This window comes from Methylomonas sp. LWB, assembly GCF_001856095.1.
Lineage (GTDB): Bacteria > Pseudomonadota > Gammaproteobacteria > Methylococcales > Methylomonadaceae > Methylomonas > Methylomonas koyamae_A.
Genome location: NZ_MKMC01000067.1, coordinates 55451 through 112712, shown reverse-complemented (window position 1 = coordinate 112712; position 57262 = coordinate 55451). Strand labels below are relative to the sequence as shown.

General features: G+C 57.1%; 55 protein-coding genes and 3 tRNA genes (2 of these 58 cut by a window edge). 42 read left to right on the top strand and 16 right to left on the bottom strand.

Annotated elements, in window-relative coordinates:
• From BJL95_RS20200 to BJL95_RS20120, 17 genes are all read left to right on the top strand, one after another.
• Window positions 1-1206 carry the 3' portion of a type I secretion system permease/ATPase gene (locus BJL95_RS20200; RefSeq protein WP_071160497.1) on the top strand. 942 nt of this gene lie to the left of the window's left edge, so the window shows 1206 of its 2148 coding nt (coding positions 943-2148); the start codon falls outside the window, past its left edge; it ends in the stop codon at window positions 1204-1206.
• A complete protein-coding gene (locus BJL95_RS20195; protein WP_071160496.1) occupies window positions 1203-2561 on the top strand; it encodes an HlyD family type I secretion periplasmic adaptor subunit in 1359 nt (452 codons plus the stop codon). The genes BJL95_RS20200 and BJL95_RS20195 overlap by 4 nt, the downstream gene beginning before the upstream one ends.
• Before the next feature lie 17 nt (window positions 2562-2578).
• Window positions 2579-3220: a response regulator transcription factor gene (locus tag BJL95_RS20190; RefSeq protein WP_064029655.1), complete on the top strand. Its 642-nt coding sequence runs from the start codon at window positions 2579-2581 to the stop codon at window positions 3218-3220.
• Window positions 3221-3222: 2 nt separating this feature from the next.
• The gene (locus BJL95_RS20185) at window positions 3223-4551 is read left to right on the top strand and encodes a TolC family outer membrane protein (RefSeq protein WP_071160495.1); all 1329 of its coding nucleotides are present in this window, start codon (window positions 3223-3225) and stop codon (window positions 4549-4551) included.
• 887 nt (window positions 4552-5438) lie between these two features.
• A complete protein-coding gene (gene nifE, locus BJL95_RS20180) occupies window positions 5439-6881 on the top strand; it encodes a nitrogenase iron-molybdenum cofactor biosynthesis protein NifE (protein ID WP_064029651.1) in 1443 nt (480 codons plus the stop codon).
• Between the two features lie 47 nt (window positions 6882-6928).
• Complete coding sequence (nifN, locus tag BJL95_RS20175; RefSeq protein ID WP_064029649.1) at window positions 6929-8326, top strand: nitrogenase iron-molybdenum cofactor biosynthesis protein NifN; 1398 nt, start codon at window positions 6929-6931, stop codon at window positions 8324-8326.
• A 44-nt stretch (window positions 8327-8370) separates the two neighbouring features.
• Window positions 8371-8802, top strand: coding sequence for a nitrogen fixation protein NifX (gene nifX / locus BJL95_RS20170; RefSeq protein WP_082885565.1), 432 nt, complete (start codon window positions 8371-8373; stop codon window positions 8800-8802).
• A gap of 66 nt (window positions 8803-8868) precedes the next feature.
• Entirely contained in the window at window positions 8869-9342 is a 474-nt protein-coding gene (locus tag BJL95_RS20165; protein WP_064029646.1) for a NifX-associated nitrogen fixation protein, read from the top strand.
• Window positions 9343-9351: 9 nt separating this feature from the next.
• Window positions 9352-9561 (top strand): CCE_0567 family metalloprotein, encoded by a 210-nt coding sequence (locus tag BJL95_RS20160; RefSeq protein WP_064029644.1) that lies wholly within the window; start codon window positions 9352-9354, stop codon window positions 9559-9561.
• A gap of 17 nt (window positions 9562-9578) precedes the next feature.
• On the top strand, window positions 9579-9884 hold the full coding sequence (gene fdxB, locus BJL95_RS20155; RefSeq protein WP_064029672.1) for a ferredoxin III, nif-specific: 306 nt from the start codon (window positions 9579-9581) through the stop codon (window positions 9882-9884).
• A gap of 250 nt (window positions 9885-10134) precedes the next feature.
• Window positions 10135-10458 (top strand): ferredoxin, encoded by a 324-nt coding sequence (locus BJL95_RS20150; protein ID WP_064029642.1) that lies wholly within the window; start codon window positions 10135-10137, stop codon window positions 10456-10458.
• A gap of 3 nt (window positions 10459-10461) precedes the next feature.
• A complete protein-coding gene (locus BJL95_RS20145) occupies window positions 10462-10968 on the top strand; it encodes a hypothetical protein (protein WP_064029640.1) in 507 nt (168 codons plus the stop codon).
• A complete protein-coding gene (locus BJL95_RS20140) occupies window positions 10965-11345 on the top strand; it encodes a hypothetical protein (protein ID WP_064029638.1) in 381 nt (126 codons plus the stop codon). Before BJL95_RS20145 ends, BJL95_RS20140 begins: the two co-directional genes overlap by 4 nt.
• Window positions 11346-11354: 9 nt before the next feature.
• Entirely contained in the window at window positions 11355-12317 is a 963-nt protein-coding gene (locus BJL95_RS20135; RefSeq protein WP_071160494.1) for a DUF364 domain-containing protein, read from the top strand.
• A 3-nt stretch (window positions 12318-12320) separates the two neighbouring features.
• The gene (locus BJL95_RS20130; RefSeq protein WP_071160493.1) at window positions 12321-12773 is read left to right on the top strand and encodes a hypothetical protein; all 453 of its coding nucleotides are present in this window, start codon (window positions 12321-12323) and stop codon (window positions 12771-12773) included.
• Window position 12774: 1 nt separating this feature from the next.
• On the top strand, window positions 12775-14046 hold the full coding sequence (locus BJL95_RS20125) for a (Fe-S)-binding protein (RefSeq protein WP_071160492.1): 1272 nt from the start codon (window positions 12775-12777) through the stop codon (window positions 14044-14046).
• A gap of 522 nt (window positions 14047-14568) precedes the next feature.
• Window positions 14569-15000: an RNA-binding protein gene (locus BJL95_RS20120; protein WP_139306352.1), complete on the top strand. Its 432-nt coding sequence runs from the start codon at window positions 14569-14571 to the stop codon at window positions 14998-15000.
• A gap of 162 nt (window positions 15001-15162) precedes the next feature.
• Here the strand turns inward: BJL95_RS20120 and lipA are convergent, their stop codons facing one another.
• The 6 genes from lipA to BJL95_RS20090 form a co-directional block, all read right to left on the bottom strand.
• The gene (gene lipA, locus BJL95_RS20115) at window positions 15163-16125 is read right to left on the bottom strand and encodes a lipoyl synthase (protein ID WP_071160489.1); all 963 of its coding nucleotides are present in this window, start codon (window positions 16123-16125) and stop codon (window positions 15163-15165) included.
• On the bottom strand, window positions 16122-16730 hold the full coding sequence (gene lipB, locus BJL95_RS20110; RefSeq protein ID WP_083386176.1) for a lipoyl(octanoyl) transferase LipB: 609 nt from the start codon (window positions 16728-16730) through the stop codon (window positions 16122-16124). The genes lipA and lipB overlap by 4 nt, the downstream gene beginning before the upstream one ends.
• Window positions 16731-16734: 4 nt before the next feature.
• Window positions 16735-17001 carry a YbeD family protein gene (locus BJL95_RS20105; protein WP_064029626.1) on the bottom strand — a complete coding sequence of 89 codons (267 nt, stop codon included), beginning with the start codon at window positions 16999-17001 and terminating at the stop codon, window positions 16735-16737.
• Window positions 16998-17837 carry a D-amino acid aminotransferase gene (locus BJL95_RS20100; RefSeq protein WP_071160486.1) on the bottom strand — a complete coding sequence of 280 codons (840 nt, stop codon included), beginning with the start codon at window positions 17835-17837 and terminating at the stop codon, window positions 16998-17000. The genes BJL95_RS20105 and BJL95_RS20100 overlap by 4 nt, the downstream gene beginning before the upstream one ends.
• Window positions 17834-18997, bottom strand: coding sequence for a D-alanyl-D-alanine carboxypeptidase family protein (locus tag BJL95_RS20095; RefSeq protein WP_064029622.1), 1164 nt, complete (start codon window positions 18995-18997; stop codon window positions 17834-17836). The genes BJL95_RS20100 and BJL95_RS20095 overlap by 4 nt, the downstream gene beginning before the upstream one ends.
• Window positions 18998-19094: 97 nt before the next feature.
• Window positions 19095-19721 carry a metalloregulator ArsR/SmtB family transcription factor gene (locus tag BJL95_RS20090; protein WP_071160485.1) on the bottom strand — a complete coding sequence of 209 codons (627 nt, stop codon included), beginning with the start codon at window positions 19719-19721 and terminating at the stop codon, window positions 19095-19097.
• Between the two features lie 246 nt (window positions 19722-19967).
• On the opposite strand from BJL95_RS20090, the gene BJL95_RS20085 reads away from it, so the two are divergent.
• Window positions 19968-20345 (top strand): group 1 truncated hemoglobin, encoded by a 378-nt coding sequence (locus BJL95_RS20085; RefSeq protein ID WP_071160484.1) that lies wholly within the window; start codon window positions 19968-19970, stop codon window positions 20343-20345.
• Between the two features lie 8 nt (window positions 20346-20353).
• Complete coding sequence (locus tag BJL95_RS20080) at window positions 20354-21337, top strand: 2Fe-2S iron-sulfur cluster-binding protein (RefSeq protein WP_071160570.1); 984 nt, start codon at window positions 20354-20356, stop codon at window positions 21335-21337.
• Here the strand turns inward: BJL95_RS20080 and BJL95_RS20075 are convergent.
• Window positions 21334-22212 (bottom strand): LysR family transcriptional regulator, encoded by an 879-nt coding sequence (locus BJL95_RS20075; RefSeq protein WP_071160481.1) that lies wholly within the window; start codon window positions 22210-22212, stop codon window positions 21334-21336. The genes BJL95_RS20080 and BJL95_RS20075 overlap by 4 nt on opposite strands.
• A gap of 235 nt (window positions 22213-22447) precedes the next feature.
• On the opposite strand from BJL95_RS20075, the gene BJL95_RS20070 reads away from it, so the two are divergent.
• From BJL95_RS20070 to BJL95_RS20050, 5 genes are all read left to right on the top strand, one after another.
• Complete coding sequence (locus BJL95_RS20070) at window positions 22448-23194, top strand: hypothetical protein (protein WP_139306351.1); 747 nt, start codon at window positions 22448-22450, stop codon at window positions 23192-23194.
• Window positions 23195-23202: 8 nt separating this feature from the next.
• On the top strand, window positions 23203-24765 hold the full coding sequence (locus BJL95_RS20065; protein ID WP_254786856.1) for a DHA2 family efflux MFS transporter permease subunit: 1563 nt from the start codon (window positions 23203-23205) through the stop codon (window positions 24763-24765).
• A complete protein-coding gene (locus tag BJL95_RS20060; RefSeq protein ID WP_071160477.1) occupies window positions 24762-26189 on the top strand; it encodes an efflux transporter outer membrane subunit in 1428 nt (475 codons plus the stop codon). The genes BJL95_RS20065 and BJL95_RS20060 overlap by 4 nt, the downstream gene beginning before the upstream one ends.
• Window positions 26186-27349 carry an HlyD family secretion protein gene (locus BJL95_RS20055; protein WP_071160476.1) on the top strand — a complete coding sequence of 388 codons (1164 nt, stop codon included), beginning with the start codon at window positions 26186-26188 and terminating at the stop codon, window positions 27347-27349. Before BJL95_RS20060 ends, BJL95_RS20055 begins: the two co-directional genes overlap by 4 nt.
• A 287-nt stretch (window positions 27350-27636) precedes the next feature.
• Complete coding sequence (locus tag BJL95_RS20050; protein ID WP_254786855.1) at window positions 27637-28053, top strand: hypothetical protein; 417 nt, start codon at window positions 27637-27639, stop codon at window positions 28051-28053.
• 253 nt (window positions 28054-28306) lie between these two features.
• Here BJL95_RS20050 and rpsI read toward each other — a convergent pair whose 3' ends face one another.
• A complete protein-coding gene (gene rpsI, locus BJL95_RS20045; protein ID WP_064029605.1) occupies window positions 28307-28696 on the bottom strand; it encodes a 30S ribosomal protein S9 in 390 nt (129 codons plus the stop codon).
• A 15-nt stretch (window positions 28697-28711) separates the two neighbouring features.
• Entirely contained in the window at window positions 28712-29140 is a 429-nt protein-coding gene (gene rplM / locus BJL95_RS20040) for a 50S ribosomal protein L13 (RefSeq protein WP_064029603.1), read from the bottom strand.
• Window positions 29141-29725: 585 nt separating this feature from the next.
• Between rplM and BJL95_RS20035 the strand changes: the two genes are divergently transcribed.
• Window positions 29726-30238, top strand: coding sequence for a copper resistance protein NlpE (locus tag BJL95_RS20035; protein WP_368086615.1), 513 nt, complete (start codon window positions 29726-29728; stop codon window positions 30236-30238).
• Between the two features lie 77 nt (window positions 30239-30315).
• Here BJL95_RS20035 and BJL95_RS20030 read toward each other — a convergent pair whose 3' ends face one another.
• From BJL95_RS20030 to def, 6 genes are read right to left on the bottom strand one after another with little or no spacing between them, the layout of a single operon-like run.
• A complete protein-coding gene (locus BJL95_RS20030) occupies window positions 30316-31677 on the bottom strand; it encodes a sigma-54 dependent transcriptional regulator (RefSeq protein ID WP_071160473.1) in 1362 nt (453 codons plus the stop codon).
• Window positions 31674-33830: an ATP-binding protein gene (locus BJL95_RS20025; RefSeq protein WP_071160471.1), complete on the bottom strand. Its 2157-nt coding sequence runs from the start codon at window positions 33828-33830 to the stop codon at window positions 31674-31676. The genes BJL95_RS20030 and BJL95_RS20025 overlap by 4 nt, the downstream gene beginning before the upstream one ends.
• Complete coding sequence (locus BJL95_RS20020) at window positions 33812-34453, bottom strand: DUF4390 domain-containing protein (RefSeq protein WP_083386175.1); 642 nt, start codon at window positions 34451-34453, stop codon at window positions 33812-33814. Before BJL95_RS20020 ends, BJL95_RS20025 begins: the two co-directional genes overlap by 19 nt.
• Window positions 34428-35720 (bottom strand): 16S rRNA (cytosine(967)-C(5))-methyltransferase RsmB, encoded by a 1293-nt coding sequence (gene rsmB, locus BJL95_RS20015; protein WP_071160469.1) that lies wholly within the window; start codon window positions 35718-35720, stop codon window positions 34428-34430. The genes BJL95_RS20020 and rsmB overlap by 26 nt, the downstream gene beginning before the upstream one ends.
• Entirely contained in the window at window positions 35717-36643 is a 927-nt protein-coding gene (gene fmt, locus BJL95_RS20010; RefSeq protein ID WP_071160467.1) for a methionyl-tRNA formyltransferase, read from the bottom strand. The genes rsmB and fmt overlap by 4 nt, the downstream gene beginning before the upstream one ends.
• Window positions 36644-36654: 11 nt before the next feature.
• Window positions 36655-37161 carry a peptide deformylase gene (def, locus tag BJL95_RS20005; protein ID WP_071160567.1) on the bottom strand — a complete coding sequence of 169 codons (507 nt, stop codon included), beginning with the start codon at window positions 37159-37161 and terminating at the stop codon, window positions 36655-36657.
• Between the two features lie 260 nt (window positions 37162-37421).
• Between def and BJL95_RS20000 the strand changes: the two genes are divergently transcribed.
• The 4 genes from BJL95_RS20000 to topA are packed head-to-tail and all read left to right on the top strand — an operon-like array spanning window position 37422 to window position 42405.
• Window positions 37422-38456, top strand: coding sequence for a LysM peptidoglycan-binding domain-containing protein (locus BJL95_RS20000; protein WP_071160465.1), 1035 nt, complete (start codon window positions 37422-37424; stop codon window positions 38454-38456).
• Window positions 38457-38496: 40 nt separating this feature from the next.
• On the top strand, window positions 38497-39594 hold the full coding sequence (dprA, locus tag BJL95_RS19995) for a DNA-processing protein DprA (protein ID WP_254786854.1): 1098 nt from the start codon (window positions 38497-38499) through the stop codon (window positions 39592-39594).
• 9 nt (window positions 39595-39603) lie between these two features.
• Entirely contained in the window at window positions 39604-40071 is a 468-nt protein-coding gene (locus BJL95_RS19990; protein ID WP_071160461.1) for a DUF494 family protein, read from the top strand.
• A 15-nt stretch (window positions 40072-40086) separates the two neighbouring features.
• The gene (gene topA, locus BJL95_RS19985; protein WP_071160459.1) at window positions 40087-42405 is read left to right on the top strand and encodes a type I DNA topoisomerase; all 2319 of its coding nucleotides are present in this window, start codon (window positions 40087-40089) and stop codon (window positions 42403-42405) included.
• Window positions 42406-42464: 59 nt separating this feature from the next.
• Here topA and BJL95_RS19980 read toward each other — a convergent pair whose 3' ends face one another.
• On the bottom strand, window positions 42465-42821 hold the full coding sequence (locus tag BJL95_RS19980; protein ID WP_217631715.1) for a DUF192 domain-containing protein: 357 nt from the start codon (window positions 42819-42821) through the stop codon (window positions 42465-42467).
• A gap of 191 nt (window positions 42822-43012) precedes the next feature.
• On the opposite strand from BJL95_RS19980, the gene BJL95_RS19975 reads away from it, so the two are divergent.
• From BJL95_RS19975 to BJL95_RS19915, 13 genes are all read left to right on the top strand, one after another.
• Window positions 43013-43096, top strand: a tRNA-Leu gene (locus BJL95_RS19975).
• Window positions 43097-43190: 94 nt separating this feature from the next.
• Complete coding sequence (gene tig, locus BJL95_RS19970; RefSeq protein ID WP_071160455.1) at window positions 43191-44486, top strand: trigger factor; 1296 nt, start codon at window positions 43191-43193, stop codon at window positions 44484-44486.
• 17 nt (window positions 44487-44503) lie between these two features.
• Entirely contained in the window at window positions 44504-45139 is a 636-nt protein-coding gene (gene clpP, locus BJL95_RS19965; protein ID WP_064031324.1) for an ATP-dependent Clp endopeptidase proteolytic subunit ClpP, read from the top strand.
• 96 nt (window positions 45140-45235) lie between these two features.
• A complete protein-coding gene (gene clpX / locus BJL95_RS19960; RefSeq protein ID WP_064031315.1) occupies window positions 45236-46513 on the top strand; it encodes an ATP-dependent Clp protease ATP-binding subunit ClpX in 1278 nt (425 codons plus the stop codon).
• Between the two features lie 163 nt (window positions 46514-46676).
• Window positions 46677-49088, top strand: coding sequence for an endopeptidase La (gene lon, locus BJL95_RS19955; RefSeq protein WP_071160453.1), 2412 nt, complete (start codon window positions 46677-46679; stop codon window positions 49086-49088).
• 188 nt (window positions 49089-49276) lie between these two features.
• A complete protein-coding gene (locus BJL95_RS19950; RefSeq protein ID WP_064031317.1) occupies window positions 49277-49549 on the top strand; it encodes an HU family DNA-binding protein in 273 nt (90 codons plus the stop codon).
• A 13-nt stretch (window positions 49550-49562) separates the two neighbouring features.
• Window positions 49563-49638: transfer RNA gene (locus BJL95_RS19945), tRNA-Val, on the top strand.
• Between the two features lie 6 nt (window positions 49639-49644).
• A tRNA-Asp gene (locus BJL95_RS19940) sits at window positions 49645-49721 on the top strand.
• A gap of 100 nt (window positions 49722-49821) precedes the next feature.
• Window positions 49822-51687, top strand: coding sequence for a SurA N-terminal domain-containing protein (locus tag BJL95_RS19935; protein ID WP_071160451.1), 1866 nt, complete (start codon window positions 49822-49824; stop codon window positions 51685-51687).
• A 473-nt stretch (window positions 51688-52160) separates the two neighbouring features.
• The gene (gene fabV / locus BJL95_RS19930) at window positions 52161-53351 is read left to right on the top strand and encodes an enoyl-ACP reductase FabV (protein ID WP_064031319.1); all 1191 of its coding nucleotides are present in this window, start codon (window positions 52161-52163) and stop codon (window positions 53349-53351) included.
• A gap of 185 nt (window positions 53352-53536) precedes the next feature.
• A complete protein-coding gene (locus tag BJL95_RS19925) occupies window positions 53537-55384 on the top strand; it encodes an ABC transporter substrate-binding protein (RefSeq protein ID WP_064031320.1) in 1848 nt (615 codons plus the stop codon).
• Between the two features lie 159 nt (window positions 55385-55543).
• Window positions 55544-56617 carry an ABC transporter permease gene (locus BJL95_RS19920; RefSeq protein WP_064031325.1) on the top strand — a complete coding sequence of 358 codons (1074 nt, stop codon included), beginning with the start codon at window positions 55544-55546 and terminating at the stop codon, window positions 56615-56617.
• Between the two features lie 217 nt (window positions 56618-56834).
• On the top strand, window positions 56835-57262 hold the start of the coding sequence (locus tag BJL95_RS19915) for an ABC transporter permease (protein WP_071160449.1). Its footprint extends 763 nt past the window's final position; the window shows 428 of its 1191 coding nt (coding positions 1-428); its start codon is at window positions 56835-56837; its stop codon lies off the right edge, out of view.

Here is a 57262-nt window from a genome sequence, read left to right as displayed (position 1 = left end):
GTATTGGCCGGCATCGCCTTGCAGGCGCCGTTGCGGCAAACCGTCGATACGATGTTTCGCTACGCCGCGGAGAACCAGGCGACCTTGATCGAAGCCCTGACTAATTTGGAAAACGTTAAAACCACCGGCGCGGCCAGCCAGTTGCAACGGCGTTGGGAAAACAATATCGGCGAATTGGCGCGGCTGGGTTTGAAGTCCCGGTTGTACACCAGCTTGACCGTCAATTTGACTGCGTTCTTTCAACAACTGGCGGCGGTGCTGTTGGTCGTGGCCGGGGTTTACCGGATCGGCGACGGCGACTTGACCACCGGCGGCCTGGTGGCGTGCACGATGCTGGCCGGCCGGGCCTTGGCGCCGGTCGGTCAGGTCGCGGCCTTGCTGACCCGCTATCATCAGGCGCGGATGGCCCTGGCCTCGGTGCGGCGGATGATGGACCTGCCGGTGGAACGCGAGGCCGGTAAGGATTATCTGCACCGGCCGCGTCTGGCCGGCGAGGTGGAGTTTCGCGGAGTCGGCTTCAGCTATCCCGGCCAGCCGGTGCCGGCCCTGGACAATGTGTCGTTCAAGATTCGGGCCGGCGAGCGGGTCGGCGTGATCGGCCGGATAGGCTCCGGCAAAAGTACGCTGGAGAAATTGATTCTGGCGCTGTACCAGCCGCAACAAGGCGCGATTTTGTTGGACGGTTGCGATAGCCGCCAGCTCGATCCCGCCGAATTGCGTCGCCAAATCGGCTACGTGCCGCAGGATAACGCGTTGATGTTCGGCAGCGTCCGCGACAACATCGTATTCGGCGCCGGGTACGTCGACGACGCGGCGATGCTGCGGGCGGCGGAGTTGGCCGGCGTCGCGCAGTTTACCGCCCGCCATCCGCTCGGTTTCGACATGCCGGTCGGCGAGCGCGGCGCCGGTTTGTCGGGCGGTCAACGCCAAAGCGTCGTGCTGGCCAGGGCCTTGCTGTTGCAGCCGGCGTTGTTGGTGCTGGACGAGCCGACCAACGCGATGGACAACAGCAGCGAGGAAGCCTTCAAGCAGCGCTTCGCGGCGCAATTGTCCGATCAGACCCTGATCCTAGTGACCCACAAAGCTTCGCTGTTGAGTCTGGTGGACCGGGTCATCGTCATGGACGGCGGCCATATCGTCGCCGACGGGCCGAAAGACCACGTGTTGGAAGCCTTGCGGCAAGGCCAGATCAAGGTGGCCGGATGAAAAAAACTTTGGGTGCTTGGCTGGCCGACTACCGCTATCGCAGCGAGGACCGCCGCGATTTCGACATCGCCGACGGCAGCGCGCTGTACGAATTACCGATCCAAAGTCATTTGATTTTGCTGACCACGCTGGTCTTCGTGTCAGTGGCGCTGGTCTGGGCCAATTTCTCGACGCTGGATGAAGTGACGCGCGGTCACGGCAAGACGATACCGTCCAGCCAGATCCAGGTCGTACAAAATCTGGAAGGCGGCATCGTCTCGGAAATCCTGGTGCGCGAGGGGGATAGCGTCGAAAAAGATCAAGTCTTGCTGCAACTGGACCGGGTGCGTTTCGCCTCGTCGTTTCAGGAAGCCAAGCTTAAGTATTACGAGCTGCTGGCCAATACCGCCCGCTTGAACGCCGAAATCAACGGCGGCGCGTTGCAATTGCCGGACGAAGTGGTCAAGCAGGCGCCCCAGATTGCCGACAATGTCCGGCAGTTGCTGGCTTCCCGCCAACACGAACTGAAGTCGAACACCGATATTCTCAGCGAGCAGATTCGCCAGCGCGAACAGGAAATCGTCGAGTTGCAGTCCAAGAGCGAGCAACTCGGACGCAGCTACAAAATGCTGCAGGACGAGGTGAAAATGTCCGAGCCGCTGGTGGCCGACGGCGCGATGTCGCAAGTCGAATTGTTGCGGCTGCAGCGGGCCGCCAACGATTTGCGCGGCGAATTGAATTCGGCCAATCTGGCGATGCCGCGCGCGCGTTCGGCGCTGGACGAAGCCCGCAATAAACTTTCCGAAATCAAGGCGCGCTTTCGGACCGAGGCCTTGAAGGAATTGAACGAGACCAAGGCCGAATTGGATCGCACCAGCGCTTCCGCCGTTGCGCTGGAAGACCGGGTCAGCCGGACGCGGGTGTTGTCGCCGGTCAAGGGCACCGTCAAGCGCATCAAGATCAATACGGTCGGCGGCGTAATTCAGCCGGGTATGGATTTGTTGGAAATCGTGCCGGTCGAGGATCAGTTGCTGATCGAGGCCAAAATCCGCCCGGCCGACATCGCTTTTCTTCACCCCGGACAGCAAGCTGTGGTAAAACTAACCGCGTACGACTATTCGATATACGGCGGTTTGGACGCAGTGTTGGAGCATATTAGCGCCGACAGTATTCCCGGCGAAAAAAAGGATGAGGACAGCTATTACCTGATCCGCCTGCGCACCGCCACGAACACTTTGCAAAACCGAGGGGAACGCTTGCAGATCATTGCCGGCATGACCGCCGAGGTCGATATATTGACCGGCAAGAAAACCGTGCTCGAATACCTGATGAAGCCGATATTCAAGGCCAGGGATAGGGCGTTGAGAGAACGATAATTACAAACGGCATATCCGTGGCTAACCTATTGATTTGTTCTAATAATCCCCAGTTGACCGCGCAATGGAACCACGCGTTGATTTCGGAATACACGGTCAGTATGTTGCACAATCCCAAGACCGAATTCACCGCCGACGCGGTCATTCTGGACGCTAAGAAGCTGGACGACGATGCCAGTCTGATGGCGTTGTTTTCCAACCGCCATACCCGTTTTCTAGTGATGGGCTGCGATTGGCCGGATAGCCGGCAAATCGAAGTGTTGATCAACGGCGCGGCCGGTTACTGCGATCAATCCGAATCCGCCGAATTATTGAAGCGGGCCGTCGCCTGCATTCTGGACGGCGACATCTGGATACGCCGCGCCCTGGTCCCCAAGGTGATCGGGGCGTTGACCCGCGCCAGACAAACTCAAACCGTGAAAAATCGTTACGACGCCGAGCAGAAACTGCAGCAGATCGCCGGCTTGTCGGCGCGCGAGCTCGAAGTCGCCAATCTGATCCGCCAGGGCGAAAACAATAAACGTATCGCGCTGGCGCTGAATATTTCAGAGCGCACAGTCAAGGCGCATTTATCGTCGATATTCCGCAAATTGGGTGTCGACGATCGCTTGCATCTGGCCATATTGTTAAAAGAAACCGACCAATATCAAAGAGGATAGGCATGAAATCGACGACCGGATGGGGTGTAAGCATCGCGATACAACTAGCGTTTGCGACCGACGGCTACGCGGTAACGTTACAGGATTCGATCCAGAAAGTGCTGGACGACAACCCGAAGATCCAGGCGGCCAAATCCGAACGCCGGGCGGTCGAGGAAGAAATCGGCCAAGCCAAGGCCGGTTACTTTCCGACCGTGGACGCCACGGCCGGCATCGGCTGGGAAGAGTCGAACAATCCGACCACCCGTACCCGAGGCGACGGCTCGGTGTTTTATCATCGCGAGGAAGGCGCCATCCAGGTCCGGCAAATGTTGTTCGACGGTCTGGCTACTCCCAACGAAGTCGAGCGCCAGGAAAAACGTACCGATTCGCGCGCCTACACCGTGTTCGGCCAGTCCGAGATCACCGCGCTGGACGGCGTCGAAGCCTACCTGAAAGTGTTGCGCCGTCAGGAGTTACTGAATCTAGCCAAGGACAACCTGCAACTGCATTTGCGCACCAACGAGCAAATCAAATTGCGTAGCGAGCGCGGCGTCGGCAAGCGGGCCGACGTCGATCAATCGATGGGCCGGGTGGCTTTGGCCGAGAAGAACGTCTGGTCCGAGACCGGTAACCTGAAAGACGCCGAAACCGGCTTTCAACGGGTGATCGGCATCTTGCCGGACGCGGTCGAACCGGTCGCCGCGCCGACCGCCGCGTTGCCGGCGACGATGGAACAAGCCATCGACGAAGCCCTGGCCGACCATCCGATTCTGAAGTCGGCGAATTCGGACGTGGAATCGGCCTTCGCCCAGCACGAAACCGCCAAGGCACCGTACTTTCCGCGTTTCGATATCGAAACCGGCGTCAGCCACAATTACAACTTGGACGGTATCCGCGGCACTAACTCGGACATGACGGCGATGTTGCGGATGCGTTACAACCTGTTCAACGGCGGCAAGGACATCGCCCGCCGCGAGCAGACCGCGCAATTGATCAATCAGGCCAAGGACATCCGCGACAACACCCATCGCCAAGTGGTCGAAAGCATGCGCTTGTCCTGGGTGGCTTACCAGACCGTGAAAAGCCAGATGGAGTTCTACAAACAACACGCAGACTCGGCCGAAAAAACCATCACCGCCTACCAACAGCAGTTCAATATCGGTCAGCGCACCTTGTTGGACTTGCTGGATACCTACAACGAGATGTACGTTGCCAAGAGCTCGTTGATTAACGCCAAATACGACGAGTTATTCTCGCAGTACCGAATTTTGGCGAGCAAGGGCCAATTGAATAAGCATTTGGGTACCAAATTGCCGGAAGAGATTCAGCCCATCAGTTCGGCGGATTAGAGAACGCGATGCGCGGGTTTCTAGAGTTGGCGACATATAGATGATGCGGATACATGTCGATCGATGATAGGTTGAAGTCCGTAGCTGGTTAATAGCTTGTAGAGGGGCGCAATCCTAGCCGTGTAGCGATGCCGGCCCTTTAACAGTAGTTCTGAAAGATCCGCATCAGTTTGGGCATTCCGATAGCAGTCTCCCTATCGGATCGCCAAACACACGGTTTTCAACAATGCGTGGGCGACGGCGAAGATAGTGCGCTTTCGCCCGCGTCGAATCAATAGTGATCTCCTGAAAAAAGTTGTTTTGAATCATTGCGATAAATGGTTGCGGCTTTTTACGTCATCGGTTCCTGAGTGTTCCAGCGTGAACAGCGCAGTCGAAAGCCTTTTGCTCAGGACCAATAGCCGATACAGCGCTGTTGGATCTTGACGACGCTGTTCCGTATCTCCGTACCAATACTTAGCAAGACGACAACGACCAGTCCGATGTCGAGCGGCCGGTCGGAGAGGTTTTCGAACCTAACATGAGCAAGTTCAATGCTTCGCGCCGCCGTTGCCTATTTTTCAACATTTAACGGGCTGTCCGAGTTGGTAAGCGTCGAATCGAGTAGGGGCGCAAAAGCCATGGACTTCAGTAGGCCGGTCGCACTGGATTGCGCGGGTAGCGTTAAGCGTTAGAGTTAGCGAGAGGCTGGCGGCTACGGGGCGTTCGACAAAGTCCAGCCGAATCGCCGGGCGGAACGACCGAGTATCCGACAAATGTTTGTCGCCCGCGCTTAGTGGTTTGTCGGTTTTCCTACAAAAAGCTTGTCCGGGAATCGCTGGAAAATCATCGGGTTATTGCTTGGCACGCCGGTTGCAAGTTGATAAGCAAAAACTTGGGGTCGTGTCATGAAAACGAATAAAGACATTGCGGAATTATTGGACGAACCGGCTTGCGAACACAACAAGAAGGAGAAATCCGGTTGCGCCAAGCCTAAACCCGGCTCCGCCGCGGGCGGTTGTGCGTTTGACGGTGCCCAGATTGCGTTGTTGCCTATCGCCGATGTCGCCCATATTGTCCACGGGCCGATTGCCTGCGCCGGCAGCTCTTGGGATAACCGCGGGACCCGGTCGTCGGGGCCGGACTTATACCGGATCGGCATGACCACCGATTTGACCGAACAGGATATCGTGATGGGCCGCAGCGAAAAGCGGCTGTTCCACGCGATCAAGCAGGCCATCGAGACCTACAATCCGCCGGCGGTGTTCGTCTACAACACCTGCGTTCCGGCCTTGGTCGGCGACGACATCAACGCGACCTGCAAGGAAGCCGCCGAGCGGTGGGGCGTGCCGGTGGTACCTATCGATAGCGCCGGTTTCTACGGCACTAAAAACCTGGGCAACCGGATTGCCGCCGATGCGATGCTGAACCATGTGGTCGGCACGCGCGATCCCGATCCGTTGCCGCCGGGTACCGAGCGGCCCGGTATCAAGGTTCACGACGTCAATTTGGTCGGCGAATACAACATCGCCGGCGAATTCTGGCATGTACTGCCCTTGCTGGACGAACTGGGCTTGCGGGTGCTGTGCACCTTGTCCGGCGACGCCCGCTTCCGCGAGGTGCAAACCATGCACAAGGCCGAAGTCAACATGATGGTCTGCTCGAAAGCGATGCTGAACGTGGCCCGCCGGATGGAAAAAGATTACAAAACCCCGTGGTTCGAAGGCAGCTTCTACGGCATTACCGATACCAGCCAGTCCTTGCGCGATTTTGCCAAGGTCATCGACGATCCGGATTTGACCGAACGCACCGAGGCGCTGATTGCCCGCGAAGAGGCTCGAATCCGCGCGGCGCTGGCGCCGTGGCGCGAGCGTTTGAAAGGCAAGCGGGTGCTGTTGTTTACCGGCGGGGTCAAGAGCTGGTCGGTGATTTCGGCCTTGCAGGATTTGGGGATGGTCGTGGTCGCGACCGGTACCAAAAAGTCCACCGAGGAAGACAAGGCGCGCATCCGCGAACTGATGGGCGAGGATACGCTGATGATCGAGGACGGTAGCCCGAAAGCCCTGTTGAAGGTCGTTCACGATTATAAGGCCGATATTTTGATCGCCGGTGGCCGCAATATGTACACCGCGTTGAAAGCCAAAATTCCGTTCCTGGATATCAACCAAGAGCGCGAATTCGGTTATGCCGGTTACGAAGGCATGCTGGAATTGGTTCGCCAGTTGGCGCTGACGTTGGAAAGCCCGGTTTGGGAGTCGGTCAGGGCGCCGATGCCCTGGCGCGTCGGCGCTCTCGCCAAGCCCGTTACCAGCGAAACGGTGGAGCCGGCGTTAAAAATTCAGGCGGCTTAGTCCGATTAGACGGTGTGCGATTGACTCAGGCAACTAGGTAGGCGGCGATGGCGGAAATTCTCAAACGTAAGAAAGCACTCTCGGTCAGTCCGTTAAAGGCCAGCGCGCCAACCGGTGGTTCGTTGGCTTGCCTGGGTTTCGACCGAGCGATTCCGATGCTGCACGGTTCGCAAGGCTGTACCGCATTCGCGAAAGTGTTTTTCGTCCGGCATTTTCGCGAACCGATTCCATTGCAAACCACCGCGATGGACCAAGCCAGCTCGGTGCTGGGCGCCGACGAAAACGTCGTCGAAGGTTTGAAAGCCATCGCCGAGAAATCCAATCCGGCCTTGATCGCGGTGTTGACCACCGGTTTGGCCGAAACCCAGGGTTGCGACGTACAGCGCAACGTGCGCGAATTTCGCGCCAAGTATCCGGAGTACGACCACGTTGCCGTCGTCGCGGTCAATACCCCGGATTTCACTGGTTGCGTCGAGACCGGCTATGCCGCGACGATACACGAGATCGTCAATGCACTGGTGCCCGATGCCGAAACGGCGGGTACCAAGCCAGGTAATCGCCGTCGGCAGGTGAACGTGTTGGTCAGCCATATGCTGACGCCCGGCGACCTGGAAGCCCTGCGCGACACGATAGAAATGTTCGGCTTGCGGCCGGTGCTGGTGCCGGATTTATCCGACTCGCTGGACGGCAGCTTGACCGAAGACGAATTTTCGCCGGTGACGATAGGCGGTACGCCGGTGTCGGAACTGGCTACGCTGGGCGAGGCCAAGGCCTCGCTGATCATTGGACCTTCCTTGCATAAAGCCGGCGAGTTGCTGCAAGAAAAAACCGGCGTGCCGAGTTACTTTTTCGAACATTTGTACGGCCTGGAAGCCAACGATGCGCTGATCCTGGCGCTGGCCGAAATCAGCGAACAGCCGGTCCCGCAACGGATAGAACGCCAACGTGCTCAATTGCAGGACGCGATGCTGGATACCCATTTCATGCTGGGCCAGCTCAAGGTGGCGATCGCTGCGGATCCCGATTTGCTGAATGCCTGCGTGCATTTGATCAAGGGCATGGGCGGCGACGTGGTCGCGGCGATCAGCCCGGCTAACGCGGCGATTCTGAGCAAAATGCCGGTTAGCAGCGTCAAGATCGGCGACCTGGAAGATCTGGAGCTGACCGCTAGGGAAAACGGCGCGCAGTTGCTGATCGGCAATTCGCACGCGGTCGATAGCGCGGAACGCCTGGGCGTGCCTATCCTGCGCACCGGCTTTCCGTTGTACGACATCATCGGCGGCTATCAAAAAACCTGGATCGGTTATCGCGGCACGCGCCAAGCTTTGTTCGACTTGGCTAACTTGGTGATCAACTTCGCGCACGAAGAGATCGAAGTCTATCACTCGCCGTATTCGCAAAAACCGGAAAACGAACGCCACGCCTGCTCGCCGTCATGTCACTAGCCCGTCGCATGCAGGTTGTGCATACCCCTGAACAGAGGATGCCCATGGAAACCGCGATTAAAGTCGCCTTTGCCACTACCGATATGGTGCATGTCAACCAGCATTTCGGTTCAGCCCGTTCGTTCGCGGTCTACGCGGTGGACCCCGAGCAATCGGAAATGCTAGAAGCCGCGCAGTTCGGCGAACTGGCCCAGGACGGTAACGAGGATAAGTTGTCGGTCAAGATTCAACTGCTGGACGGCTGCGCGGCCGTCTATTGCCAAGCCATCGGCGCCTCGGCGATCAAGCAAATCATCGCCCAGGGCATACAGCCGATCAAAGTCCATGAAGGCAGCACCATCAAGGATTTGATCGGCGATTTGCAGAACGAAATGAAAGCCGGGCCTTCCGCGTGGCTGACCAAGGCCATCAACGCGCACAAGGGGCCGGATGCCGGCCGCTTCGATGCGATGGAAGACGAAGGCTGGGACGAGTAAGCGCTTTAACGAATCGACAAATTGCGGCGGTTCGCCGCCCTAACCAAAACCACTGGAGAACCCACCATGTCTCAACCCGCACTCGTCGTCGAAGCCGGCGACCCTTTGATGAGCTCTGAAATCGTTGTCGAGATGATCAAACAACTCAGAGCAATGGATACCTACGACACCTACGAAGGTTGGTCCGAGGAAAAAATCATCGATCCGCTGATCATGACCAAGGAGCGCAAACGCGAAGTGCCGGTCATCGGCGATCCCGACGAAATTACGCTGGCGCGCGTCAAGGCGTATTACAACGCCATTTCCTCGCTGGTGGAAAAACGTTGCGGTCTGATGGCGGTACCGGTGATCAATATCACCCATGAAGGCTTCGGCCGGGCGCTGGTCTTGGTCGGCAAACTGATCGCGGTCGACAAAGTGTTGCGCGACGTGCATCGCTTCGGCTTCGGCAGTTTGGAAGAGTTGAACGAAAAAACCGAGAAAGTGTTGGAAAAAGCCGTGGCCTTGATCGAGCAATTCAAAGAAGTGGCGGAAGCTTGAGGTGAAATTATGAGTGACGAAGAGATTAAAGCGCTGGAAAAAGAAGTGAAAAAGACCAAACGCCTGGCCAACGAGGCGGCGTCGGTGTTGCATGATCTGATTGAAGACCGTTTGCCGGATGCTTACGGGGAGTTGATGGGCATTGCCCAAACGACGTACGACGCATGTAAGGCTTGGGACGAAGCCAACAAGAAATTTCAAGCCGCCAGTGGCGGATGAGGCTTGAGGAGAGCGATATGAGCGAATTTGTAACCGGCGTAACTTTTGGCGGCAGCGTTTGGACGCCATCTTACGTGACCGATTTGAACCAACGCGACTGCATCGGTTGCGGCCGTTGCTTCAAGGTGTGCCCGCGCGACGTGTTCGATTTGGTGGACCGGGGAGATGTACTGGACGCCGCCGACTTGGAGGACTTCGACGAGGATGACGACAACACGATGGTGATGAGCCTCAAAAATGCCGCCGACTGTATTGGCTGCGAGGCTTGCTCCAAAGTTTGCCCGAAAGCCTGCTTTACCCACGAGCACAAGGCAGCGGCGTAAACGCCGTCCGGCGATTGCGGAGTGTTCAGCGCTCCGCTTTCGTCCTGCCTTTTGATGGCCACTTTTTATCGGCAGGCTTCCGCGCCGCTCAACGCGAAACCGTTGAGCGCAAACGCGATGCAAGCGACCGCCATCCATACAGCTTGGTTGGCGGCTTGAAGCGATCTGCCCGCTTTAAGAAAGGGCGCCCCCTTTCAGCGTCGCGCAAGCGACCCGATTTCTTATTTCAGTTCAAAAAAGGAAAGCTATCATGCCACGTCCCAATAAACACGTTTTCGTCTGTACTCAAGCGCGTCCGCAAGGCCATCCGCGCGGTTCCTGTACCGCCAGCGGTTGTGCCGACGTGATGAACGAATTCATGGCGCAAATTCAAAGCCGCAATTTGTTCGAAAAAATCGGCCTGACCAACACGGGCTGCATGGGGCCTTGCATGCTGGGACCCAGCGTGCTGGTCTATCCCGAAGGTGTTATGTATGGACGGGTGACCAAGGACGACGTCAAAACCATCATCGAGGAGCATTTGCTGGGTGATAAGCCTGTCGAAAAGCTTATCGTGCCCGCCGAGGTTTGGTAAGCAATGGCCGCGGTCAGCTTTCTTGAAGAGCGGGTGCTGTTCAGCCCGGATGTCCCAGAAGCCGTCAACAAACTGTTGCAGTCGGCGGTGGCGGCCAGCCACGCCGACAAACCGCTGGCCGAGAAGTTTTTTCAGCAGGCCCAGGCCTTGGACGGCACCTGTTTGCAAACCTATTTCGCGTTGTACAAGTTTTATTTTTACCAGGGCCGATTGCAGGAAGCGGAGCGCGAAGCCCGGGCGGCCTTGGCGGAGGCGGCTCGGCAAGGCGGCTTCACGGCGGATTACCGACTGTTGAGCCAGGAAACCGGCAAGCGGGATATGTATGCTAGCGACGTTCACTTGTTCTATCTGTATAGTTTGAAAGCGCTGGCTTTTATCAATCTGCGCCGCCAACAGGATGAGGAGGCGCAACTGATCCTGTCCATTATTCGGGGCTTGGATCCGGAAGACCGCTCCGGTGCGTCGGTAATCATGGACTTGGCGAGCGCAATGTTGGAGGATGCCGCATGAGCGCGGAAAGTTTGTCTGAACACGTTGAAATGCGCCGCGAATTCGGCAAAACCGTGTGCCAACGCATCGCCGCGAATATTGCCAAGCTGGGTTTCCCGGTACAGACTCAGATCGCGTTGCCGGAATACGAAGCCGCGCAATTCAGTCTGGTCAGCGACCCGTTCACGCAAAGCGTGGATTTGGTGGGATATTGGTACGACGCCAATAAGCGCCGGATCGGTCAAATCAAATTTCACGGCGACGGCAGCTTTTATGCCGAGTACGATGTAGTGCAGCCTCACCCGACCAAGAAGCAATGGTTTGTAGAGGCGATCAATGCCTGGGGCAAGCAGGACAATATTAAAACCGAAGCGAAATTGCTAGACGTGCCGCAATAAGGGGGGGCGATGGGCAACCCTAAGTACCTGTACGAGTTGCTGCTGGATCATTGCGGTGGCGGCGCGGTGGTCGACGAGTTGATGATAGGTCTGGTTTGGACGCTATGTCGCGGCAGGGGCGATGCGACTACCGGTTTGGCGATGACGCCGGGGCACGCCACGCGGACGCTGAATTGGTCCGGCACCTTATGCGGCAAGCCGATCATCGATCTGGCCGCTTGGATTACCGAGTGGGAGCCGTATAAGGCGACCGTGGCGATGGCGGCGATCAACGCCAGCGTCAACGCCAGACCGCTACCGGATTCGCTGGCATTGGAAGGTCACGCCGAATACGCTAACCTGGCGGTGTTCGATTATTTTCTCCCGCGCCTGAAAGGCAAGAAAGTGGTCGTGATCGGCCGTTACCCTGGCATCGAACGGTATCAGGAGCAGATGCAGTTGACGGTACTGGAGCGCCAGCCAGCCGCCAGCGATTTGCCGGATTCCGCGTGCGAATTTCTGTTGCCGCAGGCCGATTGGGTGTTTTTGACCGCCAGTTCCATCCCGAACAAAACGTTTCCGCGACTGGCGGAGCTGGCTTGCCATGCCACGACGGTATTAATGGGGCCGACCGTGCCGTGGCTGCCGCAACTGCACGAATTTGGTATCGATTACCTGGCCGGCGCCGAGATCGTCGACCCGGAGGTGCTATACCATACCGCTGCTCAGGGCGGGGGGGTGCGGATTTTCAACAACGGTTTGCGCTATCGGGTGATGGAATTATTGCCGAATCATAGTCTGGCCTGGTTGAAACAGCAGATTGCCGATTGTTTTGACGAGAAAAACCGACTGACGGCGGCAATGGATAGCTGGTACGCTAGCGGCAACCGGTCCCGCTTTCCGGATTACCCGTTGCTGGATCGACTCAATAACCGCCTGTCGCGGCTGGATTCCAGCTATAAAACCTTGTGGGACAGCCAGGCCACCATCTAAGCCATGATCGAATCGCTCGCCGACCCGTTCGAAAACCACCGCCTGTTGCTGTTTTATAAAGGCGACATCAGCGCCTTGACATTATTCCTGCAGCAAGCCTCCGGAAGTGTGTTCTTTCCGGAACCGTTGCCGCCACTGTCCGAAGCGTTGGAGGAAGATGAAGACGCGCCGGCCGGCAAGGTGAGCGTGCATCCGGCGATGTTGCTGAGCACGGCCAATCAGACTCTGCAATTGGACAACGATTTGCTGCGGATCGAAGCCGGTTTCGCCGAGCAAGTCGATGCGCCCGGTGGCGTGATTACGGTGTATATGGCGCGTTTCACGCTGCTCGACCCGCCGCATCTATTGATGGAAAGTCGTAACTGCAAATTTCGCACCTTACCGGAATTGCGCGGTCGGCCGCCGGCGGAAATGGAGTTGCTGCGCCGCGCGTACGTAAAAATGATGGAGGGCTAATATGTTCGACTTTCAGGATTTCGGCTTCGACTCGGCTAGCGACGGTTCCGCGGACGCATCGCCGCCGTCGACCGGTCCTTATATTCCCGAAGCCAGCGAATGCATGCGCTGCGGTATGTGCGTCAGTACCTGTCCGACGTTTCGCTTATTCCAGGTGGACGAACAGACACCGCGCCGCCGGGTGCGTACCATCGCCAAAATATTGGCCGACGACGCCGGCGTTGGCGTCGAAGAACTCGCGCAACTCAACGATTGCGTTCAGTGCCGGACGTGCGAGACCGTTTGTCCCAGCCGAATGAGTTATGGGACATTGTTCGACCGGGCCCAAGCCAAATTGCGCGCGACGGCGAGGCCGTCTTGGTTGGCACGGCTGGGGTTGCGCTTGATCGAACGCAAGCACGCCCGGGCACTGTTGCTGCCATTCGTCACGCTGTATTTACGCTCCGGTTTGCAGAAACCGCTACGCGCCAGCGGACTGTTGGCGAAACTCGGTTTGGGAGCGGCCGAAGCCTTGGTTTGCGAGCCGTCCTTGGTCGGACTGGCCGGGATTTATCCGGTGGAGCGTCGCATCAAATATCGGGGCAGGGTAGCGCTGTTTACCGGTTGTTTGGCCGAACATTTCGATCGTCCGGTCCAGGTTGCGGGCATCAAGTTACTGAATAGGCTCGGTTATGAGGTCGTGGTGCCGGAAAAGCAGGGTTGTTGCGGCGCGATTCATCAGCACAACGGCTTGCCGGCGGAATCGATGATGGAAGCCAACATCGCCGCGTTTTACGCGCTGGAAGTTGAAGCGGTTATATACTCCGCCAGCGGCTGCGGGGCTATGTTGACCGAATATCAAGGCGGAGATTCCGAGACATCCGGTTGGTTTACCAAGCATTTGATCGACATCAACGAGTTTTTGTTGGCGCATTGGCCGGAAGATCTGCAACTGGCGGCTTCCAATCTGAACGTGGCGGTCCATGAACCCTGCAGTCAACGCAATGTATTGAAGAATAGTCAGAGTGTGTATGCCTTGTTGCGCAAGATTCCAGGCGTCAATCTGGAAGCGTTGGCCGACAATCAGTTATGCTGCGGTGCCGGCGGTACTTATATGCTCAGTCATCCCGAAAACGCCGAATCGTTGCGGGCCGCCAAGCGTCTGGCGATGGCCGGATCCGGAGCCGATGTCGTAGTCAGCGCCAACTTCGGCTGTGGTTTTTATCTGAACGCCGGGCAGCCCGCAGGCTCCAGAGTGCTTCATCCGCTGCAACTCCTCGCCGATCGCATCTAAACTCAAGGTGTCTTGTAGAGTTCTAACCTAACGGTCGTGAAAGGCTTTTCGTAAAATATGAGCGCGGGAGGGGCTTTAGCCGCGGTTGATGGCGTTCCGACGCAGGGATGTCCGTAACTCGCCCAACGCCTTTCAGAGTAATTTTGGGCTTGCGGTCGGTCGCCGATGCCGCTATGATCGCGTCAGGCTGGAAGTTTGCGAGGCGCGGTTGTCGGCGAATCATGTTGAATGGTAGCGCTGCCAGGCGATTTGGCCAGGATGGTGCGGTATTCGTCGATCGAGATACAAGCTGCTTCTTCAGAGTCTGTTTTAAAAATCGTTCCTGGGTGGAACGTTTGGCGCACGGACAGCCGCCGCGCGGGTTGGACTCTCTGTCCGGCCCGTTTTTTTGCCTGCCGTTTCGTGCCGGCGGTAAGAACAGGAGCCTGATTTGTCGCGTAACGAGCGTCGGCTAAGATGTATGTGGCGGCGCAGTCCTTTCGGGAAGATGCGCATTTTAGTTCCACGTTGATTCCAGTTACGATGCAGACAGTGATTATGATTTTGTTTTTAAAGGATATTCCTGCGAATACTCGACCCAACGAGTTACACGATTACGTGTTTTCGGCGTTTACGAACGGTGGAGATCAGGCGTCCGGTCGGGTTTTGAAAGCAGAGGTGATGGTGATTCGGGATAAGCAAACCAATGGTCTGGAGCACCACGGTCTGGTTTTCGTCGATTCGCGGGCCAGCGGCATGTTGGCGATTCAAAACCTGTCCGGCAAACCCTTCAGCAATACCTGTGTGTCGATCAGGCCGTATGTGCATAGGGATCTTAACAACGATAGGCGCTTGCTGGAAACGTCGGCCGGCTATCAGCAGCGCGGCATTGATCGGCGGCGGGGCGATCGGATCGAAATCCACATCGATTTATCCAATGTCTTCCATTACCAGGACGATATGTTGCCGGCGTGACTCGGTAGAATATGCAGTGAGATTAGTGAGGCGCCGCGTAAGGAGCATTCCGAAGCCAGAGGGGTAGGGGCAGCGGAACGCGGTACGGGCGCCTCGATCCAGATTAGCAACGTCCGATAAATTCAAGCTTAACGCATGGCACTAACCTAGGGGGCGTGCTCGCTATACTCCGACGATGCCGGCGGCTTGCAGGTCGGCGTGGTAGGACGAACGCACCAACGGCGCGCTGGCCACCTGTTTGAAACCCATTTCGGTAGCGATTTCTGCGTAGCGTTGAAATTGGTCCGGATGGATATAGGCCTGGACTGGCAAATGGTCCTTGCTGGGCTGCAAATACTGACCCAGCGTCAGCATGCTGCAACCGTGCGCCAACAAATCGTCCAGCACCGCCAAAATCTCCGCCTCGGTTTCGCCGATGCCCAACATCAGGCCGGATTTGGTCGGCACCTGCGGCAGATGTTCTCGATGCAGCTTTAGCAGTTCCAACGATCCCTGGTAATCGGCGCCGGGCCGGGCTTGCTGATACAGGCGCGGCACGGTTTCCAAATTGTGGTTGAACACATCGCAGGGTTGCGCGGCCAAGATCTGCAGGGCTTTACCGACCCGTCCGCGAAAATCGGGGACCAACACTTCCACAACGGTGGCGGGGGATCGCCGGCGCACCTCGGCAATACAGGCGGCAAAGTGGCCGGCGCCGCCGTCGCGCAAGTCGTCGCGGTTCACCGAGGTGATGACCACGTACTTCAACGCCATCGCGGCGATGGTATCGGCCAGATGCGCCGGTTCCTCGGCGTCCAACGCTTGCGGTTTGCCGTGGGCTACGTCGCAGAACGGGCAACGCCGGGTACACAGATCGCCCATGATCATGAAAGTAGCGGTGCCGTGGCTGAAGCATTCGCCCAGATTCGGGCAGGCCGCTTCCTCGCACACCGTGTGGAGACGGTTGGCGCGCAGGGTCTGCTTTATCCGGTTGACCTGATCGCCGGCCGGTAGCTTGACCCGGATCCAATCCGGTTTGCGCAATACTTCGCCGGTCGTTTCTAGCTTGATCGGAATCCGCGACAATTTATCGGCGTTGCGTTGGTGGGTTGCGGGCGTGGAGCGGGAAGGGGCGTTCAGCGTCATGATTCTATCGCCTGAAGTAATTGGTGAACCACCGGAACGGCCAGTTCGTCGGTGCTTATCTTAACCCCCAAATCGGCCAGTTGGGTAACCGGCAAATTCGGGTAGCCGCAGGGATTGATGTCTCGGAACGGTGCCAAGTCCATGTCGTTGTTCAGGCTCAAGCCGTGATAGCAGCAGCCGCGTTTGATGCGCAGGCCCAACGACGCGATTTTGCGGCCGTCAACGTAGACGCCGGGGGCATCGGCGCGGGCCGAGGCCGAAATACCGTATTGGCTTAGCGTGACGATGACGGCTTGTTCCAATAAACTGACCACCTGCCTTGGGCCTAGACTCAGCCTGCGCAGATCGGCCAACAGGTACACGATCAGTTGGCCGGGGCCGTGGTAGGTGATCTGGCCGCCGCGATCGCAGGCAATGACTGGAATCGCCGTCTCGCGCAGTAGGTGTTCGCGCTTGCCGTTCAGGCCCAATGTGTAGACCGGCGGATGCTCGACGATCCAGATCTGGTCCGGACTGGCGCTGTCGCGCTCGGCGGTGTAGTTTTGCATGTCCCGCCAGACTGATGCGTAGTCGCGCCGGCCCAAGTGTTGCAGGCTTGCATTCACCGGCTTACAGCGCCATCAACACGTCGGGACAGGCGGTCAAATCCAGGTAAATCGCGTCCAGTTGGCCGCGGCTGGTGGCCTCGATGACGACGGTGACCGCCGTGTAATTGCCGCCCTTGCTCGGCCGGCTAGTGACCGCGCCTTCGCGAATGTCTTCGACGTGGCGGCGGACGATCTCGACGACGATTGCGTCGAAGTCGTCCCGGCTCTTACCCATCGCCTTAATCGCAAATTGGCAGGGAAATTCCAGCAGGGAATCGGCTTCGCTCATGACAGCGACTTTTTATAGGTTTGCAGTAAATCGTCCAGCCGTTGCCAAACCGGCCCTGGCTTGCCGGTGCCGATCGGTTTGCCGTCCAATTCAACGACGGCGAGGATTTCCCGGGTGGAACTGGCGACCCAGACCTCCTCGGCGGTTTGCAGGCCTTCCAGCGCGATGATGTCTTCGCGGCAGGGGATGCCGTCGGCGCTCGCCAATTCCAGAATCACATCGCGGGTGATGCCCGGCAGGATTTCGTTGGATTTGGGCGGCGTGATCAATTCGCCGTCGATGACCGCGAACAGATTGCTGGCGGCGCCTTCGATAACGTATCCGTTCTTGACCAGAATCGCTTCGGCGCAATCCCGATCCAGGGCTTGTTGGCGCAACAGAATGTTGGCCAGCAGCGTGATTGCCTTGATGTTGCAAAGCTGCCAGCGGGTATCGTCCAGCGTGATCGCTTTGATGCCGGCCGACTTGCCCGGAAACGGCTTGATCTCCGAGCACATCGCGAAAACCGTCGGCACCACGGTTTCCGGGAAACCGTGATCGCGGGTCGGCACATAGCCGCGAGTGATTTGCAGGTAGATGTATTGGTCCTTGCCGGCCGTCAGTAGCGGCTGGAAGATGGCTTGCCAGTCGGCGACGCCGTGCGGCACCTTCAAGCGGATGCCGGCCAGACTGTTATTCAGCCGAACGATGTGGTCTTCCAAGCGGAACAATTTGCCGCCGTAGGCCGGTATCACTTCGTAAACGCCGTCGCCGAACAAAAAGCCGCGATCCAATACCGACACCTTGGCTTCGGCCAACGGCAGATAGTCGCCGTTCAAATACACGAGTTGGGTCATTCTTTCTCCAATAAACCGATCGCGGCGTCGTACAAACGCCGGAACAGGCCGCCCTCGGCTATCGCTTCCAGCGCCACCAGCGGTTTGCTGACGACGGTTTCGCCGGCCAACGACACTACCAGGCTACCGACCGTGTCGCCCTTATTCAGCGGCGCGACGATGGCTTTGTCGGTCTGGCTTTCGGCTTTCAATTCGCTGAAATGCTTGCGCGGCGCGGTGACGTAGAGGTCTTCGGCCAAGCCGACCGGCAATTTCGAGGTGACACCCTTGCGCACCCGCGCCTCGCTCAAGGCCTTGTTACCTTCGTACAAACGATGGGTTTCGAAGAAGCGGAAACCGTAGTTCAACAAGGACTGGCTCTCGTTGGAGCGGGCGTTCGGGCTGGCGGTACCCATTACCACCGAGATCAGCCGCATGTCCTCGCGTTTGGCCGAAGCGACCATGCAGTAACCGGCGTCGTCGGTAAAACCGGTTTTCAGGCCGTCGACCGACGGATCGCGCCAAAGTAGCAGGTTGCGGTTTTGTTGGGTAATACCGTTGAAAGTAAACTCTTTTTGCGAATCCCAGCGGTAATATTCCGGAAATTCCTTGATCACCGCTTGCGCCAGCAGCGCCAGATCGCGCGCCGAACTGTAGTGGTTGGGACTGGGCAGGCCGGTGGCGTTTTCGAAATGGCTGTTGGCCATGCCCAGGCGGCTGGCTTGCTCGTTCATCATCGTCGCGAAAGTTTGCTCGCTACCGGCCACGTGTTCGGCCAGCGCCACGCTGGCGTCGTTGCCCGATTGAATCACGACACCTTGCAGCAAGTCCTCGACCGCCACCTGCTTGTTGACTTCGACGAACATTTTCGAGCCGCCGGTTTCCCAGGCGTTCTGGCTGATCGTGACTTTTTCGTCCAGCGTCAAATGGCCCGCCTTAAGCTCGCGGAATACCACGTACACCGTCATGATCTTGGTCAAACTGGCCGGCGCGACGCGTTTGTCGGGGTCTTTTTCGGCCAACACCCGGCTGCTGTTGAAGTCCATCAGGAAATAGCTGCTGGCGGCGACGCTCGGCGCGGCGGGCGTAAAAATCGGACTGGCGGCTTGCAGCGATGCGACGGTCAGCATTAACGACAGCCCAAACAACAGGCTGCAGGCCGTACGGAAGGATGGTCTCATGATTTCTCGGTAAAAAGTCGTTCGGGAAAGCGCCATTGTATCACCGAGACGCTCGGCTACGAAAAACCGCAAGCCCGTTCGGCGCCGGAACCCTGGGCTAATCCGGCGGCGCCAAGCACTTGAATCGGCATGTGCAATCTTGCTTTGCCATGCAAGCGGTTTGCTCGATCGGCCGTTCCAGCAAGGTTGCGATTAATGCCCGGTCGAACTCGCACAATTCCGGGTGGCGCTGAGCCATGTCGTGGTAGACGCAGTTGATGGCTCTAATTTGGCCGGTGTCGTCTTCGAGATTGGCGTGATAACCCAGCGACTGCATCAATTCGACTAGCGCGGCGGTGCGTTCGGCGAGACTCTTACCGGCAAAGCGAGGGGCCAAGGTCTCGGCCAGATTTTCGCCGGTTCGCCACATCAAGCGGCGTAAACCGGCTTCGCCCAATTCGTTGCGCAGTTGGTCCAGCAGCAAGGTACTGAACCAGGCGTATTGCTTGGGTAGCCGATTTCGGCCGGCCTCGGTCAAACCGTAACTGCGCGACGGCCGGCCGCCGGTGCTGTTCCAGGCGGCCTCGCGGATCAGTTGGTCTTTTTCGAGTCCGGCCAGATGCTGTTTGACCGCGTTGCGCGAAATCCCCAACGCGGCCGCCAGTTCGTCGATGCACAGGCCCGAAGGCGCATCTAATAACAGAGTCAGAATTTGTTCCTGGCGGGAGCCGATTAAAACGTTCATCGAATTTTGCGGGCTGAGAAACGGGCCACTATTGTAGCGCGTTAGCTCGTGAATGGCCGGATTCTCGTGGGCGCGTGGCGGAGCTTACGATTGAATTAACCGAATGTTTTGATGGCGACCGCCAAAGTTAGCTCGAGCAGCCTAAAATACTTAAAGCATAAAAATATTGTAAAAGTATTTTTACCGGTTTATGCTGTGTCCGGGTTGAGCGACCCGACTTTATCAACGCAATCCACGGGAGATGCCATGAGCGCAGCGATTTCTTTGTACGAACAATTGGGCGGCGAAGCGGCCGTCAATGCCGCCGTCGATATTTTTTACCGCAAGGTGTTGAGCGATCACCGAATCAACCGCTTCTTCGACAACACCGACATCGACAAGCAGGCCGCCAAGCAGAAGGCCTTTTTGACGATGGCTTTCGGCGGTCCCAACCATTACAACGGTGCCGACATGAGGCGGGCGCACGCCCATCTGGTCGAAAAACTGGGCCTGGACGATACCCACTTCGACGCGGTGATGGAACACTTGGGCTCAACCTTGCGGGAATTGAGCGTGCCGGCCGACTTGATTGCACGAGCCGCGGCGATTGCCGAAAGTACCCGCAGCGACGTGTTGAACCGTTGAGCGCGGCGATGGCGGAAATCAAGATTAGCTTCAACGGCCGCCAGGCACTGTGCGGTGCCGGCGAAACGGTGCTGGATGCGTTTCTGCGCGACGGCATCGAGATCGATAACGGTTGTCGGCAAGGCGTATGCCATGCCTGCCTGGTGCGCAGTCTAGACGGCCCGCCGCCCGCCGCCGCGCAAGTCGGGTTGAAGCCGGCGCTGCAACGTGAAGATTATTTGCTGGCCTGTTTGTGCCGGCCCGAGCGCGATATGCGTTTGGGATTGGGTGGCGCGGCGGCGGGCTACACTGCGGCGGAGGTCGTCGAAAAGCGCAATCTGAATGCGCAGACGCTGTGGCTGGTTTTGGAATGCGAGCATCCGCTGGCATATTACGCCGGCCAATTCGTCAATTTGCGCCGCGCCGACGGATTGATCCGCAGTTATTCGATCGCCAATAGCCGAAATTCGACCCGCCTGACTTTTCATATCCGCCGCTTGGCCGGCGGCCGCTTTAGCGAATGGGCGCATCGCGAGCTGGCGGTCGGCGACCGGATCGACGTTTCCGATCCGCAAGGCTTTTGTTACTACCTGGCGGACTTGCCGGCGGCCAATCTGTTGCTGATCGGTACCGGCAGCGGTTTGGCGCCGCTGGCCGGGATTGTCGAGGAAGCCTTGCATAACGGCCATCGCGGGCAAATTCGGCTGTATCACGGTAGCCGAGACGTCGAGGGCCTGTACTGGCTGGATGAAATGCGCGACTTGGCGCGAGCCCACGCCAATTTCCATTACACGCCGTGCGTGTCGCGCGGCGATGTGCCGTCAGGCATCGCTGCCGGCCGGGCTAACGACGTGGCAATGGCGGAATTGCCGGGTTTGCGCGATTGGCGGGTGTATTTGTGTGGCCATCCTGACATGGTGGATCGCGCCAAGCGTCAGGCCTATTTGAGCGGCGCGGCGCTGGCCGACATTCACAGCGACGCGTTTCACGTCGCATCGCCGACCTTGGATTAAGCCGGCTCGGCGCGGTCGCGGCCGTCCCCGTGCCGCTCGCGGAGCGCCGCGGCCCGGAGTAGGTCCACCACTTGCCGCAGTATGTCGTGGTCGGCGGCGCGGGCGGACACCATATAAGCCGGTAGAGTGAAACTGGGGCTGTTCGCCAGTGGAAACAAGCGGCCGGCCGCGACCAGCGGCGCGGCGATCCGCTCCGGCAGAAAGCAGGAGCCGCCGTTACGCGACACCAGTTGCGCGGCCAGCCAGCCGATGTTAACGCGCTGGGCCGGTCCTTCCAGATCGGGGAAACAGTTGGCGTGTTTGGTATAAAACGCCGGACCCCAATCGACGTAGACGTAGTCCGGGTCGGGCCAGCGCCGATCCGGTTCGCTGGCCAGTAAGATCAAGGTCTCGTCGAACAAATGCTCGATCAGCAGGCCGGCGCCGTGTTGCGGCGTGTACATCATGCCGATATCGATGCGGCCCTGGATCAGGCCGCGCATCAAGTCGTCCTCGAAACCGATTTCGCCGCGGATCGCGATGTCCGGAATCGTCCGGCGTATCTCGCCTATCCAATCCGGCAGCACCGCTTGCCACAGCCCGACGCGGGCGCCGATCGCGATGCTGGCTCGAAACCGGCTGGGTAGGCCGATGTCGTGGCGGGCTTGTTCGAAGGTCAGTAACAGGCTTTGCGCATGTGGCAGAAATCGCTGGCCTTGGCTAGTCAGCGCGGCGCCGGCGCGGTTGCGCACGAACAACGCGGCGCCCAACTCGGCTTCCAAACGCTGAATGCGGATGCTGACCGTCGATTGGGTGACGTACAAATGCCCGGCCGCTGCCTGAAAACTACCGTGGGCGGCCACGCTTAAGAAAGTCTTGATTTGGTCGAGATCCATGTCTTTGTATTGATTTTTTCGATATTAAAGTCCAATTAAATTCGCTTGTCTAATGTTATGCGGCTTTTTATAGTGGGTCACCGTCGAATAGAAAGCGATTCGCTGTTATTTGGCTGAGTGTTTTTTGCGTCCCGCGATTCCCAATATTCTGGGGGAAGTCGATATGTCCGATTTAGAAGCTATGGCCCCACGCGGGAACGCGCCTGGGCGACGTTGTAAAACAGGGAGTCAAACCGTGATTATCCGGGCCGCATCGGCGCTTGCCGGATTGTGGCTGGCCGCCGGCTGCGCGGCGACCAGCCCGAAGCAGGCGGCGGATTCGGGCGTGGCGCCGGTTTCGGTGTTGGTCGTGCCGTTGCAAGCGCCGCCTCTGGAGGTCTGGCCAGACCTGATCGAACAACGTCAACCGGCTTACCGCCAGATTCGTCATCAAGCCTTGGACTTCCCGGTTCACCGGGCGGCGTTTCGCTTGCCCGGCGGGATTTTAACCAGCGGTGCGCTCACCGGCGACGATGCGATCGCGTCGTCCGGCCCGGATTGGTCGCCGCTGCCGGCCCTGGCCGAGCGGGCCGCGCTGACCTTGCGCGCGCAAGGTGTCTACGCCAACGTTGCGGGTGCAATCGCCGCCTTGCCGTTGGCTCCGGAAACCGCCGATCCGGCGCGCTGGCGCGCGACGGTCCAGGCATGGTACGCCGCGCCGGCCGCCGTCTACCCTGTCGGCGTCGCCGACAAAGTGCTGGAATTGGGCATGTTTGGCTGGCGAACCTTCGACGATCAATTGTCGCTACGTTTGTTATGGAAATGGATCGATCCGGCCAGCGGCCGGGTGACCGGGCGCGGTAGCTCGGAATGTACCTTGGTCGATCCGCAAGCGCGCGCCTCGTTAACCGTGGACGGTGCCGCCTTCAAGAGCGCGACGCTAAAACTGGGTGGCGCGTTACTCGACGACGGGTTGCCGGCCGGTTCCGCCGGGCCGCGATGAGCGGGCGCATGTTAAGACGCCTGCGGGGATGGCGCTTCGGTTTATTCAACGCCTGTTTGGGGTTGGCGCATGCGCTGGTGATTTTCAATGCCGGGGCCTACATCGCCATGTTGCCGCGCGTCGCCGGCGGTCTGGGTATCGCGCCCAGCGAGGCGACCTGGACCCAGACCGATTACATGATGGCACTGGCGCTGGCTTATCCGTTGGGCGCTTGGCTGGTCAGACGCGTCGGCGACTACCGGGTGCTGGTGACGGCCTTGGTCGGTTTTGCCGTTGCATCCTGGTTGTGCGCCGCGGCGGACGGCTACGCGCGCTATCTGGCAGCGCGAATTTTACTCGGCGTTTGTGGCGGCATTTCGCTGCCGGCCGGGCAGACTTTGCTGTTGAACGAATATCCAGCGCGCGGAAAGTCGGTCGGTGTCGGCGTCTGGAGTGTATTTACGCTGACGCCGTTCAGCCTGGGGCCGCCGATCGGCGGCTGGATCGCCGACGAATGGGGGTGGCGCTGCCTGTTTTGGGCGAATGTGCCGATCGCGTTGAGCATTGCCGGCCTGGTCGCGGCCTTGCTATACCAGCGCAAGGTAGCCGTTGCCCGGTTGCGCTTCGATGGGCTGGGGTTGGCGAGTTGCGTTACGGCCTGGTTCGGTTTACAGACTTTATTGAATCGCGGCAACGACGTCGATTGGTGGCGGGCCGATTCGCAAATCGTCTTAGGGCTGGCGACGTTGTTGGCATTCGCGGTCTGGATAGGACGGGCGCGCTCAACTCGCCGACCTTATCTGGATTTACGGCTATTGACCCGTCGCAATTTCGCGATTGGATTGACGGTATTGTGCGCCGGGTTTTTGGGGTTCCAGGGATTGTTGTCGCTGCTGATTGTGCAATTGCAGCTGAATTTGGGCTACTCGTCGTGGTTGGCCGGCCTGGTTTTCTTGCCGATGGCGGTTTTCGCCAAACCGGTCGCGGCGGTGATGCATGAAATCGTCAAGCGCGTGGACGCCCGTTGGCTCGCGAGCTTGAGCCTGGCCGGATTTTCGGTGTGCTATTTTTGGTTGAGCCGCTTCGACGATAGCGCGGCCTTCGCGACGCTGTTGGGGCCGAAATTGCTGGAAGGCGCCTGCTTGGGCGGATTCTTCGTGCCGTTAACCGCGCTGATGCTGCACGATTTACCGGCGCGGCGTCACGCCGCCGCGCTGGAATTGGCCGGCGCGTTGCGCATCGCGGCCGGCGCGATCGGTATTACCTTGCAAGGTTGCGTACTTTATCGGCGCGCGCCGCTACATGCCGTTCATTACGCTGAGTGGATGGGAGCCGATAGCGTGGCCGCCGAACGGGCCGCGTCGTGGTGGCGGGCGGCCGGCTATACCGACGATCGGGGCTTGGCCAGGCTAGCGAAAGCGGCCGCGCGGCAAGCGGCGATCCAGGGTATCGACGATGCGTTTTGGCTTGCCGGTTGCGGCTTTGCGATCTTGGCGGCGCTGGTCTGGCTGGCGCGGCCGACGCGGGTGCGCTCGGCGCTGGCCGATTGGCGCGACGGTCGCGAGGAAGCGGTCATGGAGGAAAACGCGTGAAACTCGCCGGCTGGGTTTGGATCGTTGCGCTAGCGGGGTTGGGCGGATGCGCCCGGTTTGGCGAATCCCGGCCGGCCGCCGAGCAAATTTCGCTCCCGCCGATGACGCAAACCTTGCGAGATGCGCAAACCGGCGCTTGGCCGGTATCGGACTGGTGGCGCCAATTCGGCAGTCCGGAACTGGATCGGCTGATCGAAACGGCGTTGGCGGACAATCCCGACCTGGGTGTTGCCGCCGCTCGTTTGCGGCAGGCGCGGGCGCTGGTCGACGGTCAGGCCGCGGCACTCTATCCGACCGTGAGCGCCAATGTCGCTTTCAGTGCTCAGCGGTTTTCGGCCAACAGCGTTCAGGCGAAACTGGCCGGCGAGCAGTTTCGGCAATTATTAATCGATCCCGTGGTGTTACGGTATCACCTGGATCTTTGGGGTAGGGATCGCGCCGAATTGCAGCAGGCCGTGGACGGCGCGTTAGCTAGCGCCGCTGAATTGACGGACGCCCGGTTAATGTTGGCGGGTAGCGTGGCCCGAGCCTATTTCGACTTGGTCGCGGCCGAGCAACAACGTTTGGTCGGCGAACGCTTGCTGGACAGTCGCCGGCGGTTGCTGGCCCTGGCGGCCCGTCGGCGCGACAGCGGTTTGAGCGGCGATGCGCCCTGGCTGAACACGCAAATAGACCTCGGCGAATCCGAGGCAAGCTTGGCGGCGACCGGCGCTTCGGTCGAACTCGGGCGGCATTTGCTGGCGGCGTTGGCCGGGCGCGGCCCGGATTGGGGGGAGGATATCCGCGTCGAGCACGCGACGCCGGCTTGGCCGGGTTTGCCGGCCGATTTGCCGTTGCATTTGTTGGCGCGCCGACCCGATGTCAGCGCGGCGCGGTTACGTGCCGAGGCGGCTGCGGAAGCCGTGCATGTCGCCCAAACCGAGTTTTATCCGGACGTGAATTTGATCGGCTTGGCGGGCTTGCATAGCGTTAGCCTAACCGACGTGGTATTCCACGGTACGAGTCTGGCGTACGCGGTTGGGCCGTCGTTGACATTCCCGCTGTTCGAAGGTGGTCGGCTGCGCGCTAATTTGGCCGATAGCGAGGCTGGTTACGACGCGGCGGTCGAGTTTTACAATGCGACATTGTCGACGGCGGCGCGCGAGGTCGTCGATGCCGTGAGTCGTGGCCGTGAGGCGCACGCCACCGCTGAAGCGCTAGCCCAAAACCTAGCGGATGCGGAACGGACCAAGCGAGTGGCCGACATTTTGCGGCAAACGGGCTTAAGCGATGCCTCCGGCCCGCTTCAGGCCGCCGTTGTCGTCGATAGGCTGCACTGGCGAATTGCCACGGCGCAAGCGGCGCGGGCTAAGGCGGTTGTCGCGTTGTGCGAAGCCTTGGGCGGCGGTTTTCAGGAAGACCAAGTCCTGTCGGTTGGCCGATGAGCGAAATCCCCAGACTCGGTCCCCGAGCGGCCCTGCGTCGGCGCAATCGGCGCTTGCGGTGGACCTTGATCGCTTGCGTAACGGTTGCATCGGCTTATGCCGCGCGCGGCTGGTGGCTGGATAGACACTGGGTGAGTACCGACGATGCTTTTGTCGCCGGTCATGTGGTTGGGGTCGAGGCGCAAACGGCGGGCACGGTGGTGGAGATATTGGCCGAGGACACGCAAGCGGTGGCGGCCGGTCAGTTGTTGGTCAGGCTGGATGGCCGGCATGCCGAAATCGGCTTGCGTCAAGCCGAGGCTGAGTTGGCGGATGCGATTCGGCGGATCGCGGCATTGGCGGCGAAGCGGGACACCTTGCGCCAACGCTTGGCGGTGCGCGGCGCGGCATTGGCGGCGGTCCGTCACGACCTCAACCGTATGCGTTTGGCGATTGACGAGGGCGCGGTATCCGAACAGCAAGTGCAAAATGCCGAAGATAAAATCCGCGAGCTGGAAGCGGCGGAGTTCGAAGTCGGCGCGGAACAAACCGAATTGGCGGCGCAACTCGGAACCACCGACATTGCCGAGCATCCTGCCGTCGAATTAGCCAAGCAACGCTTGCGTCGTGCTTATTTGGAGTACCGGCGTCGGGAAGTCCGCGCGCCCGTCGCAGGTGTCGTCGCCAAACGTAAGGCGAGGGTTGGCGATAGCGTTCAACCGGGCATCGCGTTATTGACCATCGTGGCCGTGGATCGTTTGTGGGTCGAGGCCAATGTGCCGGAAAACCGCATAGCCGGCATTCGTCCGGGTCTGCAGGCCGAAATCCGGGTCGATGCCTATCCGGACCGGCTTTATCACGGTCGCGTGGAGGGTTTGCTGCCGGGTACCGGCAGCGTGTTTGCGTTATTGCCGGCCGATAACGCGACCGGCAATTTCATTCATGTCGCCGAGCGGGTGCCGGTCCGGGTGGTCCTGGACAGCGTGGAACTGGCCGAGCGGCCGCTACAGCCGGGATTGTCGACGCTGACTCGAATCGAATTGGTTGCCGATGATCGTCAAACTCCCGGACAATCGCTGGTCGATACGACTGCCGTCGAGTATAGAACCATGGTTTACGACGACGAGTTAGCCGGGGTGGAAGATGCGATCGCGTCGATTGTCGCGGCTAACCGGTGGTAGCAAATGGGGTGTATTGGTTTGGCAAGGCATCGGCGAGATTACAAAAAGGCATTGAGCTGTTCTCTATGGGTAGCTCCATGCGTGGTCGGGTGTCGTTGCTCGAATAGCAGCTTCGCCCGACTTTGTTGGCTTTGGCACAATCTGGCGTTCGCGAAAGACTCGGATTTGGGCAGGAAGTGCCGGGCAATGCTGGGCCGCGACGGTCGGTTCGCCTATTTTCAGAGATCGCCTACAATTTGGAACGGCTTTTGCTGAATGGGTTTACCATCCATTGTCGAGAGTGTGCCATGACCTTACATATTGCCTCCATGATGCCGGACCGCGCGCTGGAAGACAGCGCGATCGCCAAGGCCATTACCAAAGTTGCCATCGATCTGGCCGGACTGCGCGAGCATCATCTGCAGAAGCGCATGCCGGTCGTGGATATTGTGTTTATGCTGCCGAGCCGGGTCGAAAAAGCCGATTTCGACGGCTTGCGCTTGCATTCTTTCGACGAGTCGATGCAGGTTTTGCGGGTCGAATCGGCGGTGCCCGAGAAAATGGTGGCGTCGTCTCACGCCGAGCGTTACGTGGTTGCGGTGATGCTTGATGCGATTGAAGCCGCCGGCGACTTTTTCGCCGAGAGAAGCATTTTGTTCGATGCGCCGGAGCATCTGGCAATGGTGCTTGCGTTGTTTCCCGATCGGCAACACGCGATCAATTAAGGCTCGCTCGGCTAAGTCTTGCGACTGGCTCGCGTCGCGGCCACTGGCGTCGCGATTGACGATAGTCTAGCGCATTTGAGGTTGTCGAGTCAGTGTGACCGGATTGCTTAACGCGATTCGGCTTGGCCGGAAAAACGGTTTCGGGCCGGGTAGGTTTTAGTTTTCGGGGTGGATTTTGTGGCCGAATAATCGGTTGCCCCAAATTTAATGACACAAAAAAGCCGCTTTCCAGCGGCTTTTTTGGTAGAACCGATTAACGTTTCGAGTATTGCGGACGTTTTCTGGCTTTGTGTAGACCGACTTTTTTACGTTCGACGACACGGGCGTCGCGAGTTACGTAACCGGCTTTACGCAGGGGCGATCTCAATACTTCGTCGAATTCGATTAGGGCGCGAGCCAAGCCATGTCTGATGGCACCGGCTTGACCAGATGGGCCTCCGCCGCTAACGAGGATGTTGACGTCGAAGTCGGCGGTTTTGCCCAACAACTCCAGCGGTTGTCTGGCAATCATCTCGTCGGTTTTGCGACCGAAATATTGCTCAACAGGGAGGCTGTTGATGGTGAATTTGCCTGAGCCGATGGTGGCGTAAACGCGCGCGACCGAGCTTTTGCGACGACCTGTTCCGTAGTACTGAGCTGCCATAAACTATCTACCTGCTTAGAATTCTAAAACTTTGGGTTGCTGAGACTGATGATTGTGCTCAGAACCCGCGTAAACTTTCAATTTTTTGAACATTGCCCGCCCCAACGGATTCTTAGGCAGCATGCCTTGTACCGCGGTTGTGATGATGCGGTCCGGGAAGGTTTGTCTCAATTTGCCCAGCGAAGCAGACTTCATGTTGCCTATGTAGCCGGTGTGGCGATAGTACATTTTGTCTTTTTCCTTGTTGCCGGTCACGCCGACTTTCTCGGCGTTGATGACGATGATGTAGTCGCCAGTGTCGACATGCGGCGTGTATTCGGGTTTGTGTTTGCCGCGAAGACGGCGTGCAATCTCAGTAGCAAGGCGACCTAATGTCTTTCCTTCCGCATCGATCACGTACCAGTCGCGCTTAACTTCCGCGGGCTTTGCACTAAATGTTTTCATTATTTGCTTCTCAAAGGTTGAGGCGGTCTATAAAAACCCGGAATTCTACTGAAACGTCAAGCCAAATTCAAGTTTATTTGGGTTTGAATACCGACGCTTAACCGTGTGCTTGTGTTTCATCGATCGCGTAAGCACCTGGCGCGCGGTGTTCGTAACGATAGTCGTCACTTCGGATTATTATCAAGACCGGCGGGAGATCCTAGGATGCTTTGGCCTTTGGCCGCGCGGATTTTGGGTGACGAGAGCGAAACACGGTGTCCAGCGGCGAATTTCGATCGATGGAAAACTCGGGCTATCGATGCGACCCGTGATCAGTTCGCCAGACAGCGCGCGAACGGCACCCAAGTCCAGTATTGATAACGGCGATTTCACTGGTAGTCTTGCCTAAGGCGCGGAGAACCAAGTCCGAAACTGTCATAATCGCCCGCCTCGGGATACTATAGCGCTCCAGTGAGCGGCCCACTCTCGATCGGCTTGGGAGATTCGTCAATCAGCCGGTGTATCGCGAGCCGCGAGAACGATCATTTAACGCACAGACCAGAAAAATCGCTTATGCAAACATTAAACAGAACAATTACAAAAAATGTGACATGGATTTTTTTCGGCGCCTGCTTGGCCTCGTTTAACGTCGCCCGGGCCGAATCCGATATGCAACTGCAGGAAAAAGCGCTGAAGGCGCGGGAAATGAGTCGGCATCAGGAGCAAGGCGTCGACCATTCCGCTCACGCCGCTCCGGCCGACGAAACCGGCGGGTTTCGCGGCGTGTTCTACGGTTACTTGCCGTGTAAGGAAAAGGATTGCGATGGTTTTAAAATGACGTTGTCGCTCAAACCAAAAAGCAATTATTTGTTGGTAACCCAATACGCCAGGGAGTCCAGTCGGGAGTATTACGACAAAGGTAAATACGCGTGGGACGAAAAGTCCCACACCTTGCTGCTAACCTCGAAGAAAGACGAATCGGTGCGGAAATTCACGATTCAGGACGACAGTACGCTGGTGTTGCTGAACAGCGACGGCAAGCCGATGGCCGGCGATCAGGACGACTATACCTTGCGCCGCAGCGACAAAGCCAAATCCCGCGAAGTGCATATTCATTAACGCGAGCAGGCGGCGAGGCGACCAATCTCCGCGCCGCCTTGCCGGGGCCGTTTTTTGTCGGTCTCGCCGGTGCTGACTTAGAGTTTGATCTTCAGCGAATGCAGCTTACGATAAAGGTGGGTGCGCTCCATGCCGATAGCCGCCGCCAATTTGGCCACGCTGCCGCCGGTCTTTTCGAAGTGGTATTCCAGATAGGATTTTTCGAAGTGGTCGCGGGCTTCCTTTAGCGGCAAATTGAAAAATTCCGGCACGTTCGAGCCCAGTTTGGGTTGCTCCGCGATCGAGCCCAGCGCGGTCTTGACTTCGTCCAGCTCGATGTCGTCGCCGGCGCCCAAAATCATCAGGCGTTGCACCAGATTGCGCAATTCGCGGACGTTCCCCGGCCAGCTGTAGTTGCGCAAATAATTTTGCGCGGCCATCGAGAAGCGTCGGAACGGCAATTTTTCGTGCATCACGAAATGATCGACGTAGAAATTCAACAGTGCCGGTACGTCTTCGCTGTGATCGCGTAGCGGCGAGATGTCCAGCGTCACCACGTTCAGTAAATAGTACAAATCCTGGCGAAAACGGCCGCTGTTGACCTCCTCGTCCAGCGCTAACCGCGTCGAAGCGACGACGCGCACATCCACTCTGACCGCCTGACTGCCGCCGACTCGCAGAAAGGAGCTGGATTCCAGCGCGCTGAGCAAGCGGGTTTGGGTTTCCGGGTCCATGCCGCCGATTTCGCCGAGGAACAAGGTGCCCCGATGGGCTTGTTCCAGCAAGCCTCGATAAATCCGGCCGTTGTCCTCGCGGCCGAAAAACTCGACGGCGGCGTTTTCCGGCGAAATGCTGCCGACCGAGACGTCGACGAAAGGGCCGTCGCGCCGCGAGCTGGCGTTGTGCAGATAACGGGCGTACATTTCCTTGCCGACGCCGGCCTCGCCGACGAACAGCACCCGGGCGTCGTGTTGGGCCAGACGCTTCAGTTTGTCCTTGGTGCGCTCGACCACGGCGCTCTTGCCGACCGGCTCGACCGTGATCATCAGTTGTTGTTTCAGGCCGGCGTTTTCGCGTTGCAGAGAACTGGTTTCCAGCGCCCGCTCGACGATCAGCAGCAATTTAGCCAGCGACAGCGGTTTTTCCAGAAAGTCGTAGGCGCCCAGCCGAGTGGCTTCGACCGCCGATTCGACCGAACCGTGACCGGACATCATGATCACCGGACATAGCGAGCTATCCTCTCCGACCCATTCGCGTAGCAAGGTGATGCCGTCGCTGTCCGGCATCCAGATGTCCAGCAATATCAGATTGGGCGGACGTTGGTTTTTCAGCTTACGGGCTTCGGTGGCGTTTTCCGCCATTGCCACCTCGTAACCTTCGTCTTCCAAAATTTCCGATACCAGTTGACGAATGTCCTGCTCGTCGTCGACGACCAAAATAAAGGGCGCTTGCTTGTTCATGAAGGGTTCCCGAATTCAAAGACCGGCAGTTGGATGATGAAGCCGGCCCCGGCATTATAAGACGTATCCACCCAGATCACGCCGCCGTGTTCCTCGATAATTTTCTTGACGATGGCCAGACCCAAGCCGGTGCCCTTGGCCTTGCTGGTCACGTAGGGTTCGAAGATGGTTTCGATCTGTTCGGCGTTCAGGCCGCTACCGTTGTCGTACAGGCTTAATTCCACGTATTCGGCGTTGTTGCGCACCACCTTGGCGATCTTGATCGCCACCCGGCACTGTTCGGCGGTCGCTTCCTGCGCGTTTTTGATCAGATTATGCAGCACTTGGCGAATGCTGACCGGGTCGGCTTCGACGATGACCCGCTGATTCTTGAAATCAGTATCGAATTTAATGCCGAACGGCGTGTACAGCGCCAGCACTTCCTGAATCAATTCCAGCAGATTGATTTTTTCGACTTGTTTTTTGGACGGCCGGGCGTATTCCGAGAAGTCGTCCACCATCCGCTTCATTGCTTCGACCTGTTGAACGATGGTGCGGGTGCCGCGTTGCAGGAATTCGGCGCCGGCGTCGTCGAGTTCCTTCGCCAGTTTGTGCTGCAGGCGTTCGGCCGACAACTGGATCGGCGTCAGCGGATTTTTGATTTCGTGTGCCAGGCGCCGCGCCACTTCGCCCCAGGCCGCATTCTTTTGGGCTTGAATCAGGTCGGTGACGTCGTCGAATACCACGACGGCGCCGGTGCGGCTGCCGTCCTGCTGAAACAGCGGCGTACCGCGGCAAAGCAACTCCTGGCGGCCGTTGGGGCCGAGGAAGACGATGCGCTGCTCCCAGATGTCGTCCGCTTTTTCCAGCAGGCGCTGGATGGCGGTCAGCATGTCGGCGAGTTCGGCGTGGTTGGCTGCCAATTCCGGCAAGGTTTGGCCGACGAAATGGCTGACCGGGATGTGCAGAATCCGGTAAGCGGCTTGATTGGCGGTGCGGATGTAGTAGCGGGCGTCGAAGCTGATCACGCCGGCGGTCAAATTGGCGAGGATGGTTTCCAGGTAGGCGCGTTGATTTTCCACTTCCAGACCGGCGGCGCGGGTTTCGTCGCGGGAGCGGCCGATGCGTTTGGTCATCTGGTTGAAGGATTCGACCAAAAAGCCCAAATCGTCCTGGCTCATCACCGGCAATTGCTGCTGATAGTCGCCGTCGGCGACGGCCTGGGTGCCTTTGACCAACTCCTTGACCGGCGCGACGATGTTGCGGATGCTGATGAAGGCCACCCAGATCGCCGCCAGCAGACTCAGCAACAGCACTAGCAGCAGTATCAACGAGAAGCTGGTTTTCAACGAGTCGCGTAGAAAATTCATCTGCTGGTAGCGAATGAAGGCGAACTCGATCGAGTCGGCCAAGTCGGTGACCCGCAGCGGAATCGGATAGAGCACTTGCAGATAACGGCTTTGGTCCGGCTCCAACGAGACGATGATGCGGACCAGCATGTCGTCGTTGTCGCCGGGATCGAACGCGAAGTATTGCTTGTTTTGGCGCAGTTGCAGCCAGATTTGTTCGTCCGGCATGTGCGGCAGAATGTCGCTGGGATTGACGCTACTCGACGCCAGAATTCGGCCTTGGTTGGTGAAGGCCGCCAGCTCCAGCGCGCCGGATTCGGCCCACAGCGAGCCGATTTCCAACGCGATCAAATGCTCTGACTTGCCGCGCAACTTGTCGGCCATTTGCTGGGTTTGCTTGATATGCCAATTCATCCGTTGGGTCAGCGACGACTGGCTCAGTTCCAGCGCGTCGTCCATCGCCCGGTCGATTTCGACGTTGAACCAACTGTCGATGCCTTGATGCAGGAATTGCACCGAAAAATAAAACACGATAGCCGCCGGCGCCAGTGCCAACAACACGAACAGCGACACCATCCGGGTGGTTAGCCGAGAACCGGCTTCTTTCTTTTTCAGTTCTCGGACCAGCGAGTAGGCGTTGAAAACGACCAGGCCCAGCAGGATGATCGATCCGAGCGTATTGATGACCAGCAGCCAGGAATACATTTCGCCGAGTTCCGACGATTCCTGGCTGGCGCTGCTCATCAATTGCAACAGCAGCATGACCACCCCGAACAGGATGACGATCAAGGCACTGGCCGGCAGTTTTATTTTGGGATTGACCATAAATACCAGTCGCTGGACAAAAACCACCGATGGTCGAGATAGGCCATCGGGCGGAGTGGAATCGGCAGGGCCTCGCGGTCGAAGCGGGTTTTTACCGCGAGCTGCAACGGCGCCGAGTTCGGATTTTCGCCGGGCGGCGCCACGTCCGCGCTGATCGATGCCATGAAGGCCAAGGCCGCGCTCAGGGTTAAGAACATTTCGCTACCGGCATTTTCGGTCTCGACGGCGTATTGGTTTAGCAGAGCGTGAAATTGCAGGGTATAACGCAGTTCCCGGTTGTAGATGGTTTCGTCCCACAACGGGCCGGGATGGCGCAACTCGAGAATGACGCGCCAAGTCAGCGGCACGCCTTTATGCAGAGCTTCCTTGGCGGTCGGGCTCAGCCGATATTCGATTTGCACGCCGGCGGTGTAGCCACGCTCGCCGGTTTGCCATTGCGGGTAGCCGATTCGGGCCGAGTAATCGCCGGCCGTGGCGGCGGGTAGCCATAAGGCGGTTATCAGCCAGATCAAGGTGTTCAAGCAGCGCCGATTTCTGAGGTATCCTGGCACGCGCCGCCGCGTGTCGCTGTATCCGGCCGGGTCGCTCAGCGCGGTATCAAGCGGTTTTCCGCAGCTTGGCATAATAAAATCCGTCCATTTGCCGGTCGCCGGTCAGAATCTGCCGGCCGTGTGGACGCGCCAAGCCCCAGTGAGCGGCGATGGGAAGTTCAACAGCCTCGGGGTGATTGGCCAGGAATTGCGCGATCTGCGCTTCGTTTTCCCGCTTCAGAACCGAACAGGTGGCGTAGAGCAGGATGCCGTCGGGCGCCAACAAGCCCCATACGGCGTCGAGGATTTGCGCTTGCAACGCGGTCAGCGCCGTCAGATCGGACTCGCGGCGTAGCAGTTTGATGTCGGGATGGCGGCGGATCACGCCGAGGCCGGAGCAAGGCGCATCCACCAGAATTCGCTCGAAAAGGCGGCCGTCGGCCCACGAATCCGGGCGAGTGGCGTCCGCCGCCAGCGTCGTTGCGGTCAAGCCGAGGCGAGCCAGATTGTCGTCGACCCGTTTTAATCGAGCGGGGTCGATGTCTATCGCCAATACCTCGGCCGCGGGTTGCATTTCCAGGACCGCCGCGGTTTTACCGCCCGGCGCGGCGCAAACGTCGAGCACGCGCTGACCGGCTTGCACGTCGAGCAACTCGGCGGCCAGTTGCGCGGCGGCATCTTGTACCGATACGCGGCCGTCGGTGAAACCGGGCAGTTGTTCGACGGACAAGGCTTGGTCCAGACGTAGCGCGGTCGCGCAACCGTCCACCGCTTGGGCGGCGATGCCGGCGGCGGCCAGTTCGTCCAGATAAGTGCCGCGCTCGCCGCGCCGGGTGTTGACCCGCAGCATCATCGGCGGGGCGTGGTCGTCGGCGCTGAGCAGCCTTGGGTAGTGGTCGGGCCAGTCGGCGGCAAACGCGGCGATCATCCAGGCCGGATGGTTGGAGCTGGCCTGTTCATCGGCCGCGCAGGCGGCGGTCAGGGCTTCGGCATCACGCAGATACTGGCGCAATACCGCGTTAACCAGGTTTTTGGACCAAGGTTTGTGGCTAGTGGCGGCGACGGTTTCCGATACCGCCGCGTGCGGTTTGACCCGCATGTGCTGCAACTGATAAAGCCCGACCAGCAGCAAAGCCTTGATATCGGCATCCTTGGCTTTCAGCGGCCTGGACAACAGTTTGCCGAGCATGAATTCCAGCGCGAAATAGTGGCGGATCACGCCATAGCAACAGGCTTGGACGAAGGCCTTGTCCTGGTGGTCCTTGATTTTTGGGAGGCCGGCATCGAGCGCGGCGGTTAACGAAACGCCGTCGGCGAGGACCTTGGCGAGTATCTGCGCCGCGCAGCCGCGAAGATTCATAATCCCAGCACCGCGCCGTCGGCCGGATGGGCGTTCAGAAAGTCGCGGGCGGACAGACGTTTGCCGCCGGGCAGTTGTACTTCCAACAGCCGCAAGGTGCCGGCGCCGGTGGCGACATCCAAAGCGTGCTCGCTGCAATCGACCGATCCAGGCGGGCCGCCGACAGGACGGGTTCCCACGGCGGCCCGCCAAACGCGCAACACTTGATCGTCGAAGCTGGTTTGCGCGACCGGCCAGGCATTCAGGCCGCGAATTTTGCGGTCCAGCGCATCGGCCGATTCCGACCAATCCAGAATCGCTTCGGCTTTTTCGAGTTTGTGGGCGTAGGTGACCAAGGCTTCGTCCTGCGGCTCCGCGACCACGTTGCCGGAGGCGATTTGATCGACGACGGTCACCAATCCTTCCGCGCCCAGCAGCGCGAGGTGGTCGTGCAGTTCGCTGCTGGTCGAAGTTGGGCCGATCGGGCAGACGGCTTTGTACAACATATCGCCGGCATCCAGCTTTTTGACAACCTTCATGATCGTGATGCCGGTCTCGGCGTCACCGGCCATCACGGCGCGATGGATGGGCGCCGCGCCGCGCCAGCGCGGCAACAGCGAACCGTGAACGTTGATGCTGCCGAATTTGGGAATGTCTAGTACCGCTTGCGGCAGGATCAGGCCGTAGGCGACAACCACCAGTAAATCGGGCTGCAGGGTCGCCAGTGCTTGAATAGCGCCGACTTGTTTGAAGTTCTCCGGCTGGTGGACCGGGATGGCGTGTTCCAACGCCAGGGCCTTGATCGGACTGGCGGTCAGTTTGCGGCCCCGGCCGGCGGGGCGGTCGGGCTGGGTGTAAACCGCGACGACCCGATGCCGCGAAGCGATCAGGGCTTGCAGCGTCGGTACCGCAAAGTCCGGCGTACCGGCGAAGACGATGTTCATCGGGAAGTCCTTTATAAGCCCTGAGACTTGTGGATTTTGTCCAATTTGGCTTTGATCCGGTTGCGTTTGAAAGGGGACAGGTAATCGACAAACAGCTTGCCGAGCAAATGGTCCATTTCGTGTTGTATGCAGACGGCCAACAGGTCTCTGGCTTCAATTTCGAAGCTTTGGCCGTCGCGGTTTAGCGCCCGGACCTTGATATGCTCGGCACGACTGACTTTCTCGAAAAAACCGGGGACCGACAGGCAGCCTTCCTCGGATTCCTCGACGCCGTCGCGCTCGATGATTTCCGGGTTGATCAAGCAGATCGGCTCGTCCTTGTTCTCGCTGACGTCCATGACCAGCACGCGCTGGTGCACGTTGACTTGGGTCGCGGCCAGACCGACGCCCTTAGCGGCATACATGGTCTCCAGCATATCATCGACCAGGGTTTTGATGTCGTCGTCGACCTGGCTGACTTCCGCGGCGACCGTGCGCAGGCGTTTGTCGGGAAATTCCAGGATCTTAAGAATACTCACCCATTGCTCCTGTTGATTGTCTCGGTAAGCTGACGATTTTATCCGAAATCGGCTTAGCTTTGAATGCGAAGCGGGGATGGCCCCGGCGGCCGCGCCGGCGCGGGACTGGCATTCCATCGCAAATCATCTAAACTGTGCGCCGTTATCCATCATGTTACCGTGCGTCGCGGTCAACAAATTTCGGGGTCGGTCGGTAGGCTGATTTTCGGTTTCGGAATTGTCATTTGTCGTCATTTAGCTCGGTTTATTCAGGACTTCCTATGTTTTCGCGCACCTTACCGGCAGTTTTGCTTTTCCTGGCTCTGGCATGCGCCGCGGTTCGGGCCGACGAGTTGCAAATCAACCCCAGCCATCCGGACCAGTACACCGTGGTCAGGGGCGATACCCTGTGGGACATCTCCGGGAAGTTCTTGCAACATCCGTGGCAATGGCCGGAACTTTGGCGCAACAACCCGCAGATTAAGGATCCGCACTGGATTTATCCGGGCGACACGCTTTATTTTTCCTACGTCAACGGCGTGCCGCGTCTGAGTTTGACACCGCCGGGCGGCGACGAAAAAGTGATGCCCAAGGTGCGAGAATCTGCCGTAGACCGCGCGGTACAGATGATTCCGAGCGATGCGATCGTCCAGTTTTTGAATTCGCCGAAAGTGGTCAGCGCCGAGGAGTTGCAAAACGCGCCGTATGTGATCGGTTTCGTCGGCGAACATCTGATCGCCGGTTCCGGCGACGGCATTTACGTGCGGGGTATCGACGAGCCGCAAAGCCTGGGATATACCGTTTTCCGGCAGGGTAAGCCCTACGTTGACCCGCTGAGTCAGGAAATTCTCGGTTACGAGGCGCAATTCGTCGCCGACGCGACCCTGCAGGATATCGGCGATCCGGCCACGTTTGCGGTCAACAAGTCGGATACCGAGATTCAACGCGGCGACCGTTTGATGCCGACCGCGGCAGGCGAAATGGCCTTGAACTACTTTCCGCGTCCGCCGGAAAAACGGGTGGTCGGCAGCATCATTCGGGTCATGGGGGGGGTGTCGCAAATCGGTCAGCACGATGTCGTGGTCATCGACCGGGGTAGCGCCGACGGCCTGGAAGCCGGGCATACCCTGGATGTATACCGGCGCGGTCAGATGATTCTGGATCGCTATCAGTCTCAGCAGCCGGTCCCGGTGAAAATGCCGGACGAACAGGCCGGCGTTCTGATGGTGTTTCGGCCGTTCGAGCGGGTCAGTTACGCGCTAGTTATGAAGGCGACCGCGGCGATGCATACCTTGGATCGAGTGCAAACGCCTTGACGCAGAGCGGTCGAGTACCCACCCCACCTTCGGGCCACGCTTGAAAGACGCGGGGCATCCCGAAACTCGACAATGGCTGGCTCTTTTGCGGATGCCGGGTATCGGCGGCAAATCGGTCAGGCGGCTGTTGGAGCACTTTTCACCCGCCGAAGTGTTGGCCGCGTCCCGCGCCGACTTGAGGTCGCTCGACTTTAGCGAACGGCAAATCGATGCCGTTCTTCAGCCGGACTGGCAGCGCGTCGACTACGATTTGGCTTGGTTGGCGCAAGACGGCAATTATCTGTTGACGCTGGATGATCAGGAATATCCGGCCCAGCTCCGGGAAATCGCTGACCCGCCGCCGGTTTTATTCGTCAAGGGAAAGCCGGAGCTGTTGTTGGAGCCGCAGTTGGCCATCGTCGGCAGTCGCAACCCGTCCCCGCCGGGGGTGGATACCGCGACCGAATTCGCTAAAGCTCTGGCCGAGGCCGGATATACTGTCACCAGCGGCATGGCGCTCGGCATCGACGCCGCCAGTCATTGGGGCGCGTTAAGCGTTGGCGGTAACACCGTCGCGGTGGCCGGCACCGGTTTGGATAGAGTCTATCCGGCTTGTCACAAAGCGCTGGCCACCGAAATCGCCGCGAAAGGTGCGTTGGTTTCCGAGTTTCCGCCGGGCACCACCGCAAATGCAGGACATTTCCCTAAGCGCAATCGGATCATTAGCGGCTTGTGCGTTGGTTTGCTTGTCGTCGAAGCCGCCCAGCAGAGCGGTTCGCTGATTACCGCCCGATTGGCGCTGGAACAAAACCGCGAAGTGTTTGCGATTCCGGGCTCGATTCACAATCCTCTGGCGCGCGGTTGCAACGGTTTGATCCGGCAAGGGGCTAAATTAGTGGAAACCGCCGAGGATATTTTTGAGGAATTAGGTCAATATAATCAACGCAGTATGCGGGCTGGTCCCGAATTACCGCAGACGGTGCTTGACCTGGAACAACAAAATCTATTGAATTTGATTCCGTACAGCCCCACAACGGTTGATACGTTGGTCCGGAACAGTGGCTGGGCGGCGGAGGAAGTGTCGTCGATGCTGTTGGTGCTGGAGCTGCAGGGCTACATAGCCGGGGTCGCCGGCGGTAGCTACCTCAGAATCAAGTAAAGGCTTTTAATGAAAGAAGACATTTTTGATGTGCTCATCTATCTGTTCGAAAACTATCTCGACGGCGATAGCGACAACTATCCCGACACTTCGGTCATCGCCAGCGAACTGCTGGATGCCGGTTTTCAGCAGCCTGATGTCAATAGAGCCTTCGATTGGCTGGAGTCGCTGGCCGACATTGAAACTATCTCGACGATCGCTTCCCCGTCCTTTCGGATATTTGGCAGTCAGGAAATGGTCGTTTTTGATCTGGAATGCCGTAACTTTCTGATGTATCTGGAGCACACCGGTATCTTGAGTCCGGCTAACCGAGAGATTGCAATTGATCGGGCGATGGCGCTGAAGGAAGAAGAGATCACGTTGGACAAGTTGAAATGGATCGTGCTGATGGTACTGCTGAGTCAGCCCGGTGATAGCGCCGCTTTCTCCAGAATGGAAGACATCGTTTACGATCTGATTCCGACTTCTTTGCATTGATAGTACACGGATAGCATGAGCAAGAGTTTAGTCATCGTAGAGTCTCCGGCTAAATGTAAAACCATTGAAAAATACCTTGGAAAGGACTTCCAGGTTCTGGCTTCTTACGGCCATGTTCGAGATCTGATTCCCAAGGAAGGTGCCGTCGATCCGGAGAATGATTTCTCGATGAAGTATCAGGTCATCGACCGAAATCAACGCCACTTGCAGGAAATCGGCAAGGCTCTGAAAAATGCCGATACGCTGTATCTGGCGACCGACCCTGACCGCGAGGGTGAAGCGATTTCCTGGCATGTCTACGAGCATTTGAAGGAAAAGAAACTGCTCAAGAATAAGGAAGTTCTGAGGGTGGTCTTCCACGAAATTACCAAAAAAGCCGTCACCGAAGCGATCGCCCATCCGACGGAGCTCTCCAATAATCTGGTCAACGCCCAGCAAGCGCGGCGAGCATTGGATTATCTGGTCGGTTTTAATCTGTCGCCGCTGTTGTGGAAAAAGATCCGGCGCGGTTTATCGGCCGGTCGCGTGCAAAGTCCGGCGTTGCGGATGATCGTCGAGCGCGAACTGGAAATCGAGGCGTTCAAAACTCGCGAATATTGGTCGCATACCGCCGATGCCAGTGCGCAAGGTCAGCCGTTCAAAGCCAAGCTGACGTACTACAACGGCGAGAAACTCAATCAATTCAGTTTTACCGACGAAGCAGCTGCCACCGTGGTCAAGCAAGCTTTGCTGGAGCAGGCCGACGGCAAATTGATCGTCGCCAAGCTGGAAAAAAAGCAGCGAAGCAAGAATCCGGCGCCGCCATTCATTACTTCGACATTGCAACAGGAAGCGGCACGTAAGCTGGGTTTTACTACCAAGCGGACGATGATGGTCGCGCAGCAACTCTACGAGGGTATCGATCTGGGCGGGGAGACCGTCGGTTTGATTTCCTATATGCGTACCGACTCGGTAAATTTGGCTGACGAAGCCATCGCCGACATCCGTGCCCTGATCGCCGAAAAATACGGCGCGGCGGATGTGCCCAAGGAGCCTCGGCAGTTTAAAACCAAATCAAAAAATGCTCAGGAAGCTCACGAGGCGATTCGGCCAACCTCGGTGCACCGTTTGCCTGAGCAGGTAAAAGGTCGGCTCAGTGCGGAGCAATTCAAACTCTATGATCTTATCTGGAAGCGCACCGTCGCGTGCCAGATGATCCATGCGACCTTGAACCAAGTGGCGGTCGATCTGAATTGCGGCAGCGAAAAGAACGTGTTTCGCGCGACCGGCTCCACGGTGACGAATCCCGGTTTCATGAAAGTCTATCTGGAAGGTGTCGACGACAGCAAGGAAGCCGCCGACGATCAGGATAGCCTGTTGCCGCCAATGGAAGAAGGGCGCCCGGTCGTGTTGAACGAAATCGCCGCCACGCAGCACTTTACCGAGCCGCCACCGCGCTACAGCGAGGCGAGTCTGGTCAAGGCTCTGGAAGAACACGGCATCGGTCGTCCGTCCACTTACGCGACGATTATCTCGACCTTGCAAAATCGCGAATACGTGACGATAGAAAATAAGCGGTTTTATCCGACCGATGTCGGGCGCATCGTCAACAAGTTCCTGACCGAACATTTCACCAAATACGTCGATTACAGCTTTACCGCCAATCTGGAAGACGACTTGGATGCGGTGTCGCGCGGCGAGAAGGATTGGATTCCGTTGATGAACGACTTTTGGCGGCCGTTCACGCAATTGATTAACGAGAAAGAAGAGAGTGTGCAGCGCAAGGATGTGACCCAGGAAAGCATAGACGAGGCCTGTCCGGAATGCGGTAGCCCGCTGTCGATCCGTTTGGGGCGTAACGGTCGTTTCATCGGCTGTACCAATTACCCAACCTGTTCTTATACCCGAAATATCGGCGAGGAGAGCAGCGCGACAACTGCCGAGCCGGAGGTGGCCGAAGGTCGCGATTGTCCGAAGTGCGCGTCGCCGTTGGTCATCAAGACTGGGCGATACGGCAAGTTTCTGGGGTGTAGTGCCTATCCCAAGTGCAAACACATCGAACCGCTGGAAAAGCCGCAGGACACCGGTGTTGAGTGTCCGCAGTGCAAGCAAGGCAATATCCTTAAGCGCAAGGCTCGTAGCGGCAAAATTTTCTATTCCTGCTCCGAGTATCCCAAATGCGACTACGCGCTATGGGACGCGCCGATTAAGGAAGCCTGTCCGGAGTGTCATTGGCCGATTTTGACGTTGAAAACCACTAAGCGGCGCGGAACGGAAAAAGTTTGCCCGCAAAAAGAGTGTAAATATGCAACGCCGTACGAAGGCGATCCTGACGATGTTAACGGACCCGCTTAAACTCGATTGGGGTAATCGGTGGCGTTGGCGGGTGGGCCTGAAAAACTAGACGCTTCCGGTTATTCCTCCACATAAGGGACTTCGGGCAAGGCGAGAGCTTGGCCGATCGATATTCCGTTGTCCGCCGCGAAGCCGGCATTGACTTCTAGCATGTACTTGGTCGCGCGTGCCATTTGGTAAACCCGGCACGGATCCCTGCGGCAGGGCGGCAAATTATCAAGGATGGCGACGACGCGGCCGCTGTCGTCCAAGAACAGCACATCCAGCGGTAGTAAGGTATTTTTCATCCAGATCGAGATGCGTCTGGCGCTTGGATAAACAAACAACATGCCTTCTCGTCGCCCCAATTCCCGTCTGTGCATCAATCCTCTTTCGCGGCTGTCGCGATCGGCCGCGACAGAAACCCACAATGCCAAGTGTTGGTCGGGCAAGTTGATCAAAGTGTTGAAACCCGAATCTTGGGACGCGGCTTCAAGGCGGCAGGAAAAAGTCGTTAGCCACATCAGTAGCAATAAAATGCGAGTTTCGGATAGAGTCATGCCGGAATCAGACGGGCCGGGTTGTGTTTGGGGGGGCGGCTGATTATAATGCCGCGTTCATTTATTTTGCGAGCGTGGCGAAATTGGTAGACGCGCTGGATTTAGGTTCCAGTGGTAACCCCGTGGGAGTTCGAGTCTCCCCGCTCGCACCATAGTCTCTTACGCATGGATACTGCGTCCAAGTCTTTAGCTGGCTCCGCTGATCGATTCCCCCATTTATTTTTTTAATTTGTTCGAGGTAATGCAATGCAAGTTTCTGTCGAGAAGACATCCGAATTAAGCCGAAAAATGACCGTCAGCATTCCTGACGCCGTGGTTCAGGAAAAAATGGAAACTCGTTTGAAGCGCTTGGGGCGGGAAGTCAAAGTGGATGGGTTTCGGCCGGGTAAGGTGCCCGCCAGCATGATCAGGAAACTGTACGGCGAGCGAGTGCGCGGAGAAGTCACCGGCGATTTGATTCAAACGACGTATTTCGAAGCTCTTCAGCAACAGGAGCTGGTGCCGGCCGGTCATCCGCATATCCATCCCAGCGAAAAGACCGAGGGTTTCGAGTACGTCGCGGAGTTTGAAGTCTACCCGGAAGTGACCCTGGATGGCATATCCGCGCTGCAAATCGAGCGTCCGAACGCCACGGTCGAGGAATCGGATGTCGATGCGATGATCGAAAAGTTGCGTCAACAAAAGAAAACTTGGGCGGAAACCGAGAGGGCCTCGCAAGAAGGCGATCAAGTGACGATTCATTTTTCGGGTGTCTCCGAAGGCGAGAATTTCACCGACGGTAAAGTCGAGAATTACAAAGTCGAAATTGGCGCCAAGCAAATGATTCCCGGTTTTGAAGACGAATTGAAGGGTTTGTCGGTCGGCGCCACCAAGACTTTTATAGCGACTTTTCCAGAACAGTACAACAACCCGAAACTGGCGGGCAAACCGGCTGAGTTCGAGGTGGAACTCGTTAAAATCGAAGAACCGGTCTTGCCGGAAGTCAACGAAGAGTTCATCAAGGCTTATGGAGTGGAAGAGGGTGAGCTTGCGGCCTTCCGTTCGGACGTTCGCGCCAATATGGATCGGGAGTTGGTCAACGCACTGAAAAACAAATTGAAAACCGCCGCGATGGATGCTTTGTTCGAAAACATCACGTTTACGATTCCGAACGCATTGATCGATCAAGAAGTCGAAGCTCTGATGCAGCCCTACGCCGAACGTGCCAAAAACATGCGGTTGAAGCTGGAAGACCTGAATCTTCCCCGCGATACTTTCGAGGCGCAGGCAAAACGTCGCGTCGCGCTAGGCTTGATTTTGGGCGAGATTCTTCAGAAGAACGAGATTAAAGTCGACGCCGATAAAGTGCGGGAAGTCGTTGAAGACATGGCAAAAAGTTACGAGCGTCCGGAAGACGTCATCAATTGGTACTACGCGGATAAAGCCCGATTGAACGAGGTTCAGCAGATGGTTTTGGAAGATCAGGCTGTTGCTTGGATAGTAAGTCAGGCTAAAATCACCGACGTGACGGTAGGATTTGATGAAGTTATGGAAAAACGTTAACTAAATGAGGGCTTATGATGTTTAACCAAAATGCGATGAACGATATGATGGCACCCCAGGCCGCTGGCGGGTTGGTGCCTATAGTGGTTGAACAAACAGCCCGTGGGGAAAGATCGTTCGACATTTACTCCCGTCTGTTGAAAGAGCGGGTGATATTTCTGGTCGGCAAGGTTGAGGATTACATGGCTAATCTGGTTGTGGCCCAACTGTTGTTTCTGGAATCGGAAAATCCGGACAAGGACATTCATTTGTATATCAATTCGCCGGGCGGTTCGGTAACGGCCGGGATGGCGATTTACGATACGATGCAGTTCATCAAACCGGACGTCAGCACGATGTGCATCGGCCAGGCCGCCAGTATGGGAGCCTTGCTGTTGGCGGGCGGCGCGGCCGGCAAGCGTTACTGCCTGCCGCATTCCAGAGTGATGATTCACCAGCCCTTGGGCGGTTTCCAAGGGCAGGCGTCCGATATCGATATTCATGCGCGGGAAATTCTGGCGATTCGCGATCGTTTGAACAAGGTTTTAGCCAATCATACTGGACAGACCTTGCAAAAAATCGAGCAAGATACCGATAGGGACAATTTTCTCAGCGCCGACCAAGCCGTCGAATACGGTTTGATCGATAAAGTGTTGGCTAGCCGTATTGCGTGATAGCAAGGCGCGGCGCTGATAGGTGCCGCGCCCTGCTTGGTTTTGTTTAATTGTTCATCGAAACGATGAAGCGATCTGTTTGGATGGAGTTGGTCCATGAGTAGAGACAAAAAAGGTAAAGACGACGAGAAGCTGCTTTACTGTTCTTTTTGCGGTAAGAGTCAAAACGAAGTCAGGAAGCTAATCGCCGGCCCATCCGTCTACGTCTGCGACGAATGCGTTGAATTATGTAACGAAATTATTCGCGACGAATTGATGGAAGACCAACTGTCGTCCGGATCGTCCGCGGCCCTGCCCAAGCCGAAAGAAATCAAGGCGGAACTCGATAACTATGTGATCGGTCAGGACAAGGCTAAAAAAATCTTGGCCGTTGCCGTCTACAACCACTACAAACGCTTGCGTAGCAATAGCAAAAAATCGGATGTCGAATTGGCGAAGAGCAATATTTTGCTGATCGGTCCAACCGGTTCAGGTAAGACGCTGTTGGCCGAAACGCTGGCCAGATTGCTGGACGTTCCGTTCACGATCGCGGACGCCACGACGCTGACCGAAGCCGGTTATGTCGGCGAGGATGTCGAGAACATCATCCTCAAAATATTGCAAAAATGCGATTACGACGTCGAAAAGGCGGAGACCGGTATCGTTTATATCGACGAAATCGACAAGATTTCCCGCAAATCGGATAATCCTTCGATTACGCGCGACGTGTCCGGCGAGGGCGTGCAGCAAGCGCTGTTGAAGTTGATCGAAGGCACCGTGGCTTCCGTGCCTCCGCAAGGCGGCCGCAAGCACCCCCAGCAGGATTTTCTGCAGGTCAACACCGCGAACATATTGTTCATAGTCGGTGGCGCGTTTGCAGGTTTGGACAAAGTGATTAAACACCGTACCGAAAAAGGCGGCATTGGCTTTTCCGCCGACGTTAAAACCAAGGACGACAAACGCAATGTTGGCGAGATCTTCGCGGACGTGCGCGCCGAGGACCTGATCCGGTATGGTTTGATTCCGGAGTTCGTTGGACGCTTGCCCGTGATCGCTACGCTGGATGAGTTGGATGAGGATGCATTAATTCAAATTCTGACTCAGCCGAAAAACGCGTTGATCAAGCAATATAAGCACTTGTTCGAAATGGAAGGTGCCGAATTGGAGTTCCGCGACGATTCGTTGTCGGCGATTGCCCGCAAATCCATGGAGCGCAAGACCGGCGCCCGCGGTCTTCGAACCATCGTCGAAAACGTGCTGCTGGACACGATGTACGAATTGCCTTCCAACGAAAAAATCGCCAAGGTCGTTATTGACGAAACGGTGATACTTGGCAAGTCCGAGCCGATTTTGGTGTACGAGACCGAGCAGAAAATGGCCGCCTCCGATATATGATGGTTCAATTTTTGCTCTTTTAAGCCCGATCTGCGGCGAAAAGAGGCGTTTATCTTCGGATAAGCGCCTCTTTTTTTTGTTTCGCCGGAAATACTTGTTTTCTGAAACATCAACCTCATATAGGATTACAGTCAGTTTTCAGTTGCTCAAGAGGGCTAAGCCAATGACCCATTCAAAATCCACAGACGAATTAATTCCCGTACTGCCGCTCAGAGACGTGGTAGTTTACCCGCACATGGTCATACCGCTGTTTGTCGGCAGAGGAATGTCGATAGATGCTCTCGATGCGGCGATCAAACAAGACAAGCAAGTCTTGCTGGTGGCACAGAAGCAAGCGGATGTAGACGCCCCTGGCTTTGACGACTTGTATAAGGTCGGTACCCTGGCCAACATTCTGCAGTTGCTCAAACTGCCGGATGGGACTGTCAAGGTGTTGGTGGAAGGCAATCAACGTTGCTCGGTCATTCAATATCAAGAAGTCGAAAACTATTGCGCGGCTCGCGTCGTCGAATTGGAAGACGAAATCAATGTTTCCGAGCAGGAATTGGATGTGTTGCAGCGAACCGCGATCAACTCCTTCGATCAGTATGTCAAGCTGAACAATAAGATTCCGCCCGAAGTTTTGAATTCCTTGGCCGGCATCGATGACCCCAGTCGCTTAGCCGACACGATGGCGGCGCATATGGCGCTGAAGGTCGATGAAAAACAAGCCATGCTGGAGTTGGTCGATGTCGCCGCGCGTCTGGAAAATCTGATGACCTTGATGGAAGGCGAGGTCGATATTCTGGAAATGGAGAAAAAGATTCGTGGCCGGGTTAAGAAGCAGATGGAGAAAAATCAGCGAGAGTATTACCTGAATGAGCAGATGAAGGCGATTCAGAAAGAACTCGGCGAAATGGATGAAGCCAGCAACGAAATCGAGGAACTGGAGAAGAAAATTGCGGCGGCGGGGATGGCCGCCGAGGCGAAAACCAAAGCGACCGCGGAACTCAATAAGCTGAAAATGATGTCGCCAATGTCGGCGGAAGCGACCGTGGTGCGAAACTACATCGACTGGATGGTCAATGTACCTTGGAAAAAGAAAACCAAGGTGAGGCACGATTTGAAGGTGGCGGAAGAGGTTCTGGAAGCAGAGCACTACGGTTTGGAAAAGGTCAAGGAGCGCATCCTCGAATACTTGGCCGTTCAGCAGCGCGTTAAGCAATTAAAAGGGCCTATCCTGTGCCTAGTCGGCCCTCCGGGTGTCGGCAAGACTTCTCTGGGACAGTCGATTGCGCGGGCCACTAACCGAAAATACGTGAGAATGGCGTTGGGCGGCGTACGCGACGAGGCCGAGATTCGCGGTCATCGCCGCACCTATATCGGTTCGATGCCTGGCAAGATTTTGCAAAATCTGTCTAAGATCAAAACTCGCAATCCGATGTTTCTGCTGGACGAAATCGATAAAATGGCTATGGATTTTCGTGGCGATCCGGCTTCGGCATTGTTGGAGGTTTTGGACCCGGAACAGAATCATACCTTTTCAGATCATTATCTGGAGGTCGATTTCGACCTGTCCGACGTTATGTTCGTTGCCACCGCGAACACGATGAATATCCCGGCGCCGTTGATGGATAGGATGGAAATCATCCGCTTATCCGGCTATACCGAGGATGAAAAAATTAACATCGCCCTCAGATTCCTAGCGCCCAAGCAAATCAAGAATAACGGGTTGGCTGAATCCGAGATTCAAATTTCCGAATCTGCCGTCAAGGACATCATTCGCTACTATACCCGCGAGGCTGGCGTGCGCAGTCTGGAGCGCGAGATTTCCAAAATTTGTCGCAAAGTCGTCAAGGATCTTTTGCTCAAGCCCAGGAAGTCGAAAATCGTCGTCAATGACAAGAACTTGGATAAGTACTTGGGCGTTCGGCGCTTTAGCTATGGGATGGCCGAGGATAACGATCAGGTGGGTCAGGTCACCGGTTTGGCTTGGACTGAAGTCGGGGGTGAGTTGTTGACCATCGAAACCGCGGTTATGCCGGGTAAGGGTAAGCAACTGGCGACCGGCAAGTTGGGCGACGTGATGAAAGAGTCGATAGAGGCGGCGGTGACGGTGGTGCGTAGCCGCGCGGATATCCTCGGTATCGATAGCGACATTTTTCAAAAAACCGACATTCATATCCACGTCCCGGAAGGCGCGACCCCGAAAGACGGCCCCAGTGCGGGTATTGGCATGTGCACCGCGATTATTTCGGCTTTGACGAAAATTCCGGTACGCGCCGACGTGGCGATGACGGGAGAAATTACGTTACGTGGCGAGGTGTTGCCGATCGGGGGATTGAAGGAAAAATTGTTGGCGGCGCATCGTGGCGGCATTACGACGGTGGTTATTCCGGCTGAGAACGAAAAAGACCTCACAGAGATTCCGGAGAACATCAAACGCAATCTGACCATCAAGTGCGTACGCTGGATAGACGAGGTTCTCGGCTTGGCCTTGCAGCATCTGCCGACCCCGATTTCTCCGGTGGCGGAGATTGCCGAATCTCCGAGCGGTAAAGTTGACCCGATCAAGCCGGGCGTCGTTGCCCACTGACGGCTCGACCAAGCGGGAAACCTTGTAAATCAAGGACTGCAACGCTTGACACGGCTTGTGGGCGGTTGATATAAATGGCGGCCTCTCTACACCAGAGAGACCGTCATCGGGTTGGTGGATAGCCGGTTGGCACAAACCGCTTGTTTGCAGAGCAATAATTAATAAAACGACATCCTAAGGGGAAATAAATGAATAAATCGGAACTTATCGATGCAATCGCCAGTGCGTCCCAATTGACAAAAGCCGATGCCGGTCGCGCATTGGATGGATTTATCAAAGCCGTCGAAGATTCGCTGAAAAAAGGCGAAGCCGTCGCACTGGTTGGCTTTGGTACATTCGAAGTTAAAGAAAGAGCGGAACGTAAAGGCCGCAATCCACAAACCGGCGAAGAGATCACCATCAAGGCCGCAAAAATTCCGTCATTTAAGGCTGGCAAATCTTTAAAAGATGCTGTAAACTAGTCGCTCTTTAGTCGGGTGCTTAGCTCAGCTGGGAGAGCGTCGCCCTTACAAGGCGAGGGTCGGGGGTTCGAACCCCTCAGCACCCACCAGACTTTGGAGCGGTAGTTCAGTTGGTCAGAATACCGGCCTGTCACGCCGGGGGTCGCGGGTTCGAGCCCCGTCCGCTCCGCCAAAACAGAAACCTCGGGCCGTTGTACGGTCCGAGGTTTTTTTTTGCGTGTTAAATTTTGCCTGAAACGCTCAGGTGTCATTCTGTTTTAAGGACAGCGTTTATGCTTTTAGAAATAAGAGAAAAGGTGCAAGGTATCTTTGCATCAATCATATTGATCTTGATATGCGTGCTCTTCGGTTTGTGGGGTATCCAAAACTATCTCGGCGGCGGTAAGGAAATTCCGGTCGTATCGGTAGGCGATAAAGACTTCTATCAGCGCGATGTTCAGCAAGCCTATCAGCAATTCGCGCAGAATCTGGCGGGAATGAAGTTCGACGAAGAGACCCTAAAAAAACAGGCCCTGCAAAAACTGATTCGCGACGAAGTTTTGCTGCAATATGTGCAGGACGAAAAGCTGCTGGTCAGCGACGAAACCGCCCGCGAATTTATCCAAGGTTTGGAGTATTTCCAAAAAGACGGCAAATTTGACAAGACTCAATATCAAACCTTGCTGGGTTCGCAAGGTATGTCGTCCGCCGAGTTTGTGAATCGAATCAAGAAGGCTTTGGTAATGGAGCAATTTCAACGGGCTGTTGTCGATACCAGTTTCGTGACGCAGGCCGAAATCGACAACTTCTTTAAATTGCAAAATCAAACCCGCGATATTGAATATTTGACCCTACCCTTGGTCAAGTCTACCGAGCAACCCAGCGAAGAAGACATCAGCGCCTATTATCAACAGCATCAAGATGCCTATCAGACTGAAGAGCAGACCTCGATAGACTATGTGGAACTGTCCTTGGATAAATTGGCCGGCGAGATTAAGTCGACCGAAGAACAGCTGAAGGCTTATTACGAAGAGCAAAAAGCTCAGTACACCACAAAGGAACGCCGAAAAATCAGCCACATACTGTTTGCGGTTGGTAAGGAGCAGACCGATCAAGCCGCGCTGCAAAAAGCCCGGCAAGCCCAAGCCGCGTTGCAATCCAAGGATTTCGCCGCGGTTGCCGCCGAAATGTCCGACGACAAGTTGAGCGCTAAAAAGGGCGGCGACTTGGGGCTGATTGCGCCAGGCGTCATGGAAAAGCCCTTCGAGGAAGCGGCATTGGCGTTGCAGGTCGGTCAAGTATCCGAGCCGGTCAGGACCTCGTTCGGCTACCATCTGATCAAGGCGACAGAATTGGTGCCAGGCGAAATTAAAACTTACGAGCAAGTCAAGGCCGATGTCGCCAAGGCTTACCAAAAAGCGCAGGCGGAGACTAAATTCAACGAACTGGCCGAGAAACTGGCCGAAGTCAGTTACGAGAATCCGGACAGCCTTGCCGCCGCTGCCGACCTACTGGGCGTGCAACCGCAGAAATCCGGAGTGTTTACCCGTGCCAACGGTGTCGGCATCGCCGCGGAAGAGAAAGTTCGCGCCGTTGCATTTTCCGAAGACGTGTTAAAAGGTAGCAATAGCGAGCCTATTGAAGTTGGTGGTGACAAACTCGTCGTGTTGCGGATGGCCAGTCATCAGCCTGCGTCGGTCAAGGAACTGCAGCAGGTGAAGGCTGAGGTTGCCGCCGCGATCCAGCGCGATCGCGCCAAACAGCAACAGGCTACGTTGGCCGAGCAGATCCGTCAGGAGCTGGCGGGTGGAAAGAGTTTGACGCAAATTGCGGATGCCCGGCATTTGCAGGCCAAAAAAGTCAATGGCTTGACCCGGATCGGCGGCGATCTGGCGATGCCGGTCAATCAGGCCGTCTTCAAGGCGGCCAAGCCCAAGTCCGGTCAGCCTAGCGTGACGATTATCGACGACGAGAGCGGCGCCAAACTGATTGTGAGCATCAATCAAGTCAACGAAGGCAAAATGACCGATGCAGATAAAAACAAACAAGCCGTGATTGCCAAGAATATGGCGGGCGCGTTCGGTAAGGCTCAGTTCGAATCGGTGTTGAATGCATTGCAAGCCAAGGCGGATATCGAGATTCACGCGCCAAAGCAATAAGGTATCGTGATGACTATGAAAAGGGAGCTTAGGCTCCCTTTTTTTATGGGCGTGGGCACACGTTGCCGTCAGGTTCATCTCTTCCGCACATTGAGTTACCGGGCGGCGATCATGGGACTGACGAGTCTGCGTGCGGTATCCGGTTACCTCTGTGTTTGTCAACGATTATCGGGGATGAGATTCCGGTATCGTCGGGATTCGAGATAGTTGTTCTGTTCGAGCTAGGCTTGCGATAAACTTTAGAAGTAACTACTCAGCGTGACACGCAGGGACTCCTCTCCGCTCGGAGAGGGTTGAGTGGGGCGAGATTGAGGCTTTTTTCGTGAATTCGCCTCAACCACCTCGATCAAAAGGGGGCGATCGGCGATTTGCAAGGTGATGCGATTCACTGATTAGTTACCTTAAAAATTAACAACCGGACCGTTGCCACGCAACTCTGTCCTTTCTTTAACGGCTTGATTTTAAGGAGCTACATGATTATCAAACCTCGCGTTCGCGGTTTTATGTGTGTCACCACCCATCCGGTCGGCTGCGCCGCCAACGTCAAACAGCAAATCGACTACGTTAAAAGCGGCGGCGCGATAGCGGGCGGCCCCAAAAACGTACTGATTTTGGGCGCATCCACCGGCTACGGTTTGGCGTCGCGTATCGTCGCGGCATTCGGTGCCGGCGCCAAAACCCTGGGGGTATTTTTCGAACGCGAAGGAACCGCCGACAAGCCCGGCACCCCCGGCTGGTACAATTCCGCGGCTTTTCATCAATTCGCCGAAGCCGAAGGTTTGTACGCGAAAAGTATCAACGGCGATGCCTTTTCCGACGACATCAAACAAAAAGCGATAGATGCCATCAAACAGGATTTCGGCAAAATCGATTTGGTGGTCTACAGCTTGGCCGCGCCGCGCCGCACCCATCCGAAAACCGGGGTGACCTACAATTCGACGCTGAAACCCATCGGCAAGGACTTGGTGCAAACCGGTATCGATACCGACAAAGAGGTCATCAAGGAATTCACGCTGCCCGCGGCATCCGACGAAGAAATCGCCAATACCGTCGCGGTGATGGGCGGCGAAGACTGGCAAATGTGGATAGACGCATTGGCTGACGCCGACGTTCTGGCGCCCGGCGCAAAAACCACGGCGTTCACCTATCTTGGCGAGAAAGTAACCAAGGACATCTATTGGGACGGTACGATAGGCGCGGCGAAGCAGGATTTGGACAAGCGCGTTGTCGACATACGGCACAAGCTGGCCGCGCTAGGCGGCGATGCCAGGGTGTCGGTATTAAAAGCCGTGGTCACCCAGGCTAGCGCTGCAATTCCGATGATGCCCTTGTATCTGGCGCTGTTGTTCAAGGTCATGAAGGAAGCTGGTACCCATGAAGGTTGCATCGAACAAGTCAACGGCTTGTTCCGGGACAGTCTCTATGGGGCAGAGCCGATTCTCGATGAAGTAGGTCGCATTCGCGCCGACTTAAAGGAATTGGCCCCTCAAGTACAAGATGAGGTCAGCGAGCTCTGGTCTCGGATCGATAACGAAAATATCAACGAGTTGACGGACTTTGCCGGCTACAAGCAAGATTTTCTGCGGTTATTCGGCTTCGAGGTCGATGGCGTGGATTACGATGCCGACGTCAATCCGGAAGTGCCGATCGTCAATTTGGCTTAGGCGGGGAGTTTCGGTGGGTAGCCATCGTTGCCCACCGGCAATTGCTAGGCGCGGTACACCGGAGAAGTCCCGGATACTTCGTTGAAGAATAGGTCGACAAGCCGGGGTGGATTGGGTTTGAACCGCCCCGGTTCAAAATCAGTGTCTCCGACACTTTTGTTTACACTCCGCCAATCATTGGAACTATGCAAACGTCCTCCGTTACCAGAGACTGGATACTCTACTCATTGCTTGGCTTGGTTATCGTACTGATTTTGCTAGCAATGTATCAAATCGATAGGCAATGGCTGAAGCTCAGCGACATGCAAACCGCACTGGCAGATCAGGCGCAAGCGGTGAGGGAGTTGCGCGGTCTGGCCGGTAGCGGGGCGTTGAGCGCGCAAACGGCGAACCCGCCAAGCAGTCAGGTTGCTCAAGCCTTTCAGCGCGCCTACGCGGCAACCAAGTTGGCCGATTACGCCCGGGGCGATTGGAGCGTCGAAGCCTTCGGCACTAATCTGAAAACCATCACGCCGCTGATATCGACCGACGCTTACGCCGCCAATGTGCAAAGCTACGTGCAGGAAAGCCTGATCACCCGCAATCCGGATACCTTGGCCTGGGAAGGTTTGGTCGCGAAAAACTGGACGGTTAGCGAGGATGGTTTAACGATCAGCTTTGACTTGCGCGACGACGTTTCTTTTTCCGACGGCCAGCCGCTGACCGCTGAAGACGTGGCGTTCACATTTACGTTCATCATGACCGACGCGATTCAGGCGCCGCGCGACCGTGCTTATCTGGAAAAAATTCAGTCAGTCAAGGCCGACGGCAAAGATCGAGTGACGTTCGTGTTTAAAGAGCCTTATTTCGAGGCGCTGTCACTGGCCGGCGGCATGAACATCATGCCCAAGCATTTTTACGAACCTTATCTAAAGGAACCGCAAAAATTCAACGAATCTAAAGGCTTGTTGCTCGGCAGCGGCCCTTATAGATTGGCCGACCCGAAAAACTGGACCCCGGATCAGGGCAGCGTCGAATTGTTGCGCAACGAGCGCTATTGGGGCGACGTTCAGCCGGCCTACAACCGCATCCTCTGGAAAATTATCCAAAACGACAGTGCCCGTTTGACCACCTACCGCAACGGCGACATCGATTCCTATTCAGCGCGCCCGGTCGAATACCGACAGCTCCAAAACGATGCGCAAATTCAGGGCAAAAGCCAGAGCTTCGAATACATGCCGCCGGTCGTCGGATACAGCTATATCGGCTGGAACCAGATACGCGGCGGTAAGCCGACTCGTTTCGCCGACAAGCGGGTACGTCAGGCCATGACCTACCTGACCGATACCGGCCGGATTATCAAGGACGTGTTTCTCGGTTACGCCGAGCCGGCAGTCAGTCCGTTCGGCAACGCCAGCAAACAGCACGCCGCCGCCTTGCAGCCCTATCAAGCCAATCTCGATAAGGCCAAGGCTTTGTTGAAAGAAGCCGGCTACGAAGATCGCAATAAAGACGGCGTTTTGGAAGACCAGGCCGGCCAAGCATTCGAGTTCAAACTGACCTATTTTCAGGCCAACGAAGATACCAGCCGTATGGTGCTCTTGCTGAAAGACCTGTACGCCAAGGCCGGGGTCAAATTGGTGCCGTTTCCGCAGGAATGGCCGGTGATGCTGGAAAATCTGGATAAAAAAGACTTCGACGCGATCACCTTGGGCTGGACCAGCAGCATCGAAACCGACTTGTACCAAGCCTTCCACAGCTCGCAGGCGATCAGCAAGGGCGACAATTTCATCGGTTACCAGAATCCTGAATTGGACAAGCTGATCGATGAAGCTCGCCGTACCGTCGACGAAGCCAAGCGCATGCCGCTGTGGCAACAGGCGGAACGCATACTCTACGAAGATCAGCCGTACACGTTCCTGATGCGCCGTAAAAGTTTGTTGTTCGTCGACAAGCGCATCCACAACCTGCAAATGACCAAGTTGGGTCTGAATCTGGGCTCGCTGCCGCTGGAAAACTACGTGCCGCTGGCCCAGCAAAAATACACGCAATAAAGTCATGACGAGCTTGCAGCGCTGCGTCACCCCGGCAGGGATTGCCGGGGACCAGATACCATGGAGGGTGTTGGCCTTGAACGTCCCTGAAGTCTGGAGCTCGGCAATCCCGGCCGATTTGACATGGATTTTTCTCTCGGCACTCAAAAGGAATTCGTTATGCTGACTTATCTGCTGCGCCGCCTGTTGTTGATGGTGCCGACCCTGCTCGGCATCACCGTGGTCGTGTTTGCCGTGATGGCAGCCTCGCCGGGCGGTATCAGCGCCCAGACTTTGGTCGGCGGCATGGACATGAAACCGCAGGAAAAGCAGGCTTTGCTGGATTATTACAACAAGCGCTACGGCCTGGATCAACCTGCGCCGCTGCAATACCTGCGTTGGCTGAACAATGTATCGCCGATCGGCTTCGTCGACGACGAACAAGGTCATAAGTCGTTCTCGCTGACCAAAGGCATGGACCTCGGTACCAGCTTTCAATACGGCCGACCGGTCGCCGACATTCTGGCCGAACGTATCCCGATTACCTTGTTGCTGAATCTGGTGACCATACCGTTCACTTATGCGCTGGCCATCTGGATCGGCATGAAGTCTGCAACCGAACGCGGCGGCGCCTTCGACATCGGCGCCAGCTTGTCGATGTTGGCTCTGTGGTCGATTCCGACCATGCTGGCCGGCGTGTTGCTGCTGGGCTTTTTCGCTAATATCCAATATTTCCAATGGTTCCCGACCGCGGGCCTCAGTGCCCGCGAGGCGCTGGACATGCCGTTTCTGCCGCATTGGAACGACAGCGGCTTCGTGCGCGGCTTTCTGCTGGACCGGATCTGGCATCTGGTACTTCCGGTGATCTGCTTGTCCTACGGCGGTTTCGCCGCGCTGGCGAAATTGACCCGCACCTCGATCCTGGAGAACCTGCACGCCGACTACGCCCGCACCGCCCGCGCCAAGGGTTTGGCCGAACGCGACGTGCTGTGGACGCACGTGTTCCGCAACAGCTTGTTGCCGTTGATTACGGTCTCGGCCGGCTTGTTGCCTAGTTTGTTGGCCGGCTCGTTGATCGTCGAGAACATTTTCAGCATCAACGGCATGGGCCAATTGGCGGTGGAAGCGGTGAAGGGCAGGGACCGCGAGCTGGTGTTGTCGATCACCTGGATCAGCGGCTTTCTAACCCTGGTCGGCTATTTGATCGCCGACTTCTGCTACACCTTGGCCGATCCTAGGGTGAGTTATGACTAAGTTGCTACAACCCCGGTCCTTAAACATCGTTCGCCCTGAGCTTGTCGAAGGGCGCACCACATCAGGCTTCGAAAAGCCTGTCCTAAGGGCAGTCGCAGGGCTCAGACTCTATACCCCAGAGGGTGGCAACGGAATACCTGTAAAAATCAGGGGCAGGTTAAAAGTCGCATCGTGCGAATCGACTTGCCGCTATACGGCGTATCAAACAGGGTAGCCAATGGCGTCATCTCCTAAATCCTTAATCAGCCGGCAATCCTTCTCCGCCCGCATCTGGCGCCGCACGCTGGACGGCGTCGGCGTCAAATTCGGACTGGCTTGGGTCGGCGTGTTGGTGTTGTTCGCGGTGTTCGCACCGTTTCTCGCCAACTCGATGCCATTGGTGATGAGCAAGAACGGCGAAATCACTTTCCCGGTGTTACGCTATCTGTCGATTGAGGATGCCTGGATACTGGTGGCATTTTTCATCGCGCTGGCCGTGTCCCGGCTGCCGCTCGCGGGCGGTGCCAAGTTTCTAGTATTTTTGTCCGGCACCGCCGTCGCCGCATTAATTGCCAACCTGACAGTCCAGCCGCCAGCACTGGTGATTTACGACGATTTTCGCGGCCCGGAATATGTGCAAGTCGATTGGAAAGTCATGCCGCCGAT

Coding starts and splice junctions, on each gene's coding strand:
- BJL95_RS20120 (WP_139306352.1), top strand. CDS start 14,569: ATGCAGACAGTGATTATGATTTTGTTTTTAAAGGATATTCCTGCGAAT.
- BJL95_RS19950 (WP_064031317.1), top strand. CDS start 49,277: ATGAATAAATCGGAACTTATCGATGCAATCGCCAGTGCGTCCCAATTG.
- BJL95_RS20160 (WP_064029644.1), top strand. CDS start 9,352: ATGAGTGACGAAGAGATTAAAGCGCTGGAAAAAGAAGTGAAAAAGACC.
- fabV (WP_064031319.1), top strand. CDS start 52,161: ATGATTATCAAACCTCGCGTTCGCGGTTTTATGTGTGTCACCACCCAT.
- clpX (WP_064031315.1), top strand. CDS start 45,236: ATGAGTAGAGACAAAAAAGGTAAAGACGACGAGAAGCTGCTTTACTGT.
- BJL95_RS19990 (WP_071160461.1), top strand. CDS start 39,604: ATGAAAGAAGACATTTTTGATGTGCTCATCTATCTGTTCGAAAACTAT.
- lon (WP_071160453.1), top strand. CDS start 46,677: ATGACCCATTCAAAATCCACAGACGAATTAATTCCCGTACTGCCGCTC.
- BJL95_RS20055 (WP_071160476.1), top strand. CDS start 26,186: ATGAGCGAAATCCCCAGACTCGGTCCCCGAGCGGCCCTGCGTCGGCGC.
- tig (WP_071160455.1), top strand. CDS start 43,191: ATGCAAGTTTCTGTCGAGAAGACATCCGAATTAAGCCGAAAAATGACC.
- BJL95_RS20125 (WP_071160492.1), top strand. CDS start 12,775: ATGTTCGACTTTCAGGATTTCGGCTTCGACTCGGCTAGCGACGGTTCC.
- rplM (WP_064029603.1), bottom strand. CDS start 29,140: ATGAAAACATTTAGTGCAAAGCCCGCGGAAGTTAAGCGCGACTGGTAC.
- BJL95_RS20195 (WP_071160496.1), top strand. CDS start 1,203: ATGAAAAAAACTTTGGGTGCTTGGCTGGCCGACTACCGCTATCGCAGC.
- fmt (WP_071160467.1), bottom strand. CDS start 36,643: ATGAACATCGTCTTCGCCGGTACGCCGGACTTTGCGGTACCGACGCTG.
- fdxB (WP_064029672.1), top strand. CDS start 9,579: ATGAGCGAATTTGTAACCGGCGTAACTTTTGGCGGCAGCGTTTGGACG.
- BJL95_RS20090 (WP_071160485.1), bottom strand. CDS start 19,721: ATGAACGTTTTAATCGGCTCCCGCCAGGAACAAATTCTGACTCTGTTA.
- BJL95_RS20075 (WP_071160481.1), bottom strand. CDS start 22,212: ATGGATCTCGACCAAATCAAGACTTTCTTAAGCGTGGCCGCCCACGGT.
- BJL95_RS20025 (WP_071160471.1), bottom strand. CDS start 33,830: ATGGTCAATCCCAAAATAAAACTGCCGGCCAGTGCCTTGATCGTCATC.
- topA (WP_071160459.1), top strand. CDS start 40,087: ATGAGCAAGAGTTTAGTCATCGTAGAGTCTCCGGCTAAATGTAAAACC.
- rpsI (WP_064029605.1), bottom strand. CDS start 28,696: ATGGCAGCTCAGTACTACGGAACAGGTCGTCGCAAAAGCTCGGTCGCG.
- nifX (WP_082885565.1), top strand. CDS start 8,371: ATGGAAACCGCGATTAAAGTCGCCTTTGCCACTACCGATATGGTGCAT.
- nifE (WP_064029651.1), top strand. CDS start 5,439: ATGAAAACGAATAAAGACATTGCGGAATTATTGGACGAACCGGCTTGC.
- BJL95_RS20140 (WP_064029638.1), top strand. CDS start 10,965: ATGAGCGCGGAAAGTTTGTCTGAACACGTTGAAATGCGCCGCGAATTC.
- BJL95_RS20185 (WP_071160495.1), top strand. CDS start 3,223: ATGAAATCGACGACCGGATGGGGTGTAAGCATCGCGATACAACTAGCG.
- BJL95_RS19925 (WP_064031320.1), top strand. CDS start 53,537: ATGCAAACGTCCTCCGTTACCAGAGACTGGATACTCTACTCATTGCTT.
- BJL95_RS19935 (WP_071160451.1), top strand. CDS start 49,822: ATGCTTTTAGAAATAAGAGAAAAGGTGCAAGGTATCTTTGCATCAATC.
- BJL95_RS19920 (WP_064031325.1), top strand. CDS start 55,544: ATGCTGACTTATCTGCTGCGCCGCCTGTTGTTGATGGTGCCGACCCTG.
- lipA (WP_071160489.1), bottom strand. CDS start 16,125: ATGACGCTGAACGCCCCTTCCCGCTCCACGCCCGCAACCCACCAACGC.
- BJL95_RS20145 (WP_064029640.1), top strand. CDS start 10,462: ATGGCCGCGGTCAGCTTTCTTGAAGAGCGGGTGCTGTTCAGCCCGGAT.
- BJL95_RS20095 (WP_064029622.1), bottom strand. CDS start 18,997: ATGAGACCATCCTTCCGTACGGCCTGCAGCCTGTTGTTTGGGCTGTCG.
- clpP (WP_064031324.1), top strand. CDS start 44,504: ATGTTTAACCAAAATGCGATGAACGATATGATGGCACCCCAGGCCGCT.
- BJL95_RS20000 (WP_071160465.1), top strand. CDS start 37,422: ATGTTTTCGCGCACCTTACCGGCAGTTTTGCTTTTCCTGGCTCTGGCA.
- BJL95_RS20150 (WP_064029642.1), top strand. CDS start 10,135: ATGCCACGTCCCAATAAACACGTTTTCGTCTGTACTCAAGCGCGTCCG.
- rsmB (WP_071160469.1), bottom strand. CDS start 35,720: ATGAATCTTCGCGGCTGCGCGGCGCAGATACTCGCCAAGGTCCTCGCC.
- BJL95_RS20065 (WP_254786856.1), top strand. CDS start 23,203: ATGTTAAGACGCCTGCGGGGATGGCGCTTCGGTTTATTCAACGCCTGT.
- nifN (WP_064029649.1), top strand. CDS start 6,929: ATGGCGGAAATTCTCAAACGTAAGAAAGCACTCTCGGTCAGTCCGTTA.
- BJL95_RS20050 (WP_254786855.1), top strand. CDS start 27,637: ATGACCTTACATATTGCCTCCATGATGCCGGACCGCGCGCTGGAAGAC.
- BJL95_RS20085 (WP_071160484.1), top strand. CDS start 19,968: ATGAGCGCAGCGATTTCTTTGTACGAACAATTGGGCGGCGAAGCGGCC.
- BJL95_RS20030 (WP_071160473.1), bottom strand. CDS start 31,677: ATGAACAAGCAAGCGCCCTTTATTTTGGTCGTCGACGACGAGCAGGAC.
- BJL95_RS20100 (WP_071160486.1), bottom strand. CDS start 17,837: ATGACCCAACTCGTGTATTTGAACGGCGACTATCTGCCGTTGGCCGAA.
- BJL95_RS20135 (WP_071160494.1), top strand. CDS start 11,355: ATGGGCAACCCTAAGTACCTGTACGAGTTGCTGCTGGATCATTGCGGT.
- BJL95_RS20020 (WP_083386175.1), bottom strand. CDS start 34,453: ATGCCAAGCTGCGGAAAACCGCTTGATACCGCGCTGAGCGACCCGGCC.
- BJL95_RS20080 (WP_071160570.1), top strand. CDS start 20,354: ATGGCGGAAATCAAGATTAGCTTCAACGGCCGCCAGGCACTGTGCGGT.
- BJL95_RS20130 (WP_071160493.1), top strand. CDS start 12,321: ATGATCGAATCGCTCGCCGACCCGTTCGAAAACCACCGCCTGTTGCTG.
- BJL95_RS20105 (WP_064029626.1), bottom strand. CDS start 17,001: ATGAGCGAAGCCGATTCCCTGCTGGAATTTCCCTGCCAATTTGCGATT.
- BJL95_RS20165 (WP_064029646.1), top strand. CDS start 8,869: ATGTCTCAACCCGCACTCGTCGTCGAAGCCGGCGACCCTTTGATGAGC.